Source organism: Tepiditoga spiralis, from assembly GCF_014701195.1.
Taxonomy (GTDB): domain Bacteria; phylum Thermotogota; class Thermotogae; order Petrotogales; family Petrotogaceae; genus Tepiditoga; species Tepiditoga spiralis.
In genome coordinates this window covers 1,202,228-1,259,898 of sequence record NZ_AP018712.1, presented here as the reverse complement: position 1 = coordinate 1,259,898, position 57,671 = coordinate 1,202,228, and the positions used below count along the sequence as shown (strand labels likewise).

The 57,671-nt window shown below is 26.1% G+C and carries 58 protein-coding genes and 3 tRNA genes (2 of these 61 running past the window's edge); 19 read left to right on the top strand and 42 right to left on the bottom strand.

Going from position 1 to position 57,671, the window contains the following annotated elements; all coding sequences use genetic code 11:
• From trpB to udk, 20 genes are all read right to left on the bottom strand, one after another.
• Window positions 1-277, bottom strand: partial view of a tryptophan synthase subunit beta gene (gene trpB / locus IGS63_RS05920; RefSeq protein ID WP_190613316.1) — the 5' end (the start) only. It extends 947 nt beyond the left edge of the window; 277 of the gene's 1,224 nt are visible here — the first part of the coding sequence; it begins with the start codon at window positions 275-277; its stop codon lies beyond the left edge, outside the window.
• Entirely contained in the window at window positions 265-1,656 is a 1,392-nt protein-coding gene (gene trpF, locus IGS63_RS05915) for a bifunctional indole-3-glycerol phosphate synthase/phosphoribosylanthranilate isomerase (protein ID WP_190613314.1), read from the bottom strand. The genes trpB and trpF overlap by 13 nt, the downstream gene beginning before the upstream one ends.
• Window positions 1,649-3,226 (bottom strand): anthranilate phosphoribosyltransferase, encoded by a 1,578-nt coding sequence (trpD, locus tag IGS63_RS05910; RefSeq protein ID WP_190613313.1) that lies wholly within the window; start codon window positions 3,224-3,226, stop codon window positions 1,649-1,651. Before trpD ends, trpF begins: the two co-directional genes overlap by 8 nt.
• Window positions 3,207-4,613 (bottom strand): anthranilate synthase component I family protein, encoded by a 1,407-nt coding sequence (locus IGS63_RS05905; RefSeq protein WP_190613311.1) that lies wholly within the window; start codon window positions 4,611-4,613, stop codon window positions 3,207-3,209. The genes trpD and IGS63_RS05905 overlap by 20 nt, the downstream gene beginning before the upstream one ends.
• A 146-nt stretch (window positions 4,614-4,759) precedes the next feature.
• On the bottom strand, window positions 4,760-5,740 hold the full coding sequence (locus tag IGS63_RS05900; protein WP_190613309.1) for a chorismate synthase: 981 nt from the start codon (window positions 5,738-5,740) through the stop codon (window positions 4,760-4,762).
• Window positions 5,733-6,977 (bottom strand): 3-phosphoshikimate 1-carboxyvinyltransferase, encoded by a 1,245-nt coding sequence (aroA, locus tag IGS63_RS05895; RefSeq protein WP_190613307.1) that lies wholly within the window; start codon window positions 6,975-6,977, stop codon window positions 5,733-5,735. The genes IGS63_RS05900 and aroA overlap by 8 nt, the downstream gene beginning before the upstream one ends.
• Window positions 6,974-7,972 carry a 3-dehydroquinate synthase gene (aroB, locus tag IGS63_RS05890; RefSeq protein ID WP_190613305.1) on the bottom strand — a complete coding sequence of 333 codons (999 nt, stop codon included), beginning with the start codon at window positions 7,970-7,972 and terminating at the stop codon, window positions 6,974-6,976. The genes aroA and aroB overlap by 4 nt, the downstream gene beginning before the upstream one ends.
• Before the next feature lie 11 nt (window positions 7,973-7,983).
• Window positions 7,984-8,793 (bottom strand): 3-deoxy-7-phosphoheptulonate synthase, encoded by an 810-nt coding sequence (gene aroF, locus IGS63_RS05885; protein WP_190616061.1) that lies wholly within the window; start codon window positions 8,791-8,793, stop codon window positions 7,984-7,986.
• Between the two features lie 247 nt (window positions 8,794-9,040).
• Entirely contained in the window at window positions 9,041-9,832 is a 792-nt protein-coding gene (locus IGS63_RS05880) for a HemK/PrmC family methyltransferase (RefSeq protein ID WP_190616060.1), read from the bottom strand.
• On the bottom strand, window positions 9,829-10,131 hold the full coding sequence (locus IGS63_RS05875) for a metal-sulfur cluster assembly factor (protein ID WP_190616059.1): 303 nt from the start codon (window positions 10,129-10,131) through the stop codon (window positions 9,829-9,831). The genes IGS63_RS05880 and IGS63_RS05875 overlap by 4 nt, the downstream gene beginning before the upstream one ends.
• An 11-nt stretch (window positions 10,132-10,142) precedes the next feature.
• Window positions 10,143-11,138 (bottom strand): peptidyl-prolyl cis-trans isomerase, encoded by a 996-nt coding sequence (locus tag IGS63_RS05870; RefSeq protein WP_190616058.1) that lies wholly within the window; start codon window positions 11,136-11,138, stop codon window positions 10,143-10,145.
• Window positions 11,138-11,866: a MazG family protein gene (locus IGS63_RS05865; RefSeq protein ID WP_190616057.1), complete on the bottom strand. Its 729-nt coding sequence runs from the start codon at window positions 11,864-11,866 to the stop codon at window positions 11,138-11,140. The genes IGS63_RS05870 and IGS63_RS05865 overlap by 1 nt, the downstream gene beginning before the upstream one ends.
• Window positions 11,867-11,875: 9 nt before the next feature.
• Window positions 11,876-12,562: a ribonuclease HII gene (locus IGS63_RS05860; RefSeq protein ID WP_190616056.1), complete on the bottom strand. Its 687-nt coding sequence runs from the start codon at window positions 12,560-12,562 to the stop codon at window positions 11,876-11,878.
• A gap of 84 nt (window positions 12,563-12,646) precedes the next feature.
• Window positions 12,647-13,603, bottom strand: a complete 957-nt coding sequence (locus IGS63_RS05855) for a potassium channel beta subunit family protein (RefSeq protein ID WP_190616055.1) — start codon at window positions 13,601-13,603, stop codon at window positions 12,647-12,649.
• Window positions 13,604-13,699: 96 nt separating this feature from the next.
• On the bottom strand, window positions 13,700-14,653 hold the full coding sequence (locus IGS63_RS05850) for an ABC transporter permease (protein ID WP_190616054.1): 954 nt from the start codon (window positions 14,651-14,653) through the stop codon (window positions 13,700-13,702).
• Window positions 14,650-15,720: an ABC transporter permease gene (locus IGS63_RS05845; protein WP_190616053.1), complete on the bottom strand. Its 1,071-nt coding sequence runs from the start codon at window positions 15,718-15,720 to the stop codon at window positions 14,650-14,652. Before IGS63_RS05845 ends, IGS63_RS05850 begins: the two co-directional genes overlap by 4 nt.
• Entirely contained in the window at window positions 15,720-17,288 is a 1,569-nt protein-coding gene (locus IGS63_RS05840) for an ABC transporter ATP-binding protein (protein WP_190616115.1), read from the bottom strand. Before IGS63_RS05840 ends, IGS63_RS05845 begins: the two co-directional genes overlap by 1 nt.
• 133 nt (window positions 17,289-17,421) lie before the next feature.
• Entirely contained in the window at window positions 17,422-18,519 is a 1,098-nt protein-coding gene (locus tag IGS63_RS05835; protein ID WP_190616052.1) for a BMP family lipoprotein, read from the bottom strand.
• Window positions 18,516-20,441, bottom strand: a complete 1,926-nt coding sequence (locus tag IGS63_RS05830) for a hypothetical protein (RefSeq protein WP_190616051.1) — start codon at window positions 20,439-20,441, stop codon at window positions 18,516-18,518. Before IGS63_RS05830 ends, IGS63_RS05835 begins: the two co-directional genes overlap by 4 nt.
• Complete coding sequence (gene udk / locus IGS63_RS05825; RefSeq protein ID WP_190616050.1) at window positions 20,441-21,064, bottom strand: uridine kinase; 624 nt, start codon at window positions 21,062-21,064, stop codon at window positions 20,441-20,443. Before udk ends, IGS63_RS05830 begins: the two co-directional genes overlap by 1 nt.
• Window positions 21,065-21,260: 196 nt before the next feature.
• Between udk and IGS63_RS05820 the strand changes: the two genes are divergently transcribed.
• Entirely contained in the window at window positions 21,261-22,256 is a 996-nt protein-coding gene (locus IGS63_RS05820; RefSeq protein WP_190616049.1) for a YncE family protein, read from the top strand.
• On the opposite strand, the gene IGS63_RS05815 is transcribed toward IGS63_RS05820, so the two are convergent.
• Window positions 22,237-23,268 carry a polysaccharide pyruvyl transferase family protein gene (locus IGS63_RS05815; protein WP_190616048.1) on the bottom strand — a complete coding sequence of 344 codons (1,032 nt, stop codon included), beginning with the start codon at window positions 23,266-23,268 and terminating at the stop codon, window positions 22,237-22,239. The genes IGS63_RS05820 and IGS63_RS05815 overlap by 20 nt on opposite strands.
• Window positions 23,269-23,337: 69 nt before the next feature.
• On the opposite strand from IGS63_RS05815, the gene flgB reads away from it, so the two are divergent.
• From flgB to IGS63_RS05790, 5 genes are all read left to right on the top strand, one after another.
• Window positions 23,338-23,730, top strand: a complete 393-nt coding sequence (flgB, locus tag IGS63_RS05810) for a flagellar basal body rod protein FlgB (protein ID WP_190616047.1) — start codon at window positions 23,338-23,340, stop codon at window positions 23,728-23,730.
• A 25-nt stretch (window positions 23,731-23,755) separates the two neighbouring features.
• Window positions 23,756-24,163 (top strand): flagellar basal body rod protein FlgC, encoded by a 408-nt coding sequence (flgC, locus tag IGS63_RS05805; protein ID WP_190616046.1) that lies wholly within the window; start codon window positions 23,756-23,758, stop codon window positions 24,161-24,163.
• Between the two features lie 16 nt (window positions 24,164-24,179).
• Window positions 24,180-24,476, top strand: coding sequence for a flagellar hook-basal body complex protein FliE (gene fliE / locus IGS63_RS05800; protein WP_190616045.1), 297 nt, complete (start codon window positions 24,180-24,182; stop codon window positions 24,474-24,476).
• Between the two features lie 83 nt (window positions 24,477-24,559).
• Window positions 24,560-25,057, top strand: a complete 498-nt coding sequence (locus IGS63_RS05795) for a cupin domain-containing protein (RefSeq protein WP_198423090.1) — start codon at window positions 24,560-24,562, stop codon at window positions 25,055-25,057.
• A 24-nt stretch (window positions 25,058-25,081) separates the two neighbouring features.
• On the top strand, window positions 25,082-26,320 hold the full coding sequence (locus IGS63_RS05790; protein WP_190616044.1) for an MFS transporter: 1,239 nt from the start codon (window positions 25,082-25,084) through the stop codon (window positions 26,318-26,320).
• 46 nt (window positions 26,321-26,366) lie between these two features.
• Here IGS63_RS05790 and mgtE read toward each other — a convergent pair whose 3' ends face one another.
• Window positions 26,367-27,716 carry a magnesium transporter gene (mgtE, locus tag IGS63_RS05785; protein ID WP_190616043.1) on the bottom strand — a complete coding sequence of 450 codons (1,350 nt, stop codon included), beginning with the start codon at window positions 27,714-27,716 and terminating at the stop codon, window positions 26,367-26,369.
• A 192-nt stretch (window positions 27,717-27,908) separates the two neighbouring features.
• On the opposite strand from mgtE, the gene IGS63_RS05780 reads away from it, so the two are divergent.
• The 9 genes from IGS63_RS05780 (at window position 27,909) to IGS63_RS05740 (ending at window position 33,281) form a co-directional block, all read left to right on the top strand.
• Window positions 27,909-28,340 carry a DUF427 domain-containing protein gene (locus IGS63_RS05780; RefSeq protein WP_190616042.1) on the top strand — a complete coding sequence of 144 codons (432 nt, stop codon included), beginning with the start codon at window positions 27,909-27,911 and terminating at the stop codon, window positions 28,338-28,340.
• Window positions 28,341-28,440: 100 nt separating this feature from the next.
• Complete coding sequence (locus tag IGS63_RS05775) at window positions 28,441-29,910, top strand: sensor histidine kinase (protein WP_190616041.1); 1,470 nt, start codon at window positions 28,441-28,443, stop codon at window positions 29,908-29,910.
• A gap of 1 nt (window position 29,911) precedes the next feature.
• A complete protein-coding gene (locus IGS63_RS05770) occupies window positions 29,912-30,793 on the top strand; it encodes an HDOD domain-containing protein (RefSeq protein WP_190616040.1) in 882 nt (293 codons plus the stop codon).
• On the top strand, window positions 30,793-31,149 hold the full coding sequence (rbfA, locus tag IGS63_RS05765; protein WP_190616039.1) for a 30S ribosome-binding factor RbfA: 357 nt from the start codon (window positions 30,793-30,795) through the stop codon (window positions 31,147-31,149). The genes IGS63_RS05770 and rbfA overlap by 1 nt, the downstream gene beginning before the upstream one ends.
• Window positions 31,146-32,057, top strand: a complete 912-nt coding sequence (gene truB / locus IGS63_RS05760; RefSeq protein WP_190616038.1) for a tRNA pseudouridine(55) synthase TruB — start codon at window positions 31,146-31,148, stop codon at window positions 32,055-32,057. Before rbfA ends, truB begins: the two co-directional genes overlap by 4 nt.
• Before the next feature lie 25 nt (window positions 32,058-32,082).
• A complete protein-coding gene (gene ribF, locus IGS63_RS05755) occupies window positions 32,083-32,976 on the top strand; it encodes a riboflavin biosynthesis protein RibF (RefSeq protein ID WP_190616037.1) in 894 nt (297 codons plus the stop codon).
• 68 nt (window positions 32,977-33,044) lie between these two features.
• A tRNA-Glu gene (locus IGS63_RS05750) sits at window positions 33,045-33,120 on the top strand.
• A 4-nt stretch (window positions 33,121-33,124) separates the two neighbouring features.
• Window positions 33,125-33,199: transfer RNA gene (locus IGS63_RS05745), tRNA-Val, on the top strand.
• 6 nt (window positions 33,200-33,205) lie between these two features.
• Window positions 33,206-33,281 (top strand) — tRNA-Phe (locus IGS63_RS05740).
• Window positions 33,282-33,320: 39 nt separating this feature from the next.
• On the opposite strand, the gene gpmA is transcribed toward IGS63_RS05740, so the two are convergent.
• Window positions 33,321-34,067 (bottom strand): 2,3-diphosphoglycerate-dependent phosphoglycerate mutase, encoded by a 747-nt coding sequence (gene gpmA / locus IGS63_RS05735; protein WP_190616036.1) that lies wholly within the window; start codon window positions 34,065-34,067, stop codon window positions 33,321-33,323.
• 116 nt (window positions 34,068-34,183) lie between these two features.
• Between gpmA and IGS63_RS05730 the strand changes: the two genes are divergently transcribed.
• A complete protein-coding gene (locus IGS63_RS05730; RefSeq protein WP_232521330.1) occupies window positions 34,184-34,777 on the top strand; it encodes an isochorismatase family protein in 594 nt (197 codons plus the stop codon).
• 23 nt (window positions 34,778-34,800) lie between these two features.
• Here the strand turns inward: IGS63_RS05730 and IGS63_RS05725 are convergent, their stop codons facing one another.
• Both IGS63_RS05725 and IGS63_RS05720 read right to left on the bottom strand, forming a co-directional pair.
• Window positions 34,801-35,259: an early set domain-containing protein gene (locus tag IGS63_RS05725; protein WP_190616035.1), complete on the bottom strand. Its 459-nt coding sequence runs from the start codon at window positions 35,257-35,259 to the stop codon at window positions 34,801-34,803.
• A gap of 15 nt (window positions 35,260-35,274) precedes the next feature.
• A complete protein-coding gene (locus tag IGS63_RS05720; protein WP_190616034.1) occupies window positions 35,275-35,748 on the bottom strand; it encodes a hypothetical protein in 474 nt (157 codons plus the stop codon).
• A 126-nt stretch (window positions 35,749-35,874) separates the two neighbouring features.
• Between IGS63_RS05720 and IGS63_RS05715 the strand changes: the two genes are divergently transcribed.
• The 3 genes from IGS63_RS05715 to IGS63_RS05705 are packed head-to-tail and all read left to right on the top strand — an operon-like array spanning window position 35,875 to window position 38,902.
• A complete protein-coding gene (locus tag IGS63_RS05715) occupies window positions 35,875-36,264 on the top strand; it encodes an ASCH domain-containing protein (protein WP_190616033.1) in 390 nt (129 codons plus the stop codon).
• 14 nt (window positions 36,265-36,278) lie between these two features.
• Window positions 36,279-37,559, top strand: coding sequence for a GTPase HflX (gene hflX, locus IGS63_RS05710; protein WP_190616032.1), 1,281 nt, complete (start codon window positions 36,279-36,281; stop codon window positions 37,557-37,559).
• The gene (locus IGS63_RS05705) at window positions 37,544-38,902 is read left to right on the top strand and encodes an MATE family efflux transporter (RefSeq protein ID WP_198423089.1); all 1,359 of its coding nucleotides are present in this window, start codon (window positions 37,544-37,546) and stop codon (window positions 38,900-38,902) included. Before hflX ends, IGS63_RS05705 begins: the two co-directional genes overlap by 16 nt.
• Before the next feature lie 216 nt (window positions 38,903-39,118).
• On the opposite strand, the gene IGS63_RS05700 is transcribed toward IGS63_RS05705, so the two are convergent.
• The 17 genes from IGS63_RS05700 to IGS63_RS05620 form a co-directional block, all read right to left on the bottom strand.
• On the bottom strand, window positions 39,119-40,321 hold the full coding sequence (locus IGS63_RS05700; RefSeq protein ID WP_190615042.1) for a hypothetical protein: 1,203 nt from the start codon (window positions 40,319-40,321) through the stop codon (window positions 39,119-39,121).
• 23 nt (window positions 40,322-40,344) lie between these two features.
• Entirely contained in the window at window positions 40,345-41,382 is a 1,038-nt protein-coding gene (locus tag IGS63_RS05695) for a hypothetical protein (RefSeq protein WP_190615043.1), read from the bottom strand.
• A gap of 276 nt (window positions 41,383-41,658) precedes the next feature.
• Window positions 41,659-42,801 carry a hypothetical protein gene (locus IGS63_RS05690; protein WP_190615044.1) on the bottom strand — a complete coding sequence of 381 codons (1,143 nt, stop codon included), beginning with the start codon at window positions 42,799-42,801 and terminating at the stop codon, window positions 41,659-41,661.
• A 68-nt stretch (window positions 42,802-42,869) separates the two neighbouring features.
• On the bottom strand, window positions 42,870-43,853 hold the full coding sequence (locus tag IGS63_RS05685) for a hypothetical protein (RefSeq protein WP_190616031.1): 984 nt from the start codon (window positions 43,851-43,853) through the stop codon (window positions 42,870-42,872).
• 10 nt (window positions 43,854-43,863) lie between these two features.
• Window positions 43,864-44,478, bottom strand: coding sequence for a hypothetical protein (locus IGS63_RS05680; protein WP_190616030.1), 615 nt, complete (start codon window positions 44,476-44,478; stop codon window positions 43,864-43,866).
• On the bottom strand, window positions 44,475-45,944 hold the full coding sequence (locus tag IGS63_RS05675; protein WP_190616029.1) for an apolipoprotein N-acyltransferase: 1,470 nt from the start codon (window positions 45,942-45,944) through the stop codon (window positions 44,475-44,477). The genes IGS63_RS05680 and IGS63_RS05675 overlap by 4 nt, the downstream gene beginning before the upstream one ends.
• Window positions 45,941-46,525: a cysteine peptidase family C39 domain-containing protein gene (locus IGS63_RS05670; protein ID WP_190616028.1), complete on the bottom strand. Its 585-nt coding sequence runs from the start codon at window positions 46,523-46,525 to the stop codon at window positions 45,941-45,943. Before IGS63_RS05670 ends, IGS63_RS05675 begins: the two co-directional genes overlap by 4 nt.
• Window positions 46,526-47,015: 490 nt before the next feature.
• Window positions 47,016-48,545, bottom strand: coding sequence for an ATP-binding protein (locus tag IGS63_RS05665; protein ID WP_190616027.1), 1,530 nt, complete (start codon window positions 48,543-48,545; stop codon window positions 47,016-47,018).
• 136 nt (window positions 48,546-48,681) lie between these two features.
• The gene (locus tag IGS63_RS05660) at window positions 48,682-50,508 is read right to left on the bottom strand and encodes an FAD-dependent oxidoreductase (protein WP_190616026.1); all 1,827 of its coding nucleotides are present in this window, start codon (window positions 50,506-50,508) and stop codon (window positions 48,682-48,684) included.
• A gap of 12 nt (window positions 50,509-50,520) precedes the next feature.
• On the bottom strand, window positions 50,521-51,630 hold the full coding sequence (locus tag IGS63_RS05655; RefSeq protein WP_190616025.1) for an NADH-quinone oxidoreductase subunit D: 1,110 nt from the start codon (window positions 51,628-51,630) through the stop codon (window positions 50,521-50,523).
• On the bottom strand, window positions 51,627-52,139 hold the full coding sequence (locus IGS63_RS05650; protein ID WP_190616024.1) for an NADH-quinone oxidoreductase subunit C: 513 nt from the start codon (window positions 52,137-52,139) through the stop codon (window positions 51,627-51,629). Before IGS63_RS05650 ends, IGS63_RS05655 begins: the two co-directional genes overlap by 4 nt.
• Complete coding sequence (locus tag IGS63_RS05645) at window positions 52,123-52,701, bottom strand: NuoB/complex I 20 kDa subunit family protein (protein WP_190616023.1); 579 nt, start codon at window positions 52,699-52,701, stop codon at window positions 52,123-52,125. The genes IGS63_RS05650 and IGS63_RS05645 overlap by 17 nt, the downstream gene beginning before the upstream one ends.
• Entirely contained in the window at window positions 52,689-53,600 is a 912-nt protein-coding gene (locus tag IGS63_RS05640) for a respiratory chain complex I subunit 1 family protein (protein WP_190616022.1), read from the bottom strand. The genes IGS63_RS05645 and IGS63_RS05640 overlap by 13 nt, the downstream gene beginning before the upstream one ends.
• The gene (locus IGS63_RS05635; RefSeq protein ID WP_232521326.1) at window positions 53,597-55,435 is read right to left on the bottom strand and encodes a proton-conducting transporter transmembrane domain-containing protein; all 1,839 of its coding nucleotides are present in this window, start codon (window positions 55,433-55,435) and stop codon (window positions 53,597-53,599) included. Before IGS63_RS05635 ends, IGS63_RS05640 begins: the two co-directional genes overlap by 4 nt.
• 1 nt (window position 55,436) lies before the next feature.
• Window positions 55,437-56,855, bottom strand: coding sequence for a complex I subunit 5 family protein (locus IGS63_RS05630; protein WP_190616021.1), 1,419 nt, complete (start codon window positions 56,853-56,855; stop codon window positions 55,437-55,439).
• Window positions 56,848-57,183 (bottom strand): sodium:proton antiporter, encoded by a 336-nt coding sequence (locus IGS63_RS05625; protein ID WP_190616020.1) that lies wholly within the window; start codon window positions 57,181-57,183, stop codon window positions 56,848-56,850. Before IGS63_RS05625 ends, IGS63_RS05630 begins: the two co-directional genes overlap by 8 nt.
• Window positions 57,180-57,671, bottom strand: the 3' portion of a protein-coding gene (locus tag IGS63_RS05620; protein WP_190616019.1) for a Na(+)/H(+) antiporter subunit B. 261 nt of this gene lie beyond the right edge of the window; 492 of the gene's 753 nt are visible here — the last part of the coding sequence; its start codon lies off the right edge, out of view; it ends in the stop codon at window positions 57,180-57,182. The genes IGS63_RS05625 and IGS63_RS05620 overlap by 4 nt, the downstream gene beginning before the upstream one ends.

Here is a 57,671-nt window from a genome sequence, read left to right as displayed (position 1 = left end):
GGCCTAATGAATTATTAATCTTATGTGCCCCAGTATTTGCCAATCCTTCTAATTTAAAAAATATTTTTGCTCCACCTATTTTTTTTGTTAAATTTTCTGCATAATACAACGGTGTTGGCCTTCCTACAAAAGTTTTTAATAAATTTTTGTACTCTTCATTGAATTTTTTGTCTTCTGCATATCTATAAAAATTTTCTTTTAATTCATCTATTGATGACTTTAATACTTCTGGTATATAAGTTCCACCATAAACTCCATAATATTCTATTTTTTCCATTTTTTCACCTCATAAAAAAATTTTTCTACTTTTTCTTTATCTTTTTTTCCTGGAACTTTTTCTAAACCTGAAGATAAATCTATCATATTAGGGGTATATTTTAAAATTTTTTGTATATTTTTTTCATTGATTCCACCAGCAATAGCCAAAAAGCTTTCTTTTTCTTTTATTGCTTTTATTAATTCGTTTGATAATGTTTTTCCTGTACCTCCATAAGTGTTTTCAGAAAATGCATCGTATAAAGTAAATATGCTTTTTTTTATTTGTAATTTATCTTTTAAATTAACTGCTTTATAGTAAGGTATTTTTATTTTTTTTAATTTATTTTCATTGAATTCTCCATGAACTTGCACAACATCTATCAAATTTTCATTGTATGCTTTTATTGCTTGATCCAAATATTCTTTTGTAATCACTAAAGCTCTCATATTATTTTTTATTTTTAATGCAGTATTTTTTAAAAATTCATAATTGACTTGTCTTAAACTTTTAGCCATAATAAATCCAACGATATTTGCACCTTTTTTTATAACAAATTCAGTATCTTTTAAATTAGTTAATCCACATACTTTAACCACTAGCTCTTTCTTTAAATAAATTTTATTAAACATATATTTATAAAATTTATTTTGATTGTTTTTCCCATCATTAAATCCTTTTATTATTTCTGGTATTCTTTTCTTGTTTTCTATAACTGATGTTCCACAAAGTATACCATTAAATCCAAATACACCTATTGAAAACGAATCTAAATAATTATTAATACCAGATTCATATATTACTTTTATTTTTTTTATATATTTTTTTAATTCAAATGGCAATTCTTTTTTTATTTTAAAAGTATTTAAATCTCTTGAATTAATTCCAAGTAATTTTGGTTCGAGTTTTAAAGCAAAGTTTAATTCTTTTTTAGAATGAATTTCAATTAAACATGTCATACCCAATTTTTCAGCATAATCTTTTAATTCTTTCATTTTTTTTAATCCATTTTTTTCTTTAATAAATAATGAAGTTATTAATAAAATGATGTCTGCTCCAACATTATATGAAATTTCTATATCTTTTTTTGAAGTTAAAAAATCTTTCCTTAAAACTAAAATATTTGGATATTTATTTTTTATTTTTATTAAATCATTTAAAGAACCTCCAAAAAAATTTTTTTCGGTTAATACTGATATACAATTGACTCCATTTTCTATATATAGATTTGTTTGTTCTAAAATATTAAAGTTTTTTATTTTTCCTTTTGATGGAGAACTTTTTTTTATTTCCATTATTACTAAGTTATTTTTTGGCTTTAATACTGGTACAGTTCTTTTTTGTGGATATACATTTTCTATTTGTCTTTTATCTATAATTTCTTTTAAAATATCATACATTTATATCACTTACTTTTACTAATTTTTCAAGTTTTTTTAATGCCTTTTTATTTTTTATAGATTCAAGGGCCATATAATATCCTTCTTTTATACTATTTGCCTTTCCATATAAATACAGTGCTGCACCAGCATTTATACAAACAATTTTTGCTCTTTTTATATCATTTCCATTCAATATTTCCAAAGCTATCTTTTCATTATTCTGATTATCTTCATACTTTATATCTTCGTACTTTACATAATTGTCTATATTTGAAAAATCAAAAATATATTCATAAAATTTTCCATCTTTTAATTCACAAATATAGGTTGGTTCAAATATTGAAATTTCATCTAATCCATTTTTTGAAGATACTACCATTGCTCTTTTTATGCCCAAATATTTTAAAGCTTTACACATTTGTTTTAAATATTTTTTATCATAAACTCCTATCAATTGATATGTTGCATGTGCTGGATTTGAAAGAGGTCCTATTAAATTAAAAATAGTTTTAAATTTTAAAGATTTTCTTGTTTCACTAACATATTTCATTATTTTATGATACTTTGGAGCATATAAATATGTAAAGTTATTTTTTTTATAAAAATCATAAGCTTCTTCATTATCAATATCTAAATTAAATCCTAACTTTTCAAGTAAGTCCATACTTCCAGATTGAGAAGTAACTGCTCTATTCCCATGTTTTACTATATTGACGCCTAAAGCTGAAAGTACTATAGAAGAAATTGTCGATACATTAAAAGTTTTCATTTTTGATCCACCAGTACCACAAACATCTAATCTTTTTTCATTTAAATTTGGTTTTGGAAAATATTCTGCATTATCTTTTAAAACTTTTGCAAACCCCGCTAGTTCTTTATAAGAAACTTTACGCATATTAAATATAGTTAAAATGGATGCAATTTGTGCTGTATTAAAAATCGAAATATTTTTCATTAATTTATAACTTTCTTGAAATGAAAGAACTTTTTTCATTGCTTTTTCTATTAAAGCATTTGTATTTATATCTTCTTCAAAAAAATTTTTTAACATATTTATTCCCCCTTCTGTTCCTACTGATTCTGGATGAAATTGAACTCCAACACATTTATACTTTTTATGTTTTATAGCCATAACTTCTCCATCTCTGCTTTTTGCTAAAACTTCAAATTCATTTGGTATATCACTTTCTTTTGCAACTAATGAATGATATCTTGTTACTTTTATATTATTTTTAATTCCATTAAATACGCTTTTTCCATTATGCCTTATTGTATCTATTTTTCCATGAAAAATATTTTTTGCCTTAACTATTGGAACATTAAAAGCTGATAATATAGCTTGATGACCTAAACATACACCAAGTATAGGAGTATTTTTTATAAATGTTTTTACTGTATCTATAAAAATTCCTGCATCTTTAGGAATACCTGGTCCAGGAGATAATACAATATAATCTGGATTAAGCTTTTTTATTTCTTTAATTGAAATTTTATCTGATCTAAATGTTCTTACATCATTATCAAAATTAATTAAGAGTTGATACAAATTATACGTAAAAGAATCATAATTATCCAATAAAAGTATCATCTTGTTTTTTCACCTCTTCTTTTATAACCTTTAATAACGATTTAATTTTATTTTCTGTTTCTAAATATTCTTTTTCTGGTATTGAATCATAAACAATTCCTGCTCCAGCTTGAAGTCTTATTGTATCTTCTTTACATACAGCACTTCTAATTGTTATACAACTATCAAAATTACCATAAAAATCAAAAAAACCTATTAAACCTGCATAAGGTCCTCGTCTATCTTTTTCTAATAATTCTATTGTTTTAATTGATTGTAATTTAGGTGCACCAGTAACTGTTCCCGCTGGGAAAGTAGCTTTTATTACATCATAAGAAGTCTTATTTTTTTCTAATAATCCATTTACTTTACTCACAATATGTATAACACTTTCAAATTTTTCTATATTCATATACTCTTTAACATTAACTGTATTTTTTTGAGAAACCTTTCCTAAATCATTTCTTGCTAAGTCAACTAACATAAGGTGTTCTGCTTGTTCTTTTTTATCATTCAACAAATCTTCAATTAATAAGTTATCTTCAAATTTTGTACAACCTCTTTTTCTAGTTCCTGCAATTGGATTAACTAATATAATTTCATCTTTTACACTTACCATTGATTCTGGAGAAGTACCAAATAAAGTAATATCATCAAAATTAAAATAAAACATATATGGAGAAGGATTATTTTTTCTTAATCTTTTATATAAATTTAAAAATGGAATATTTGTTTTTATTTTTATATTTCTTGATAAAACACATTGTATTAAATTTCCATTTTCTATTTCCTTTTTTATATAATTAATCTTTGATAAAAATTCATTTTTAGATTCATTTTGAATTATTTTATAAAAATAAGGAGTTAAATTTCCTTTTTTGCTATAATTTTTTTTATTTAAAATATTTTCTACCTCTTTTTTTACTTTTTTCACATTGCTTTTTGTATCTATACTTTTAGTTTCGTTCAAATATTTCATTGAAAGTATTAATATTTCTTTTTTTAAATAATCCAAGATTAAAAATGTTCTTCCAAATATAAAATTACAATCATATAAATTATCATGATATTTTTTATTAAACTTTATATCTTCTACTTCATTAAAGTATTCATAACCAAGATATCCAATTCCACCAAATGGAATATTTTTATAGTTCTTAAATTCATTTTCAGGAATAAATTTTCTAAATTCATTCAAGACTTCTAAATAATTTTTGTTAGTTTTTATAAATTTTCTCTTACCTTCTTTTTTTAAAAAATATTTTTCTTTCTTTTTTATTAATTCAAAAGCTTTTTCTAATACAAATATTGAATAATTATCCTTTTCAAAAACTCCTATAAATTTTAAATTTTGCAAAATAAGATCTGTGTTTATAGTTTCAAAATTTATTTTTTCTATACTAACCATTTTTTCACCTCCATTTTTATAAAAAAAGACCATCTTAATATAAAAATTAAGACGGTCTTATATAAAACCGCCGACGGGTAACGTCGGCATTTTATTACCTCCGTACCCGTATCTTCCACCACCAATTATTTTTTAAAGTTTTCATGTTATTCTTCCCCCTTTTTTATTAAAACAAAATCTGTTATTGCTATTGCCGTTACAGCTTCAAGTACCACTGGAACTCTTAATGCAAAACATGTATCGTGTCTTCCTTTTATTTGTAAATTATCCATTTGTTTTGTTTTTAAATTAAATGTTTCTTGTATCTTTGATATACTTGATGTTGGTTTAACTGCAACTCTAAAAATTAAATCATTACCATTAGTTATTCCACCATTTATTCCACCAGAATTATTTGTTTTTGTTTTACCATTTTCATTTAAAATAGCATCATTAACTTGACTTCCATACATCTTTGTACAATTAAAACCACATCCAAATTCAATTCCTTTTATTCCTGGAATTGAAAAAATAATAGAACTAATTTTAGATTCTACAGATTCAAAAAAAGGTTCTCCAAGTCCATTCATCATATTTTTTCCTATTACTTCTACTATTCCACCTACTGAATCATTTAATTTAATAGCTCTTCGTATTTCTTCATCTATATTTTTATTACCATTCACTTCTATTAAAATAGCATTTATACATATTGGTTTTATAATTTTTTTTGCAATTACTCCTGCAGCAACTAACCCCAATGTTAATCTACCTGAAAAATGTCCACTTCCTCTATAATCATTAAAGTTATTATACTTTTTCATTGCTACAAAATCTGCATGTCCTGGTCTTGGTATATTCTTAAATTCATCATAATCTTTTGATTTTATATTTTTGTTTTTAAAAAATATAGTTATTGGAGCTCCTGTTGTTTTTCCTTTAAAAATACCACTTAAAAACTCTGGTTCATCATCTTCAATTCTTTTTGTAGTTCCCAAAGTACCACTTTTTCGTTTACGCAAATCCTCTATAAAATCTTCTTTTGATAAACTTATTCCTGGTGGACATCCATCAATAATTACTCCAACTCCTACACCATGAGACTCTCCAAAAATTGATACTTTAAAAATTGTACCAAAACTATTCAATTTTTCCACCAACCTTTTTATAATCATCCCAAAACATTTTATATGATTTATTAACACATTCTTTATTGTCTAAAATAATATTAGTATTTGAATTTATACCAGCAATAGCTGCAGCCATTGCTATTCTATGATCATTATGAGTGTTAATAAATCCATTTTTTATTTCACTTTTAAAAACTTCCATTTTATTTCCATCTATATTTATCTTTATACCTATTTTTGAAAATTCTTCAAAAATAACCTTTGCTCTGTTACTTTCTTTATATAAAAGTCTATTAACTCCATATATTATAGATTTCCCTTCACAAAAAGCTGCCAAAACAACGAGTACAGGAAATAAATCTGGAGAATCACTTGAATCATAAGTAAATGCTCTTAGCTCATTCTTTTTTACCTTTACAACTTCATTTCCCACTTCAACATTTGCTCCAACTTCTTTTAAAATATTTATTATATTTTTATCTGGTTGTTTCGAATTTATATTTAAACCATGAACTTCTATACTTTCAGAAATAGCTCCTGCCACTAAAAAATATGCCGCAGAACTCCAATCTCCTTCTATAGTATAAAAATCTCTTTTATACTTTTGATTTCCATTTATAAAAAATTTTTTATAGTTTTCATTTAATATATTTACACCAAAATCTTTCATTATTTTTAAAGTCATATCTATATAACCTTTACTCTTTAAGTTTTTTACCTCAACAATAGTATCATTTTTTTTATTTGGAAGTGCTATTAATAAACCAGTTAAAAATTGTGAGCTTATGCTTCCATCGACTAAACATTTATTAAATTTTATAGGTCCTTTAACTTCTAAGGGTAAAAAATTATTGTTGCATTTAAAACCAACACCAAGTTCTTTTAAAGTTGACTCAAAAAATCCAACAGGTCTTTTTAAAATACTCCCTTTTCCATTAACTTTTATCTTTTTTGAAAATAGCGAAATAATTGGAGTAAACATTCTAACACATAATCCAGATTCTCCACAATTTATTTCATTTGGAATACCTTCTATTTTTCCATCAATTACTATATTATTTTCATCAATAATTATTTTCTTTCCAAACTTTTTAATTACATTAATAGAATTATTTGAATCTTCACAAAAAGAAATATTTTTTAATATTATTTTTCTATTTGATAATAAAGAAATAGCTATAGCCCTTTGCATTATACTTTTAGATGATGGAACTGTTATACTTCCATTAATTTTTGATCTTAAAATTTTTATCATAACTCCTCCAATTCTTTAAACTTTAGTTTTTGTATTTTATATTCACCAATTTTTTTTAATAAAATAAAATCAATATAATCATTACTTCTTTTTTTATCTTTTTTTATTAAAATCATTAACTCTTTTGTTGAAATATTAATTTCTGTTGGTAATTTAAATATTTTTAAGAGCTTTTCAATTCTTTTAATATCATTATCTGAAATAAAATTTAATTTTTTTGATAACTGTAAAGCTCTCATCATTCCTACACTAATGGCTTCTCCATGCTTAATATTTTTTATTCTTTCAATTGCATGCCCAAAAGTATGACCAAAATTCAAAATTTTTCTAATTCCATTTTCTTTTTCATCTTCATTCACTATCTTACTTTTTAAAAAACTACAAGTATGAACTATATATTCTAGTGTTTTTTCGTCTCTCATTAAAAGTTTTTCTATATTTTTTTCTATAAAATTTAATAATTCTTTGTCTAAAATTAATCCATACTTTATTACTTCTGAAAGACCATTTCTATACTCTTTATCACTCAAAGTTTTTAACATTTTTAAATCAGAAAGTACAAATTCAGGTTGATTTATAGTTCCTAAAATATTCTTATATTTATAAAAGTTAACTCCATTTTTTCCACCTATTGAAGCATCAACTTGAGAGAGTAATGTTGTTGATACAAAACCATATTTTAATCCTCTCATATAAATACTTCCAACAAAACCTGTAATATCAGAAACAACTCCACCACCAATACCCAAAAGAAAACTACTTCTGTCCACTTCATACTCTATTAATTTTTTTGCTATTTCTTCAATAGTTTTTAATTTTTTAGTTTTTTCTCCTGGTTTTAAAGTTATAATTTTTTCAAAAGGTAATTCATAATATTTTTTTATATTTTCATCTGTAATAACTACAATATTTTTATTTTTTATATAATTATGAACGTTTTCTAAACTTTCTCCTACATAAATCTTAGAATTTTTAATAATATTTATTGTTTTCATATTTTCTCCTTTTATTTTTTATTTAAAGTTAAATACAATCTTTTTATCTTATCAACTAAAGTTTTAAACTCATTAGCTGGATAAGCTTGGAATCCGTCTGATAATGCTTTCTCTGGATTAATATGAACTTCTATCATCAATCCATCTGCACCAGCTGCAATAGCAGCTAAACTCATTGGTTCAATATGTGATAATAATCCTGTTCCATGAGATGGATCAACAAAAATTGGTAAATTAGATTCTTTTTTTATAGATGGTATTATACTTAAATCAAGGGTATTTCTTGTATAAGTTTCAAAAGTTCTAATACCTCGTTCACAAAGAAAAACCTTATTATTTCCTTCTTTCATTATATACTCTGCTGCACATAAAAATTCTTCTAAAGTTGAGTTCATTCCTCTTTTTAACATTATTGGTTTATTTGTTTTCCCAACTTCCTTTAAAAGAGGAAAGTTTTGCATATTTCTTGCTCCTATTTGAATTATATCAGAATATTCTCCAATTAAATTAATATCCCTTATATCTATTAATTCAGTAATAATAGGCATATCAAACATTTTACCAGCTTTTTTTAATAATTTTAAACCTTTTATTCCAAGTCCTTGAAATGAATATGGTGAAGTTCGTGGCTTAAATGCACCGCCTCTCAATATATTTGCTCCAGCTTTTTTTACTTCTAATGCTGTTTGTAAAATTTGTTTTTCACTTTCCACACTACAAGGACCAGCTATAATAATTAAATCTTTTCCTATTTTTAGATTTTTCAAATTAATAATATTTTTTTCTTTAAATTTTTTTGAAACTAACTTTAAATTAAACATTTTTATTCCCCCAAAAAAAATGGTGTCTGCATAAGCAGACACCTGATTTTGTTTTAAAAGTTTTTCTTTAAAAATATATAGAAAAACTCAAAGCCACCGATCAGATGTCTTTGAGTTCCACCATGAAATAACATTATTTAATTTTTTATTTATATTATACTTCATCACAACCACTCCAATATTATTTTTTTGATTATAACATTAAACTTCTCAATATAAAAAGTTAAAAAAACTCTATTAAAACGAATTAAATAAAATTATTATTATTTATTTCAATAAATCTTTTTTTATCAAATGAATCTTTTAAAATTTTTGTATTTCCAAAAAATTTTAAAATTTCTTCCGTTTTTTTATAATTAAATTCAGTTGTTTCAAATAACATAATTTTCCCTTTTAACTGCTCATATTTTAATAAATTTTTAAAAAAATTTTGTCCATCAATACCAGCATATAATGCAATAGACGGTTCATACTTCAATCTATTATTTTTAAAAGACTCTTCTACATAAGGTGGATTTGACACTATCATTTCAATTTCACTTATTTTATCTTTTATTGGTTCTATATACTCTCCGCAATAAAAATTTATATCAACATTTAACTTTTTAGCATTTAATTTTGCAACATCTAATGCCTTTTCAGAAATATCTATTGCATAAACATTCATATTTGGAAAATATTTTTTTAATGAAATTGCTATAACTCCTGAACCAGTACCTATATCTACTATACTTTTTATATTTTCTTCTTCTATTGTTTTTTTTGCATAAAGAACTAAATCTTCTGTTTCAATTCTTGGAATTAGAACTCTTTCATCTACGTAAAACTTATTATTTAAGAATTTTACTTCATTTATTAAATACTCAAGCGGATATCCATTTAAAACTCTAAGAAGTTTTTTTATTGTTCCTTCTTTAATATCATCATTCAACAAATAATAACTCATATCTTTATTTTCTATTTTAGAAATTATTTTTAATAATTGAAAACGGGAAACATCATAGTCTCCCGTTTTATTAATTAAATCTTTTAGCTTCATATTCCAAGTACTTGCCTTACTTCATCTTTTGCCATATCTGGACTCCATGGTGGATCAAATGTCAATTCAACAAATACATTATTTGCCTCTTTTATTTCCTCTTTTAGTTTATCTTTTGCTTCTTGAACCATAAACCCAGCCATAGGACACATTGGTGTTGTTAGAGTCATTTCAACGTAAATATCATTATTTTCTGCAATATTCACTTTATAAATTAACCCGAGTGACACAACATCATATCCTATTTCAATGTCATAAACATGTTCCAATGCTGACATAACTTGTTCTTTTGTTATCATAAAATTACCTCCTAAAACATTTTCTCGTTAAAGATTATTTCTGAATTTTTTTTAAACTTATCAAACTCTTTTTGCAACTCTTCACTAAAATATTTTTTTACAATTGGATCTTTTAAATCTCTTTCAACATAATTCTTTGCTTCTTCATATGATAAATTCTTAGATGGGTATTTTTTTTCTATTTTTATAATTTCATAATGATCACCATATTTCATTGGTTCAAAAATATATCCAGATGCATTTTTAATTACTTGAGCTAAAACTTTATCATTGTCATTTAGATTAACTGTTATTTTTTCAGCTTCATTTTTATCTTTAAACATATTATACACTTCATCAAATGTATAATATCCATCTATAATTTTTTTATAAGTTAATGATGCTTCATCAGTATTATTTATTTTTATCACTTTTAAATCTGCTTTTGGCTTTGAAACATATGCTTTTGAATTTTTATTATAATAACTCTTAATTTCATCTTCTTTCAAGGGTATTTCATCATATTTTTTTAAATAAAGTTCATTAATTGCCTTTTTGTACAAAGCTTTTAAATAATTATCTTCAACATAAACTTCTTTTGATGAATATCCTTTACTCAAAAGGTATAAATTTATGTCTTTTGGTGATATGTTTGATTTTGAAAATATATCATTTACTTTTTGAACATATATTTTTTTTAAGTCATCTCTATTTAAGTTTATTCCCTTACTTTCAACAAATTGTATAAACAAGTACTGATTTACAAGTTTCATTGCTTGTTCTTTATTGTAAGTATTTAAAAATTTTATACCAGTTGCTGTTCCAGTTAAAGTATTATAAAATTCACCATACTTACTTTTTAAATCCTGTAAGATTAAAATAGACTTTGATGTTGCATTTAAAAGTTCTGAATTTACTTTATCATTGTTTACTTTTACAACCGTATTATCTTTGAAATCCATGTATTTTACAGTAGAAAACGATACAATTGTAATAATAACCATTAAGCTTAAAAATACTTTTTTCATTAAACTTCCCCCTCTTTTAAATTATCCCATATTTTCTTTTTCTCTTTCTTATCAATATCGTTAAATTTATTTCCAAGAATATTTTCAAAAATTTGAAATTTATTATAATATTTTTTTGATATATTGCTTAAAATAGAATCTATATCTTCATTATTTTTTACTGATAAATAAACTATTTTTTCAAAAACACCTTTTATATTATCTCTTTCAGCATCTTCAATTATTTTTTCAAAAATATCTTCTTCAAAGAAAGGATCAAATCCAACAGCTAAAGAATTTTCAAATAATCTTCTGAGTTGTAAAAGTGGTGGTATTCCTTTTTTATAGTTTCCTATTTTTGAAAATTTTTCCTTATTTTTTTCTTTTGATTTCAAATTTTCCCATTGTTCATACGAATATTCTTTTGCATCTCCAAATACATGAGGATGTCTTCTTATCATCTTGTCGTTAATTGCATCTAAAATATCGGTTATTTCAAAATTATTATTTTCTGAAGCTACTTGAGCATGAAATACTATTTGTAGCAAAACATCACCTAATTCTTCTGCAAGTTCTTTATAATCTTTTGAGTTAACACTTTCTACGACTTCGTAAGCTTCTTCAATTATATACGGCTTTAAAGTATCATGTGTTTGCTTTCTATCCCAAGGACATCCTTCTTCGCTCCTCAATATTTCCATTATTTCAAGTAACTCTACAAACTTTTTAGCAGCTTTTTCTTTGTTCATTCAATCACCTCATAGAACACCCAGTTTCATTAATGTATTTTTTGAAAAATCATTTTTATTATATTGTATTTCATTATTAATTATCATACTTTTTACAGGATTAAAGGTTAATCTATATTCATTAAAAATACCATACTTTTTTATTTTTTCCACATGTTCTTTTGTAGGATATCCTTTATGTTTATAAAATAAATATTCTGGATACTTTTCTGAAAGCTTTATCATATACTTATCTCTCAAAACTTTTGCAATTATTGAAGCAGCCCCTATAAGACTCAACTTTGAGTCACCTTTCACTATACATTCAAATGGAAACGAAAAGTGAAAATTTTTTCCATCTATTAAACAATAACCAGAGTTAAGTTGTTCAACACATTTTTTCATTGCATACTGTGTTGCTTTAAAGATATTCATTTCATCAATTAATTCTGAAGATGCTGCATAGTATGAATATTTAAAATTTTTAATTATTTCATTATATCTTTTTTCTCTTTCTTTTTCACTCAAAGTTTTTGAATCAGCGCCAATTCTTTTTAAAGCTTTTAATTCATTTTCATTTTCTACATAAACTGCTGCTGCAAAAACAGGACCAGCCAAAGGACCTCTTCCTGCTTCATCTAATCCAATTATTGAACCATATTTTTTAAAGTATTTAAGGTCAAATATTGTTTCATCTTTTACTGAAGAATTTTTCATTAAAAACCTCCCAATTTTACTCCAAATAGATTTTAACATATTTTTCTTAAAAAACCAATAAAAAAACTCTCAAAAGAGAGTTTTTTAATAAATAATTGCATTTATTTCTTCCATTATAGAATCATTCAATTTATTTTTTAATTCAGATGCTTTTAGATTTTCTCTTACTTGTTCAACTCTACTTGCTCCAGTTATAACTGTGCTAACATTTTTATTTTTTAATAACCAAGCAAGGGATAATTGTGATACTTTCATATCCAAATCTTTTGCAATTTTAGTTAACTTTTTTACTTTTTCTATATTTTTTTCTGAAAGTAATCCATTATTTTTTAAATTATTCTTCAAACCCGAAAATTTATGTAATCTACTATCTTCTGGAATTGATTCATTGTATTTACCAGTAAGTATTCCACTTGCAAGTGGACTCCAAGTAGTAAGTCCCAATCCATATTTTTCATATAATAAATTAAATTCATGCTCTACTTTTTCTCTAACAAACATATTGTATTGAGGTTGTTCCATTGTTGGTGGAATACAATTTAATTCCTTTGCTACTTTAAAAGCTTTATCTAATTCTTCATAACTCCATTCTGAAGTTCCCCAGTACATAGCAAGACCATTTCTAACAATATAATCCATTGCCAATACCGTTTCTTCTATTGGTGTATCTGGGTCAGGTCTATGACAAAAAATTAAATCAACATAATCAAGTTGCAACCTTTTTAAAGAGTTCCAAGTTCCTTCAAGTAAATGTTTTCTTGAAAGTCCTCTATCATTTGGTCCATTCCCACCCCAAAATATTTTTGTTGACACTATTAAATCTGTTCTTCTATATTCTTTTAGTGCTATCCCCATTAACGATTCAGATAATCCATTTGCATAGGCCTCTGCATTATCAAAAAAATTAACTCCACTATTAAAGGCTTCTTTCATACATTTCTTTACATTTTCTGTGTCTAATTGATTTCCAAAAGTAATCCAAGAACCTAAAGAAAGTTCACTAATTTTTAATCCAGATTTCCCTAATTTTCTATATTCCATAAACAAGCCCCTTTTTTAATTAGCTTACCTAATTAAATTATATCATAAAAAAAGAATATAAGGCAATGCCTTATATTCTTTAATATTAATTTTTTATTATTCTTTTTCGTATGGTTGACCATCTGCTGCTGGAGCTCTTGTTTTACCAACAAATCCACCAACTATTATTATAGTTATTACAAATGGCAATAAATTCAATAATGCTTTCATTTCTGAAGGTAATGTTAGCATTGATTGAAGTTGTATATTCATAGCTTCTGCAGCTCCAAATAAAAGTGAAGCCCACATTGCACCAATTGGATTCCAGTTACCTAAAATCATAGCAGCAAGAGCTATAAAACCTTTTCCTGAAGGCATATCTTCTATAAATTGACCTATATCTCCAAGAGCTATATAAACTCCTCCAAGACCTGCTAAAAGCCCACTCATTAAAACACCAAAGTATCTTATTTTTTTAACGTTTACTCCTAATGTATCTGCTGCCTTTGGATTTTCTCCAACAGCTCTCATTCTCAATCCTAATGGTGTTTTATAAATTAAATACCATGAAGCAAATATTATTATAATCGCAAAATAAAAGAATATAGATAGATCATTAAATATAGCTCCAATAAATGGTATATCTTTTATAATAGGTAATTCTACAGTTGGAAGTTTATGAGCAACTAAATTTGTTTGACCTTTATGTCCAAATATAGGAATCATTAAAAATCCAACAAGACCTTGTGCAATTAAAATTAAAGCCGTTGCTGAAACAATTTGATCTGCTGACCATTCAATTGAAACATAAGCATGTAAAGCCGCAAGAATTACACCAGCAAGCATCCCCATAATTAATCCTAACCATGGATTATCAAATTTTATAGCAAATACTATTGAAGTAAATGCTCCAATTTTCATTATACCTTCAAGTGCTATATTAGTTACACCTGTTTTTTCACTAAAAACACCACCAATTGCAGCAAAAACAAGTGGAAGTGCTGATAATATTGTCAATCTATAAAACAAAGGTGATGCTAACGTAGCAAAAATGGCTTCTATCCAACTCATTTAGCTTCACCTTCCTTTGCTAATTTAGTTGATGCTTTTGTTATCCAAGTTTTTACTATTCTATCAGCTGCAACAAAGAATATAATTACACCTTGTATTATTACAACTATATCATCTGGAATACCAGCAAGTTGCATAGAATTTGATCCAGATCTCAATGAAGAAATTAAGAATGATGAAAAAATAATACCAATTGGATTATTTTGTCCTATTAAAGCAATTGTAATTCCATCAAAACCTCTTCCACTTGTAAATGCACCAAAAATTCTATGATGAACCCCCATAACTTCTATTGCACCAGCAAGTCCAGCAAGTGCACCAGATATTGCCATAGTTAAAACTATATTTTTACTTATAGATATTCCACCATATTCTGCTGAATATGCATTGTATCCAACTGCTTTTATTTCATAACCTGTAGTTGTTTTTTCAAGAATTATATACATAACTATTGCTGCAACAACGGCTATTAAAATTCCAGATGGAACATTACTTGCTTGTATTGTCATTAATGGAGGTAATTGAGCACTTTTAGCTATTTCAGGTGATTTTGGAACACCTTGTCCAACAGCAAGAGGTCCAGAAACTAAGTAATTTCCAATATGATAAGCTATCCAGTTAAGCATTATAGTTGTTATAACTTCATGAGCTCCTGTTTTTGCTTTTAAATATCCTGCAATTGATGCCCAAAAAGCACCACCTAACATACCTGCAAAAATAGTTATAGGTATAGCAAAAACTGGAGAAACATTACCCATATTTATACCAACCATAACAGCCATCATTCCACCAACAGCCATTTGACCTTCAGCACCAATATTAAAAACTCCAGCTCTAAATCCAAATCCAACTGCAAGACCAGTTAAAAGTAAACTTGTCATTTTTGTAATATTATCTGCCCAAGCAGCTCTTCCAACAAATGCACCTTCAAAAAGTTTTAAATATGCAAGTAATGGATTTTTTCCTATAATTAATATTATTACAGATGCAATTAATAATGCAACAAGTACCGATACTATTGGTACCAATATAGGCATCCATTTACTTTCTTTTATTTTTTGAGCCATTATTTATCCCCTCCATGATGAGGTGCATGTGCCTCTGTTTCTGCGATTGTTCTTAATTCACTTAATTTTTTACCTGCCATCAAAAGTCCAACTTCTTCAATGGTTAATTCTCCTGGTTTAAATTCTCCAGTAACTCCACCTTCATACATAACCAAAACTCTATCAGACAATGATAAAACTTCTTCAAGTTCCATAGAAATTAAAAGTACAGCAACATTTTTTCTTCTTAATTCCAATATTTCTTTATGAACGTATTCAATTGCACCTACATCTAATCCTCTTGTAGGTTGAGCGATTACTATAAAATCAGGATTTGCACTAACTTCTCTTGCAATAACGACCTTTTGTTGATTCCCTCCTGACAAGTTACCTGTTTTTATTGAAGCATCTGCAGGTCTAACATCAAATTTTTTAATTAAATCTTGTGAATATTCCTGTATAATATCATTATTTAAAAATCCTCTTCTTGCAAACGGCATCTTATAGTGACGTCCAAGAATCATATTATAGTAGTTTGGATATTCTTTTACCATTGCATATTTAAATCTATCTTCTGGAATATGAGTTATATTACTTTCTCTTAATTCCTTAACTGTATAGTGAGAAATATCTTTTCCTTTGTATAAATATTCACCACTTTCTTTTTTTCTTAATCCTGTGAGGGCTTCAACAAGTTCTGTTTGTCCATTACCAGCAACACCTGCAATACCAAGAACTTCACCTTTCCTTATTTCAAAGTTCATTCCTCTTACTGCATCAAGTTGTCTATTATCTTTTACCCATAAATTTTTAATTTCAACAACTTTTTCACCTGGTACTTTTTCTTCCTTGTCAACTCTCAAAATAACTTCTCTACCAACCATCATATTTGCCAATTCTTTTTCATTTGTTTCTGAAACTTTTACATGACCTGTAACCTTACCTAATCTCATAACAGTAATATTATCACAAATTGTCATAACTTCGTGTAATTTGTGACTTATAAAAATAATAGTTTTTCCATCATCTCTTAACTTTCTCATGATTTCAAATAATTCTTCAATTTCTTGAGGAGTTAGAACTGCAGTTGGTTCATCAAGAATCAAAATTTCTGCACCTCTATATATAGTTTTAATTATCTCAACTCTTTGTTGAGTACCTACAGGTAAATCCTCAATTAAAGCATCCACATCAACTTTCAATCCATATCTTTTAGAAAGTTCTTGTACTTCTCGTCTTGCTTTTTTCAAATCAAATGAAATACCTTTTTTAGGTTCTGAACCGAGAACAACATTTTCTGCAACTGTCAAATTGTCTACAAGCATAAAATGCTGATGAACCATACCTATACCAGCATTTATGGCATCTTTCGGACCATTAAAAACCTTTTTCTCTCCGTTTATAAAAATATCTCCAGAAGTTGGTGTGTAAAGGCCATAAAGTTGATTCATGAGTGTTGATTTTCCTGCACCATTTTCACCAATAAGTGCATGAATTTCCCCTTTTTTAATTTCTAAATTTACATGATCGTTAGCAAGTACCTTTGGAAATCGTTTAACAATTTCTTTCATGTAAACTGCATAGTTCATTAAATCTGTCCCCTTGGACATCGAAACACCTCCTAAAGCTATCCAAAAGTTGCTAATTGATAGATGTTTTTCATCTATTAATTAACAACTTTAAAAAAAGGATGGGATTCCCCATCCCTTTTTTATTTTTTAATTAAAATGGAAATTTTACAGAAGTTACATCAAATGAAGCTAATCCATCTTCTGAATCAGGAACATTTACTTGACCTTGTTTTATTAAAGAAGAAAGATATGCTAATTCTGCAAAAGTTGAATTTGAAACCATACCTTTTGTATATTTCATTGGTGAAATGTCAACACCATTTTCTTTTAAACCAAGAGTATGTACTCCACTTTTAAAAGATCTTGCAGATCTTGAACTTTTAATACCTAAAAATGCTGCTGTATCTACTCTTTTCATAGCGCTTGCAAGTCCAAATCCTGGTGCAAGATAATCTTGATCAGAGTCAACACCTACTGCAAAATAACCTCTACCTTTTTCATAATATTTGTCTATAATATCTTTAAGAGTTGCATTTGCATCTAATCCATAGAAAGAAAGTCCTTTTTCTTTTGCTGCATCAAAAGCACCATTTCCAGTTGCTCCAGCTGCATGGAATATTATATCTGCGCCTTGTGCAAATTGAGCCATTGCCATTTGTTTTCCTTTTGCAACGTCACCAAATCCACCAGCGTAACCTAATATAGCTTCAACATTTTTATTATGGATTTCATTGTAAGCTTTTATACCTGCTCTGTATCCAAATTCAAATCTTTTAACTGGTGGAATTTCAATTCCTCCAATAAATCCAAGCTTACCTGTTTTAGTCATACTTGCTGAAAGATATCCAACTAAAAATGCTGATTCTTGTTCTTTAAACAAATAAAGTGCTACATTTGAAGGAATAGTTGTTCCTTGAGAAGGTGCAATATCTATTCCAATAAACTTTGTTCTTGGGAATTGTGGTGCAACATCAAATAAAGCTGATGTCATCATAAAACCAACAGCTATAACTACATCTGATTCTTTTGCAGCATTTGATAAATTAGTTACATAATCTGTTTGTTCCTTTGAAATAAGTACCTTTACATTTGCCTTTAATTCGTCTTTTGCTCTTAAAACTCCAGCCCATGTACCATCATTAAATGATTTGTCTCCTAATCCCCCTGTATCGGAAACCATAGTAACTGTAAGTGCAAATGAACTTACAACAAAAGCCAAAACTAACATCATAGATAAAACTTTTTTCATGATTCACTACCTCCCTTTTTGATAGTTAATAGTATTGTTATTAATACCATTATGATTCCATAAAGTATGTTCACACTAAACTCAGAACTTTTTAATACTGGATACTTTATTTGAGATAAAACTTCTATAGTTCCTGGCTTTATAAACATCAAAACAGAAGATATAATCATTGCACCAAAAGAACTCCATTTTATAAGTTTCCCTTCAAATACTATCCAAAAAACAATTCCAAGGAAAAATATCATAAGCATTTTAGTTCCATAATCTGTATTGTATGCTTTTATGTTCAATTTATCTTTTGCATTGAAGTTTGTATAAGATTCATCTATATCTTTCTTAACTGGTACAAGTAATTTGTTTTTCATAAAATAACTATCTAAATTATTTTTAAATAACTTTAAAAACTGTTCATCAGAATAATCTTCAATTCTTTCTATGTTTAATTTCATTGTTTTTATCTCATTATTTATATTTTTCATTCTTAATTCTGATGCTTTTACAAACTTATCTATTGCTTCCGCATAATCCTTAGATACTTTTGTATAATTTTTTTCTTTGTTTAATAATAATCCATTTATATTATTTTTTATATTAACTCCATAATCATTACTTATGCTTTCAATTATATTGTTTTCAATTGAATCATTTATATACTTCTTTAAAAGATTTGAATATATATTTTTCGCCTCAGAGTTTTCAGTTGTAATTGAATTTGTTAATTCAGTTAAATTCTTATGAATTACTGAATGATTGTATAACAACACATCCTTTAAAAGTTGGTTTTCAAAAGAAGAATTATGAAAACTCTTTGTATTCTTCATAGTCAAATCTTTTGAATAATAAGTTGGAATAAACAATAACAACGCAAGTAAAATAAATAATGAAACATTTATAAGCCTTTTTACGAATTTAACATCTCTACCAAATGCCGAAAAGAACTTAACAAAAAACATTATTGCAACAGCTACTACTATAAAACTACCGTAAAAGAATGATGTAATTATATCTTTAGAAAAATTATACATAAATATTAAGTAAAAAACTTCATAACCAAAAACACCTAAAATAATATAATTTAAGTATTTTTTAAAAAATTTAACTCCAACCAAAATTACAGCCAAATATATAATAAATCTTAAATAAGAAAGATTAATTCCTTTTTTAGCTTCTTTTATAAACATAGCAACAGAAGAATTCAAATCTTCATCATTTTTTTTAGTTATATCTTCTAATAATTCAGAAGAAAGATTATCGATTTCATACTCCAAATCTTCTCCTGTTATTCCAGAATTTGCCAATTTTTCAATTTCTGTATTTAGTTTTACACTATTCTTCTTAATTATACCATCATAAAGTTCATTTTTTTCTCCACTGTATGTATATAAATCTAAATTTTCTAATTTAGAATTTGTTTTATGTTTTTCAATATTTGTATATGGACTTGTTTCTACTAATCCCATAGAATATGCTATAACATTTCCTATGTACAAAAGTGCTTCATTTTGCATATTTTGGTAAATATCTTGAACAGTAACAAAATATGCAGGCATACTTTTTATAACTTCATTGCTCAACTCTCCACCAGCAAGATCTGTTTGTACATAACATAAAAAACCAGCAAAAGCTAATTTTTCTTCATCAGAATTAAATGTCATAGATTTATGAATCATAGATAAATATGTCTGAATATCTGTTGGTCTATCAACAAATTCTGCACTTCCAACCATATTATTTCTATAATATCTATATAAACCTAAATTTTTCATTTCATCTTTAAATTTATTTATAAGATGATTTTCTTTAGTATCTGAGTTGTAGGCTTTTATAAACCCAACATACTTTTCTTGCACAATTTTAGTGTTAATGGAGTATCCAATAATCACTAAAAGTACTGAAAAAACAAGTAACATATATTTCTTCATTAAAATCCCTCCTGTTTATTTCTTTCTAACATCCTCTCAACTGCATCTATGATTATACCCATCCCCGTTTTATTGCTAACTCCATCTGGTAAAACAATATCGCACTTATATTTTTGTGGTTCTATAAAAGCTTTGAAAGAAGGTGCTACAAATCTTCTATATTGAGTTAATATACTTTCTATTGTTCTACCTCTTTCAACTGTATCTCTTTCTATTCTTCTTATAAGTCTTTCATCTGAAGGAGCATCTATATACACTGAAAAATCAAATAAATTTTTTAATTCTTTATCATGGAGAACCAGTATTCCTTCAACTATAACTAAATCAGTCACTAAAAATTTTTTTGTAATAGACTGTTCTCTTCTACAAGTTACCATATTATAAACAGGCAACTCTATAGATTTTTCTTTTTTTAATAATTTTAAATGTTTCTTAAAAAGATCGAAATCAAATGCTTTAGGATCATCGAAATTAAATTCTCTTGGATCAACACCAGGAGGTAAATCTTTGTAATAATCATCCATACTCAACAAAGAAGCGCGAGAATTAAAGTGTTTCACAATACTTTTGGAAACACTAGTTTTCCCGGCTCCACTTCCACCAATTATGGCAACAAGAACCAATTTTTTCCACCTCTTCATAGATAATTATTGATATTATACTATAATTATTTAATATAATCAAATTCTATTAAATATAAATAAATATTATTATTTGCATTTTAATAACTTTGTGATAGAATAATTATGAAAAATTTAAAAGGGGTGAGAAACAATTAAACAATTTAATAAACTTTTATTTACATTTTTATTCGTTACATTGGCTTTTAACCTGTCTTTTTCCAATGATTATTTTGCTGAAATCAATACATTCCCAACTGGGAATAGAAGCTTTTTAATAAAATCAGAAAAAAATCTTGCTTTAGTATGTGATTATGATGGGAAAGTAACTTATGTAGATATATACAATTCAGAATTTGGATATTTTAAGTATGGACTTTCAAGACCAACATCTGCTTTTTTTGATGGAGAATATATTTATATTGTTGATTCTATGAAAAAAGAAGTACAAAAAATATCAAACATAACAAAAAAAATTATTAAAAAAATAAAATTAGATAAATCTCCTTGGAATATAAAAGTTATAAATAATAAATTGTATATTACTGCAGAAGAAAGCTTATATATCTTAGATAAAAATCTAAATATTAAATCAAGTTATAAATTATCAGTAAACAGTCCTTATATAATAACACAAAATAAAGAAGTTTTTATTCCAATGTATGATAATTATATAAATAATACTTTTAAAACAAAACTTTTATTTTTTATTCCAAATTCCAATCAATACATACCGAATCAAGTTAATATTAAAAATCCAGTAGATATTATAAAGGTTAATAATATTTTTTATGTCGTTTCAAAATTTGAAGGAAAGCTTTACAAAATAACAAAATATTCACAAAAAGAAGTTGCTGATTTTAATGGAGTCACTAGAAATATTGAATTATTCAATGATTATATAATAGGTCATTCTATGAAAGGTGGAATTTATTATTATAATTTAAAAACTGGAAAAACTACAAAAATTTTAGAAGATATTCCCATAATAGATATAACTGTGTCTCCAGACAAAAATTATATATATGCAATATCTCATATAAATAATAAGCTTTACATTATAAAAAATATGAAAGTTTATCAAGAGCTAAATGTATCTTCATATCCTATTGATGTAATCTCACCTGATAACAATATAATTTTAGTATTAACCACTGATAATGGACAATTACATCTTATAAGACGTTTTGAATAATTTGTTTAGAAAGATTTATCGTATCATTTAATCTTATTTTATAAGTTTCAGAAGTTTCTAAAAAATTATATTTTAATAATCTAAAATAACTTTCTGGTATATCTAATAAACGATTATAAAAAAAATTATATTTATTATCTATACTTTTTAAAACACGTCTGTTTTTTTTAGTGAGTTTAGTTAAAACAGGTGTTTCATAAAAAATAGAAGCAAGTGAACTATGTAATCTATCTGATATTACAAGTGAAGAAGTTGCTATTTCTTCTTGAATTTTATTAAAGTCCTTGTATGGAAATAAAACTTCATTCATTGTATCTTTTCTAATACTTTCAACAAGAGCATAGTTTGTTATTGAATCTTGATTTGAATTAATTATCAAAGGTGTAATAGTATAATCACTAAATATATTCAAAAAATCAATTAAATATTTTAAATTACTATATGAATTTTTTAAACACAAAGAAATTTTTCTTTCTTTTTTATTTTTATAAGCATTCAATGAATATGGTCCTATATCCATACCAAAGTATGAATTTTTATTATACTTTTTGGAATAATTATATGAAACTTTATCTCTATAAATACCAAATAAGTTTTCATATTTCATAATTTTTTTTAATTTTTTGTTTGCCGTTTTATGTTTTAAAGGTCCAAAACCTTGAGATAAAAATAAAATTTTTTTATTATACTTTATTGCCACTTTACATATCTCATAATAATAATAATAACTCTTTAAAGATGTTTCGCTTTGTAATAAATTACCTCCACCATAAATAATTAAATCAGAGTCTTTGATATTCTTTTTCATAGAAAAAATATCATATTTATTTATAATTTCAACATTAAATTTTAATATATTTCTCATCTTTTTAGATAAAAAATCTATTTCACTTGGAATAATTAGAGTGTCATTAAACCCTATCTCATTTAGTATCTTAAATGTACTTTTTAAAAGTAAATCATCACCAAAATTATTATAACCATAATAACCAACTAAAAATATTTTTTTCATATAGTGCCTCCAAAATTATTTTAGGAATATTATATAAAACTAAAGAATTATTACACAGGAGGGATAAAAGTGTTCGATAATAATTTTAAAATTTTACCAAAAGCATTAGATGCTTATACTCAAAGACAAAAAGCTATAGCTCAAAATATAGCTAATTTTGATACCCCAAACTACAAAAGAAAATATGTTTCTTTTGAAAACGAGCTTCAAAAAGCTCTGAGCGATACAGATAATTTAAAATTAAAAACAACAGATTCTAGACATATAAATAATACCCCATCTTTAGAAAAAGTTCAAGCACAAACTTTAATAGATAAAAACAAAAGTAATAGAAATGATGGAAATAACGTTGATATAGACATTGAAACAACTGAAATGGTACAAAACAATTTAAGATATACAACTGTATCTAGGCTTATGACTTATGTTATAAATAGATACAACACAGCCATTAAAAGATAATTAAAGAAAATATGGAGGGATTTTAATGGAAGGTTTATTTAAAATAATGAATATTGCTGCAAGTGGTATGACTGCAGAAAGATTTAGAACTGATATAATTTCTCAAAATCTTGCAAATGCCGAAACAACAAGAACAGAAAATGGAGGTCCTTATCAAAGAAAAATTGTTTCTTTTAAAGAAATTCTGGATAATGAAACAAATTATGGAGGAGTCAAAGTTTCTAAACTTTCAAAAGATACTTCACCATTTAAAATTGTATATGATCCTAATCATCCAGATGCCGATAAAAACGGATATGTAAAGTATCCTAATGTTAATGTTTTAAGAGAAATAGTCGATATGATGAATGCTCAAAGAGCTTACGAATTAAATGCTTCAGTTGTTAACACTTCTAAATCAATGTACAATGCAGCACTAAATATAGGAAGATAATGAGGGGAGTGATTTTATGATAGAAAAAATAAACCCTATAAGTTTACAACATCCAAGTTTAATAAATAAAAATCCTGTTCAAAGCTCTAATAACAATGATTTTTCTAAAATGCTAAAAGACGCCATAGATGAAGTTAATTCACTGCAAAAAAATGCTGATACAAAGGCAGCAGATTATGCATCTGGTAAAATAACCGATGTTCATCAAGTTATAATAGCAGCTGAAAAAGCTTCTTTATCTTTAAAATTAACTTCTGAAGTTACAAATAAAATAGTTGAAGCTTATAAGGAAATAACAAGAATGCAATTGTAAAAAAGACGCTAAGCGTCTTTTTTTTTATAAATATGATTATCTATGATATAATTGTTTTAGAACAATTATTAGGAGGGATTAATATGGAAAATGTATTAAAAAAAGTCGAAGAATATATGAATAAATACCCCGATTCAGATTTTGATGATCTAGAAAAATTTTTAAATGAAAATTTTTCTAAAGAAGAAGTTTCAAAATATTTTGAAATGATGGGAGACGTTCTTGGTGGATTTAACAAAGTTGCAGAAAATCCAGTAGATGCTTTATTAGATGGTCCAAAAGAAATATTTTTAAATTATGATAAAGCTTTTGTAATTGAATTTCCAAAAGAAGATAGACTTCGTGACTTAAAAGTAAAAGAATGGGCTGTTTGGGAAAAAGATGTTTCAGAATTTGAATGGAAGTATGATGAAGATGAAACCTGTTTTATAATTGAAGGAGAAGCAGAAGTAAGGTTTGATGATAAAATAGTTAAATTTGAATCTGGAGATCTTGTTAAATTCAAAAAAGGTTTATCATGTACATGGAAAATAAATAAAAAAATTAAAAAATACTATAAATTTGGTAATGTAGAGATATAAATTATTCTTTTGGGGGGAGAAGGAATGACAAAAACTGAAAAAAGTTGGATATTATACGATTGGGCAAATTCAGCTTATGCTGTTGCTATTATGACAGCAATTTTACCGATATTCTTTAAAGATGTTGCAGCAAAAGGAGTAGAAAGCAGTTTAGCTACAGCTTATTGGGGTTATACGAATACAATTTCAACATTAATAATAGCTGTTCTTGCACCAATACTTGGAACTATTGCTGATTATAAAAACTATAAAAAACGTTTCTTTGTGTTCTTCCTTTTACTTGGAGTTTTATCTACCATGCTACTTTCAACAGTTTCAAGCGGAAATTGGCTACAATGTATCCTAATTTATATTTTTTCAATAATTGGTTTTTCTGGAGCAAATATTTTTTATGATTCATTTTTGACTGATGTAACAACAAAAGAAAAGATGGATTGGGTTTCATCGAATGGATTTGCTTGGGGATACATAGGAAGTACTATACCTTTTATACTTGGAATTATTATAATTCAAAAACCAACAATAATTGGCTTGTCTTCTGCAACAGTGGCAACAAGAGTTTCATTTTTAATAACAGCAGTATGGTGGTTAGTATTTTCTATTCCAATGTTAAAAAACGTAAAACAAGTAAATTATATTGAACCATCAAAAACACCTATTTATGATTCATTTAAAAGATTATATAACACATTTAAAAATATAAAACAAAATAAAAATATTTTTTTATTTTTAATCGCTTATTTCTTCTATATAGATGGAGTTGGAACTATAATCAAAATGTCTTCAATTTATGGAAGAGATGTTGGAATAAAGTCAGTTGATTTATTAGTAATACTATTAGTAACACAATTTGTTGCCTTTCCATTTGCTTTGTTATATGGAAAATTAGCTAAAAATTTTTCACCAAAAATTATGCTTCTTTTAGGAATTACAATATATACTGGTTTAACTATTTTTGCTTTTTTCTTACACAACAAAACACAATTTTGGATACTTGCAATGTTAGTTGCTTCTTCACAAGGTGGAATACAAGCATTGAGTAGATCTTTTTATGGAAAATTAATACCAAAAGAAAAATCAACAGAATTTTTTGGCTTTTATAATATATTTGGAAAGTTTGCAGCAATATTAGGTCCTTTATTAGTTGGAATATTTTCTCAAATAACAGGAAGTTCAAGATTTGGAGTTGTAAGTATAGCTATTTTATTTTTAATAGGCGGACTTTTACTCTTAAAAACAAAATCATATGAAGATTTAGCTTAATTTATAATAAAAAACGAATACTTACGTATTCGTTTTTTATTATATTCTATAAATAATTTTTTAACAGTATTGTTGATACAGAAAAATAAACACTCATACTTATTAAATCCATCAATGTTGATATTAAAGGACCAGAAATTACTGCTGGATCAATTTTTATCTTCTTTGCAAAAAATGGTAAAAATGCACCTAAAAGATTTGAAGTTAGTATAACAATAAGTAAAGAAGCTGATAAACTTAAAATAATCATAATATTTTGTGTACTAACAAAGGCTCTTAAAGCCATTATTACAGTTAAAATACTTCCTAAAATAATACCTATTATCATTTCTTTGTAAAATATTTTTTTCATATCAGACGATTCCACATCACCTATTGCCATTGAACGTATCATTATAGCTGAAATTTGTCCTCCGGTATTTCCACCCATTGCATTTATTGTTGGTATAAATGCAGCTAATATAGTTATTTTTTGAAGAACTTCAGAATATCCATCTATAATAAATCCAACAGCACTTTCAAGAACCAATAATGTTATTAACCAAAAAACTCTACTTTTTACTAATTTCCATATTGAAGTATGTAAATAAGATGACTCAGTAACACCAACTGCTGCCATTTTTTGAATATCTTCTGTAGCTTCATCTTCAATTACATCGACAATATCATCTATTGTTACTATACCAACCAATCTCTTTTCACTATCCGTTACAGGTAAAGCTAATAAATCATAATCTCTCATTATTTGATAAACTTCTTCTCTATCTTGAAAAACCGTTACATATATAGGATCTTCATTCATTAATTCTTTTATTAAAGTATTAGAATCAGAAAAAATAAGATCCTTTAATTCTAAAACTCCAGAAAGTTTTCTATCTTCATCTATTGCAAATAATGTATAAATAGTTTCTTTTGTATTTCCAACTTTTTTAATATGTTCAAGTGCTCTTTCAACAGTCATATTAGCCTTAACATCAAGATAATAAGGCGTCATTATTCTACCAGCCGAATCTTCTGGAAAATTTAATAAAGTTAATGTTTGCTTTCGCTCTTCAGGAGAGAGATAGTCCAAAAGTTTTTTTACAACATTGGCAGGCATCTCATCAAAAAGTTCAACTCTATCATCTGGATCCATGTTTTCAATTATTTCTTTTGCTTTCTCTTCCTTGAACAGTGAAAGTAATTTTAATTGTTCATCTGTTTCTAATTCAGTAAATACAATTGCTGCAGTATCTTTTGGTAACAGTCTAAATACAATTAAAATTTCTTCTGAGGGTAATTCTTTTATCATTTCTAAAACTGTTGCTGGTTCTTGTTCAACTAAGAGTTCTTTTAAAAATTTAAGTTGACCATATTCTATTAATTTTTTTACATCAACTGCCATTGCAAATTTCATGTTATCCCTCCTCATGGTGGTTTTTGTTTACTACTGTCACAGTTATCCATAATTCACCTCCTTGTAGAATATATTTTTATTTTAACACAAAAAAATATCATTTCAAAGAACTTAATTAAAAGATTAATTGGTAAATTTTTTGTTTAAATTGTGTTATAATAATATTGAAATATAAAAAAGGAGGAGATTTTTATGAGTGAAAATATTAAAGACTATCCTGATATTCCTATTGTAAAAAAAACAAACAAAACTATTAAAGTTATTTTTAATAAAAAAGTAATAGCTGAAACATCCGATCCATTAAAAGTAATGCAAAAAAATTTATTCCCTGTTTATTATATTCCAAAAAAAGACTTTAAATTAGAATACTTAAAAAAAATTGAAAAAACAACACTTTGTATATATAAAGGAACAGCTGAATATTATAATTTAATTGTAGATGATAAAGAAGCAAAAGCGTGTGTTTACGAATACAGTAAAACTAAACCAGGTTATGAAATTTTATCAAACTATTTATCTTTATATCCAGCCAAAGTAGATGAAATATTTATAGATTCTGAAAAAGTTCAAAAAAACATTGGTGCCTTTACTGGCGGTTGGGTTACTTCTGAAATTGAATATTGAGAGTGCAAACGCACTCTCAATTATTTTAATATATTAAAATAATTTTAATCATATTGATGTATAATATAATAAAAGATTTATAAAAACTTGAGGTGGTAAAATGATTCCAGATTCAAATTCTTCTATATTTTCAAATATTTCAAATATAATCATGCAATTAAGTAAAGCTAAAGACATTGAATCTTCTTATGAAACGCTTTCAAAGCTTACAAAAACTATGATTGATTTTGAAGATGAATACTTTTTCAATATACAAAATGAAAAAATTTTTGAAGTTTATAAAAAGGATGTATCAGAAGATTTAAAAGATATTGCAAAATGGGCTTTTAAAAAAAGAGATGTTTCAATTTTTCCTGAAGAAGAAGGATCATATGTAATAATTCCAATTGGGCACAATAACAATGTTGATTTTGTATATATTATTTTTACAAAAGAAGAAGAATTTTCAAACCAATTTATGGTTTTTTTAAGAATAATTTCATTCTTAATGGGAAACTTATTTCAAAACTTAAAGTTATATCAAGAAATACTAAATAAAAACAAAACTATTGAAAAAAATAAAAACTTTTTAAATACAATTTTAAACTCTTCATCCGATTCTATTGTAGTTTATGATTCTAATTTTTCAATTCAATTTAAAAATGAAAACTTTAATAAAGCTATTGAAAGTACAGAATTAAAAGAAAAAATTTTAGAACTATCTAACTTAACTTTTTCAAGTCTTTCAAAACAACTAATTGAATTAGAAGTAGATCAAAAAACTTATTCTATTGAAACCTTATTATTTGGGTTCGACAATGATAAATTTGTAATTGCTGTAATAAGAGATATATCTGGAACAAAAGAATTAGAAAAATTAAAAAAATTAGATAAAATGAAAATGGAATTTTTATCAATGATATCTCATGAATTAAGAACACCTTTATCAGCTATAAAAGCTTATTCTGAAACATTAATTGACAGTATAGAAATGATGGATACAGAAACTTTAAAAGAATTTATGAATACAATATACAAAGAATCATTACACTTAGAAGCTTTATTAAATGATCTTTTAGACTTTTCAAAACTAGAACTAAAATCTTTAAAGTTACAAAAAGAAAAAATTGATATAAATGAATTGTTGAAAGAAATTATAAAAAGTACAGAAGAATCTGCAAAAAGCAATAATATAAAAGTAATTTTTGAAGATAATACTAAGCCTATAATGGGATTTATAGATAAAACAAGAATTAGACAAGTTTTTTTAAACTTAATTCAAAATGCTATAAAATACTTTGACTCTAAAAAAGAAAAACCTGAAGTAAATATAAAAACAACTGAAGATGAAAAAAATATTTATGTTTCAATAAAAGATAATGGAATTGGAATTGACAGTAAACATCACCAAAAAATATTTGAAAAATTTTATAGAGTTGATACTTCATTAACCTACAAAGTTCAAGGAACTGGTATAGGTTTATCTATTGTTAAAGATTTAATTGAAATGCACGGCGGTTCAATAACAATAGAGAGTTCAGAAGGAATTGGTACTGAATTTAAAATTACTATTCCTAAAGGTGTTGATTAATTTGGCTATTTCAATTAGAGAATTGTCAAAAAAGATTGAAGAATTACCTACACCAGATTTTGTTGTTCAAAGAATAATTTCAATTGCATCTAATCCAGAATCTGGTACAAAAGAATTAAACGTTGCTGTTTTAGAATCCCCTACCTTAAGTGCCAAAATTTTAAAAATGTCTAATTCAGCCTATTATGCAATACCACGAAAAATAACAAAATTAACTCAAGCAATAAATATTCTTGGATTTAAAACCGTTAGAAACCTTGCAATGAGCATCTTTACAGTAAATTCTTATTTCAAAAAAGAATATGATTATTTTAATACCGAAAAATTTTGGAAACATTTAATGGGAACTGGAATAGCAGCTGAATTATTATCAAATTATGTGAATTATCCAGAAAAAGAAGAGGCATTTTTAAGTGGTATGCTTCACGATTTAGGAAAAATTGCTATGGCTTTTGTAATGCCAGATATATTTGAAATGGTTGTAAAATTATCCAAACACAAAAAAATATCTTTTTCTCAAGCAGAAGAAATGCTACAATCTTTTTCACATCAACAAATAGGGAAAATTTTATTTGAAAATTGGAATATGTCTGATATAATTATAGACACAGCAACCTTTCATGACAATCCAAATGAAAATAGACACGAAAACACAAAAACTATAGTAAATATAGTTCATATAGCAAATATAAGTGTTAAAACTTTATTTTACGGACATTCTGGATCATTTGAAATTCCTATTCCAAATGAAGTAGCCTGGAATGAACTTAGTTTAACTCCACAAAAATATAAAAAATATCTAGATAACTTAAAAGAAAAAATTTCAGAATCTCAAGATTTTATGAACTTAAATAATATAATAGACGTCGAGGAGGAAAAGTAATGTCTCAATTTAGGAGAAACATGTTAGAATCACAAATTTTAAAATTATTCACACAAACTTTATCAAAAATAAGAAATAATGAAATACAAGGAAAGTTAATTAGTTTTACTTCTGTAAAATTATCAAGAGATAAATCTTTTGTTGATATTTCTGTATCAGCATTAAATGAAGATGTAGATGAAATAGTAAAAGTTTTAAATAAATTAAAAGGATTATTTAGAAAAGATATGTCTCAAAAAATAAAAATGTATAAAGTTCCAGAAGTAAGATTTTTTAAGGATAAAGGATTAGAAGACAGTATTAAAATTCAAAAATTATTGAATGAAATAAAAGTTGAAGGCGATACAGAAGAATGAAAAATGGATTTCTTGTAATAGATAAACCAAAAAATGTTACATCACATGACATAGTAAAAGAAGCAAGAATTTTATACAACACAAAAAAAGTAGGTCATTGTGGAACTTTAGATCCCTTTGCAACTGGTGTATTAGTTTTAGCTATAAACAAAGCAACAAAGTTTTTACAATTTTTAATTTCAGATAATAAAACATATAGAGTAAAAGCACGTTTAGGAATTATTACAGACTCTTATGATATCACTGGAAATATAATTGAAAAAAACGAAGTACCAGATTTATCAAAAGAATTTATTATAAAAACTTTAAAAAGTTTTGAAGGAAAATCAAAACAAATTCCACCAATATATTGTGCAAAAAAAATAAATGGAAAAAGATTATTCAAATATGCAAGAGCTGGTAAAACAGTAGATATTCCACCAATTGATATAAATATATCTAATATAAAAGATATAATTGTTTATGAAAATAATGAAGAAATAGAATTTACAGTTACAGTTTCTTCAGGAACGTATATAAGAACTTTAATAAATGATATTGGAAAGAAAATTGGTTGTGGTGCAACAGCAATAGAATTAAGACGTTTAAAAAGTGGTATTTTTTCATTAGAACAATCAGTAAAAAAAATGGAGAAAGATTCAAACTTTGTTCCAATTAGTAAAGCTTTAAATATTCCATTTATAAAAGTAAACAATAAAGATAAAGTTTTAAATGGAATACAAATTTATAAAGAAAATATACTACAATTTTCTAAATTTGAAAAAAATCAATATGTAAAAATTTTAGATGATGAAAAAAACTTTATTGGAGTAGGAAAAGCTGAAAGATCTTCAAAATTTCTAAAAACACTTTTAAGAACCCCTGAAAGAAATGATAGAATAATAAAACTATATAAAATATTAAAATGATTTATCTATTAGGACGGTGACATAGTTGTATGCATTAACAATAGGTACTTTTGATGGAATTCATAGAGGTCACAAATATATATTAAAAAAAACACTTCAAATAGCTAAAGAAAACAATTTAAAACCACTTGCAATAATGTTAAAATATCCAATTGGCAAGTATTTAAATGGATTTGATGGTTTAATTTTACCAAGCTGGGAAAGAAAAAGATTAATTGAAGAAATGGGATTCGAAGTAAAAATTATTGAAATGAAAGATGTTTGGCATATAAACCACGAAGATTATTTAAATCATTTAATAGATATTGGAACTAAATACATTGTGTGTGGTGAAGATTTTAAATTTGGAAAAGGCGCCATGGGAGATGTTTCTTATCTTTTAACCAGTGGTGTAAAAAAAGGACTTATCGTTGAAGTATTACACGATTTAAAAGAAATGGGAAATAGAGTTAGCTCAACATTAATTAGAAAAAACTTAAAAAAAGGAAACATAAAAGAATCTAATAAACTTTTAGAAAAAAATTGGACCGTTGAAGGTACAGTTTATGAAGATAGACATGTTGGATTTTCATTAGGTTTTCCAACGGCAAATATAAATATAAGAGAAAAAGAAGATATAATCTTTCCAAAGTATGGAGTATATCTTACAAAAGGATACATTGATGGATATTCAAGAATTTTATGGGGATTAACAAGTGTTGGAATAAGACCAACATACTTTGAAGAAATTAAAATACCAAAAACAGAAACCTATTTTTTAGACTTTTTTGGCGATCTATATGGAAAACATATAAAACTTGAATTCATCGATTTTTTAAGAACAGAAGAGAAATTCAATGATCAAATAGAGTTAATTCGAAAAATATCAAAAGACGAAGACAATGCAAGAGCTTTAATAGAGTCATTAACCAAAAATTAACTTTTTGTTTAATGTTAGTTTATTGATAACAATCATTAAGTGTGATAGAATAATTGCGTTGGTGTTTTGCCCCCATCGTCTAGCGGCCTAGGACATTGGCCTTTCACGCCAAAGACACGAGTTCAAATCTCGTTGGGGGCGCCATAATGGGCCCTTAGCTCAGCGGGAGAGCATCTGCCTTACAAGCAGAGGGTCGTAGGTTCAATCCCTACAGGGCCCACCATTCTATGGACCGGTAGCTCAGTCGGTAGAGCAACGGACTGAAAATCCGTGTGTCGACAGTTCAAGTCTGTCCCGGTCCACCAAAAAACGGAAGCTATTAGCTTCCGTTTTTTATATTTTATTTACTTTGCTTTTCCTTGATTTGCTACTGATTCCATAGCCTTCTTTATTTTTTCTTGATCACCTAAATAATATTTTTTTATAGGATTCAAGTTTTCATCTAATTCATAAACAAGAGGTGTTCCTGTAGGAATATTTAAACTAATTATTTCTTCATCAGACATATTATCAAGATACTTTACTAAAGCTCTTAAAGAATTTCCGTGTGCAGCAATTATTACCTTTTTTCCTTCTTTTATACTTGGAGCTATTGTATCATTCCAAAATGGTAAAAACCTTTCAACTGTATCCTTTAAACATTCTGCACCTGGAAGCATTTTTGTGTCCAAGGCTGAATACTTTGGATCTAATGCTGGATGTCTTTCATCATTTAATTCTAAAACAGGAGGTCTTATATCATAACTTCTTCTCCAAATTTTAACTTGTTCTTCTCCATGCTTTTTAGCCGTTTCTGCTTTATTTAAACCTTGAAGAGCACCATAATGTCTTTCATTTAATCTCCATGATTTATATACAGGAATCCACAATAAATCCATTTCTTCAAGAACATTATTTAATGTTTTTATAGCTCTTTTCAATACAGAAGTATAAGCAATATCAAATTTAAAACCTTCTTCTTTTAATACTTTTCCACCTTCTTTTGCTTCTTCTACACCCTTTTCTGAAAGATCAACATCTGTCCACCCGGTAAATTTATTTTCTTTGTTCCACTGACTTTCTCCGTGTCTTATTAAAACTAATTTATACACTTAAAATCACTCCCTTTTGCAAATATAGTCATCCAATACAATTATAATCAATTTATTTTACAAAATCAATTTATTTTTCTTAAATGTGTTAAAATTATCATAAGGAGGTATCTTATATGAATATGAAAACTTTAATCGAAAAAATAAAAATTTTAAATTTATTCCCCATTAACACAGCTATACTCTGTGTTGACTGTCAAAATAGTTTTACATTAAGATGCTCAAATGAACTACCAGTTGAAGAAACTGATGAAGTTTGGATAAAATCAATTAATAATTTTTTAAAGCTTGCAAAAAAAGAAAAGTATAAAATTTTCGCAAGTAAAGATGATCATCCTAAAGATCATATTTCATTTAAAGAATGGCCCATGCATTGTGTAAAAAATACATACGGAAATAAATTATTTATAAACTATGTTGATTATATAGTAAAAAAAGGAAGTTTAAAAGAAACAGATAGTTATTCTGCTTTTTATGAAAACTTTGAAGATACTCCAAATGAGTTAGATTTATTATTAAAAAATAATAAAATAAAAAATTTAATTATTTTTGGATTAGCTGGAGATATATGTGTATTAGAAACTATAAAATCTAGCATAAAAAAAGGATACAACACCTTTGTTATAAAAGACTTTATAAAATCAGTGAATAAAAAAGATATTGATTCCATTTTAAAAGAAAATAAAATAAAAACATGTAAAAGCATATAACTTTTACATGTTTTTATTAATTATTAAAATCCTAGATCTTTCCAACCTTCTATTGAAATATAAACTTCATCTCCATCAGTTGAAAACTTGTATTCACGTTCTGATATTTCATCTCCAAAACTGTCTGATTCTACAGAATCATCTGTTCCTCTTGTAATTTTAAAATTTATTTTAGTTCCAGATTTCATACTAACCTTTAATATATATTCACCTTCTTCATTTTTTTCAAATCTATAAAAGACATCTGACGGATTCCATCCATTAAAATCTCCCATCATGTATATATTACTATTTTCAGGAGTATTTGAGGGATAACTTTCAATAATGAAAGTAACTGTATTTATTATTGAGTCATCAACTTTTGAATTATCAACCTTTGATGAACTGTTTTCCAAATTATTTTCTTTATTAATATTTGCACTACAAGAAATTAGTAAAAATGTAAAAACCAAAAATAAAACAACATAAAAGCTCTTTTTCATAGTTCACCTCCAATTTTATTTATACATTCTTTTTTTTAAAACATCAAAAATAATAATAGCCTTTTTATAAAAAAAGTACGTTGCAATATAAAAAAATATACCTAAAAAATACCAAATATTACCAAGAAAATTATCTATTGGAGATCCTTTAACGGAAAATACTTTAAACATAAAGTAAGCACCAGCTTCTACTGGTATCAACATTAAAAATTTTAAATAACCTTCATATATAACTCCAACTGAAACAGGTATTAACATAAAAATATATAAAATCCATCCAAAAGGATCATTTAACATTACTATTAAAGTACTGGTAGTTATTAACGACATCAAATAATATCTTGTTTCTGTATTTCTTTTTATTTCAATTAATAAAATTACAGATAAATACGAAAAAATCATTCCTATTGGTGGAATTACCATTTGAAACGAAAATAAAACAACTACTAAAACAGAAAGCATAGCCGTAATAGTTATATTTTTACTCACTTTATTCCTCCTCTCCTAAAAATAATTATACCATTAAAAGTATTAAATACTTTCATAATTAATACTTTTGTAACTAAAAAAAAGGTATAATTTAAGTGTATATCACTTATTTAGGAGGTGTTTTTTATGAAAAAAACTACTGTTTGGGGAAAAGATGAAAATGATAATAGCGTTATAGATCAAATAATCAACAAAGGGAAAACAGTAATATGTACTCCAAAATATTGGTATGATAAAGAACCTGAAATAAGTAAAACAAAAGTAGGAGATTTAGTTGCTATTTATACAAAAAAAGGTGAACATGCCTGTAATATTGAAATAACTGAAAAATATGAAATTCCATTTGGACAAGTAACAGAAAGAATTGCAAAAGGAGAATTATTTAATAGTATAGAAGAATTTAAAGAATTTCATAAAAAAATTTGGTCTGAAGAACTAAATAAAGACTGGTTGGCAATAAATGATGACACAATAATTGTAGTAGAACATTTTAAGTTGCACTCAATAGAAAATTAGGAGGAATCTTTTATATGGAAAAAACTAAAGAAGTTTTTGATGGAATACTCGTTGCAGTCAATAAAAGAGAAAAAGATTTTGAAAAGCAAATTGAAGAATTAAAATTATTATGTTCAAATATTGACATAAATATCTTAACTGAAGTAATACAAAAAAAAGAAGCACCAGATAAAAAAACATATCTTGGAAAAGGAAAAATTGAAGAATTAAAAGATGCATTAATGGCTTTTAAATGCAATATTGCCATATTTAATGATAGTTTAAGTAGTTTACAAAGGAAGCTACTAGAAAAAGAATTAAAAGACATAAAAATTTTAGATAGAAATGAAATAATTTTAGAAATTTTTAGTAGAAATGCTAAAACAACAGAAAGTAAACTTCAAGTTGAATTAGCAAGTTTAACATATGAACTCCCAAAATTAGTTGGTCAAGGAATTTCTTTATCAAGAACAGGGGGTGGAATTGGAACAAGAGGACCTGGTGAAACTCAATTAGAGTACAATAGAAGAACTATAAAAGAAAAAATAAACACACTTAAAAATAAATTAGAAAGCATAAAACATACTAGGACTATGAAATCAAAAAAAAGAAATGCCTCTTCAACAATTAAAGTTTCAATAACAGGCTATACAAGTGCTGGAAAATCAACCTTATTAAAAGCACTTTCAGATGATGAAAATATACTTGTTTCACAAAAGTTATTTTCAACATTGGCAACAATTTCAAGAAAGACAAAGTTCAACGATGGTTTACAAGTAATATTTTCTGATACAGTCGGTTTTATAAGAAAGTTACCAATATCTTTAATAGAATCTTTTAAAACGACTCTTGAAGAAATCAATTATTCAGATGTAATAATCGAAGTAATTGACCTTAGTGAAGAAGATTATGAAGATAAAAAAAGTGTGGTAAATAAAACTTTAAACGAGGTTATAATAGAACCTATACCACGCATTGTAGTTTTTAATAAAATAGATCTTTTAACAAAAGAAAAACTCGATCATTTGAAAATACTACATCCAGAAGCCTTATTTGTTTCTGCAAAATCAAAAAAAACTGTACAAGAATTTTTAAATGATTTAGAAAAAAAATTAATTAATTTAGAAGTGTTGGTTTCAAAAAAATTATACTTAAAGTTTGAACATAGCTGGAAAATAGATAAAATACGAGATCAAATAGGAATAAAAGAAAAAAAACAAATCGATGATGGCTTTGAATATGAATTAATAACTAAAAAAGAATACTTAGAAAAAATAAAATCTATGATTGGATTTGAATTATGGCAAGAGATTTAACCAAAGGCAGTATAATAAAAGAACTATTATTAATGTCTATTCCAACTATGATAGGCTTTAGTGCACAAATGATTTACGACCTTGTTGATATGTTTTGGATAGGACATATTTCAACAGCAGCACAAGCAAGTGTTGGAATATTTGCAACAATTTTTTGGGTTGTAGAAGCTTTAAATGAAATTATCGGTACAAGTTCAATTTCATTAATTTCTCAAAGTTATGGAAAAAAAGATTATGAAAAAACAAACTTAGCAATAGAACAAACAATAACTTTTAAGTTTGTAGTTGCAATAATAGGTGCAATTTCAATAGCTTTATTTTTAAAACCTTTAATGGGATCCTTTGCAAAAAAAGAAGTTGTAGATCTTGGAATAAAATATGGTTATATAAGATTATTTTTTCTTCCAATAATGTTTTCTTCTTTTTCAGTAAACACTGCTTTAAGATGTATTGGAGACTCAAAAACTCCAATGTATATTATGATATTTTCAAGTATTTTAAATATAATTTTAGATCCATTTTTAATGTTCAAAACAATTCCAGGAACTTCAATACAAGGATTAAATATGGGGATTTCTGGAGCAGCTGTTTCAACTATAATTTCTCAAAGTATAGCTTTCATAATTGGATTTTACCTATTATTTAGTGGGAAAAGAGGTATAAAACCTTCTATTTTTAAACTTTTAAAATTAAATTTTAAAATGGATAAAAAATTAATAACAATAGGTTTACCAAATGGATTAGAAGTTTTTGCAAGAAATCTTTCAATGTTAGTAATATTAAAATTTGTATCATTATTTGGAACTACAGTTGTTGCTGCTTATGCTGTTGGAGGAAGGATATTTGGATTTGTCTTTATGCCATTAATGGGTTTATCTATGGGAGCATCTTCCATAATAGGACAATCACTTGGTGCAAACTTAACAACAAGAGCTGCAAAAACAGCTAAATTAACTGCAAGTTTAGCCTCATTAATAACCTTTACTTTTATGTTATTGGTATTTTTTAAGGGAGAAGTTTTAATTTCTTTCCTGAATAGTGATGCACAAGTAATCTTATATGGAAAAGAATTCATGATTTTTAGTTCCATAGGGCTTATTTTTGTTGCATATTCATTTGGACTATCGAGTGTTTTTTCAGCATCAGGTTATAATTTACCTTTCTTATTCATGAGTGCTGGTTCAAGATGGTTAATTCAAATACCATTATTATTTATTTTCATAAAAATATTAAACCTACCTTTAATATGGGTTTGGTTATCATTTGCTTTTGGAGATTTTTTTGAATTTTTAATATCAATTTACTTTTATACAAAAGGAAAATGGAAAAAAATTAGAACTTAACAAAAGTATTAATTTTTTATAACATAAAAAAATTCCTACTCTCTAAAAACCTATTCTTGGAATAACTTAATAAATATTTTTACTAATTAGAATAATTTTAATTTATATTCTTTATTATAAAAAAATATCCCAGCAATGCTGGGATTATATTTTTTGAATACATATTTCGTTTGTCTATATTCACACACTAACATTACTATCTTTTTTATTATTTCATCACTTTTTTTCATAGTAAGTATCTATCAGTGTTTTTACCAATAAATTATATTTAACAACATTTAAAATATAATTCAATTTTGTACTTTCTATATTTCTTTCATTCAAAATTTTTTCTAAATCTGTCTTTTTTTCTTTATTTTTTTCATATTCTAATTCAGATATTTTTATGTCTAAATTTATTATGTATAAATTATTTTCTGTTGCTTCTATTTGGTTGAGAAGTTTATTGTAATCATCTCGTACTTTAGCTAAAATTTCACCTAAAGTTTTTTCATTTTCTTCTTTTTTTTGTTCTTTTATAACTGGATTTATTGTACTGGAAATGTTATAATGTCCATTTGAATAATTACCATTTCCTGAAAAGTTTATAAAAGGTACATCATAATTATAATCCATCATAAATGATAGAGAATAATTATTTGTTTTAAAATCATAATTTGCTCCTAAGTTAAAGTTTATTTCATTGTTATTTGTTAATATTTTACTATATTTATTTTGTTCTTTTTCTTTCTTTGCTATTAAGTACTCATAGTTCTCTTTAAAGTCTTTTAATTTGTAACTATTCAATAATTCATTTAATTTTTTCATTTCATAATATTCTTTTGGATATGTAAAAGTAACATCCTGCATCTTATTTAAAATTAAAAATATGAAACCATTCAAATTTTGATTATCAAAAGATTCTTTTAAATCATTTTTTTGAATTTGTGTACTTATTTTTTCTCTTTCTAATTTTAGTTTTTCTATTTCATTTTGTGGTAGTGTTATCTTTAATAATTCATCATAATACTTATTTAATAACTTTAAGTTTTCTTGCATCTGATACCTATTAAAAAACTCATATCTCAAGGATATGTATTTATTAAAATACTTATTTTCATCTAATAATTCTTCTATTCTATTAACAACTTCATTTATCTTCATTTCTGCTATATTCTTACCACTTGAAAAAATATTCCAATTCAAATTGATTTGTGATGTAGTAAAATCAAGTTTACTAAAATCTCCATCTATTCCAAAATTATACGAAACATTTTGAAAAAACATTTTATACTTGTTCAATATGTCTTCAGTCTTTTTAACTTCTTTTAGATACATAGACTTAATTGCTTTGTCAAATTTTTCATAATTTAAATTTTCTCCAAATATAATACTATTCAAAAAAATAAACAAGACTATTATTATTCGTATTTTACTCATTAAAGTTCTCCCTTTTTAAATTTCTAATTTTCATAAAGAATTTTTATGCTTTCTTTAGTTTTTATGTATATAAATATTTTTCCATTAATCTTTTTTACTTTAAGCTCAGGAATATAAAAATATTTTTGTTTCATTACACTAAAATCATAAATTATGTTAAAATTCTTATCCATTTTTAATATTTTCAAATCCTTACGATTTGAATCCTCACTATCATAATTTTCATATAATATATAAAAATTATCATCTATCATATCAATATCATATGTAGCTGTATACTTATAATTATCCAATATTTTAATAGTTCCTTTCTCTACATCTAATATTTTCAAAAGTCTTTCTTTGTTGTCCCAAATAACTTTATATAATTTATTTGAATTACTTTTTAAAATTATATCCGATGAATATTTACATTTTTCTTTTTTTTCATAAATAGTTTTATAATCTCCATAAAAATTATTTCCAATTATTTTATAATAATAAACCGTCTTTTGATTAAATTCTATCAATCCATCTTTTGTTTTTTCAATATACACAACATCTGTATGAAGATCATTTGTTATAGGTGGATTAAAATAAATTTCAGACCTTTTTTTCTTTTTGACAATATCATATGCCCAATCATCTACTGAGGTTCCAGGAAATTCATAAAACTTTTCTAACTTATCATTATTTAATATTGCTATACCATCTAAAGATTTAACTATAACCTTATCATTTGGTAGAACCCTTAAATATACAACAGTAACACCACCACTATAATAATCAGGTATTATTTCATTTTCTATCTTTATATACTCTTTTTTTTCAGGTAAGAACTTTAAAATACTTGGTTCACTATACAGCCCTAAATAAATTTCACCTTTGCTATTTACATCAAATTTACATGAAATAAAATCTACATCTTTTCTTTTAATAACCTTTTTTTTATTTATTCTTAAATTAAATTTGTATTCTTTATCTATTTTATTATTAAGAGATATGGATTCATATTTAACAAATTCTCCTTGTGTAATTATAGTAATTATTGAAATAATAAAAAATACTAAAATTTTTTTCATCTAATTTCTCACCTCTTTTTTTATATTAATATGATTCAACATAAAGGCGCTTTATTATAAAGCACCTTCATTATTTACCATCCTTTCTTATAATAAATTTTAACATATTTATTTGTTCTCGTTGGTTTCTCAACAGAAATACTATAACTCTTTTCGTGGTAAGGACCTTTTAAAAAGTATTTTGCTCTATACACACTTTCTAACATACAATCAAGTCCACCATATCCAAAATCCATATAAGTGAATGATTTACCAGTATCTATTATTTTCTTTTATTTATTTTAAATTATCTAAAATAAAATCTGAATTTCCAAGCATTAAAATTCCTAAATATATCCTATAAATTTCAGAATATGTACTATAATATTCATTAATTAATTTTATATATTCAGAAAAATTTTTAATAGTATTTAATTCTTGGATATTAATTACTTCATTATAATTTTTTAATTTTGTGAGTAAAATATTTAGTCTTTGAAAATATGAATAATAATCTTTTATTTTTTCATTTAAAACATTATTCAACTTATTTGAGTTTAATAAAAATTTATTTGCATAATCTATAAAAAAAATATTTGCTGAGATTTTATTTGGATAAATAGAAATATGATTTTTTAAGGATATTCCAAATATTTCAAAAGATTTTTCAAAATTCAAAGAGCATGAAAAATTTTTATTAAATGTGTTCTCAGAATCCCAGGAATTATTATAATTATAATTCAAATCAAAATATACAGAAAAATCTTCTTTATTATTTTTAAGTTTAATTATTTCTTCATTATTTTTATTATAAGAATAATCTGGATTATTAATGATATTTTTTTTTATGTAATTAAGATTTGAACTATTTTTTATAAAACTATCTTTTAAAATATGATAACCAAATAAATTCTTAATATTGTTATATTTTTCTCTTTTTATTTTTTTGCAATAATATTCATTTTCAAGTATTTCGTTTTTTAATCTAACATAAAATATTTTATTCTTGTTTAAGAGATTATTCTTATTTATAAAGTTTAATACTCTTTTTAATTCTTCGTTTATATTTTTTGTTTTTAAATATTCAAGATAATCTAAAAAATAATTAAAAATATAATTCATTTTTCTTGCTTCAATATTAGCTAAAGATATATTTTTTTCGTAATTAAAAATTTCTTTTTTTAAATACTGTTGATAATCGAAAAGATTAATTTTTATACCAGAATTTAAATTTATTGAATATGTGCCATCATATGGATAATCAAAATATGTAGAAAAATTTAAATTTTCATAATTTTTTGTCTTTTTTTTTGCAAAAGTTGTTGAAAATTTATCATTACTTTGAAAATAATTCAGAAAATATTCTTTAAAAAAAGAAACTGTATTAGAAAACATACTAATAGACAAAAGGACTAAAAAAATAATAATTGATTTTTTCATAAAACCCTCCAATAATTCTGTATTTATATTTTGTTTTTCAAACTACAAAATAGGGATAACTCCCTATTTTATAGTTTTAATTTAATTGTATAAAGAATATAACTTTCTTTGTTAAATAAATATATATATTCATTATCAGAACTTAATATTAAATTGTTTAAATCACTTAATTTTTTATCAATAATTTTTTTTATCGGAATTATCTTTAATACTTTTGAAAAACCATTCTCATCTACTTTTGTACTTATAATATAGAAATTTTCTTCATTCATAACTACTATATATTCTTTTGATTTTATAACTTTTACTTCATCATCAATATAATTGCTATATAATTTTTTTTGTTTAATTTTTATAGGTAATTCAAAACAATTTCCAGTATCATATTTCTTATTGATGAAAGTTCTTTTATTTAAATCCATATCAAATTTTGATATACTTAGGCGTTTCAAAAACTCATCATAATTTATTACAAATACATTATTTTTTATAACTAAAATTTTTTTTACACCAAAACCAGTTGAAATATTTTTTATAAAACCTGAATTAGTATTATAATGTGATAGGATCATATCTAAATTTTTATTAGGACTAATAAAAAATATATCTTTTTTATCTTTAGTTGTATCTAAAGATACGTAATAATCAAGAATTTGCTCTTTATTTTCTAATTCAAACTCTTTTATTTCATGTGTTTTTGTGTCTAAACTATATAATTTTTCACCAATACTTATTATATAAATTTTATCATCAATTATTTTAAAAATTTCTGTATAGTAAGGTTTTTTTAAGTAGTCATATTTTATTATTGAAATATCTACTTTTTTAGAATATTTTAAAAATTCTTTTGTAAGTCCATTATAAATATTATAAGATTTTATTATCAATGGATTAATTTTTTCTATTGAATAAATATTTCCATCAATAACTCCTGCATATTTATTCAAATCAACTTTTGATGAATCTATATAAAATTTATTTACTAAAACCAAATTCTGTGAAAAAATGACAATGTTATAAAATATTATTAATCCAAATAAAAGTTTTTTCATTTTATCTCCTCTAATAACTAATCTTTATATATTTAGCTCTATATACATCTAAAATATTTATTTTAGTTCCCTTTCGATTATCTTCACTATCAGGCACTCCATCTTTGTAAATTATCTTTTTAGAATAGGCGCTCCATTCAATTTTTTCTTTATATTTAACAATAAATCCTTGATGACGTGGTGGGATTTTTGCTACAAAACTTCCAATATAACTTTTAGTTTTATGGTGAGTATATCCTCCACTGGCCTTCCAAAAATCAAGGAACTCAGCTTCTCCTGAAACTGTAAATTCATTGGTAGTAGATTCATTGACTTCAAATGAATAATCCAAAAAATTTTTATAATCCATATTATCTACTGCTGCAGAAACAATTTTTTCTGGTCCTTTATAAATTATTTTTGCACTTCCAGCAGTAACTCCATGAAAATACCTTGTTTCTATTTTTGGTTTTGGTTTAGAAGGTTTTTTTGGACTCACCCCCCCAACAACGGCAGACATTTGTGAATCTGACATACTTTTTACTGATACATCTTTTTTAGTTGTTGCAAAGGCGTTCATTGGCATCATGGTCAATATAAAGGTGAATAATATTAACCATGATATTCCTCTTTTTGTTTTTTTCACTTTTTTCTCCTCCTAATTTGTATTTTTAATAGCATAGCTATTATAATCACTAAAAATAATACAGTTATAATATAATAGGTTGTTTCTCCATACTTAGAATAAATTGTTTGTTTGTGTATTACTGGTATTTCATAATTAATTATTTTTGTTTCAAATAGTTTTGTCTTTTTTAAAACTTTTCCATTGTTGTTTATTATTTGGGTTATTCCAGTATTCATTAATTGTGCTACATATACGTTATTTTCTACTGCTCTAAACTGCATGAAGGCTGATGTTATGTATGGTATATTTGAATATCCAAAAAGTCCATTGTTTGATAATAAAAATATTATTCCTGCACCTTTTTGTTTTAATTCAATTGAAACATTTTGAAAAAATGCTTCAAAACATATTTCTACTCCTATTTTTATATTGTTTATTTCAAATGGTTTTATTTCCTTTCCTTTTTTAAAATAGTTTTCATAAAATGGTACTGTATAGTTTTTATTGTACTTTCCTAATATTTTTCCTGTTTTTGAAATTAAAAATGCACTGTTGTATTCTTCATCGTTTGGTTCAAGGTCTGGTGTTCCAAATAATATATTAATTTTATTTGTTTTTGCTATGTTTATTATTTTATTTTTGTATTCTGGTATTCTCATTATCCATCTATGCACTGCTGTTTCTGGCCATACTATTAATTCTGATGAATTGTTTTTTATACTTAGATTCATATATTTTTCAAAAATGTTTTTCATTTTATTTTTTTCTTCTGCTTTTTTGTATTCTTTTGCTGTAATGTTTCCTTGTATTAGTCTTACTTTTAATGTTTCTTTCTTTTTTATATTTATTCCATTTATATTTTTTATATCATTCAAACTATTAAATACAAAATATGCAAGAAAAAATCCCAATATAAAGATTATGTATTTAATATCATTTTTTTTGAGTTTTTTATTTTCCTTTAATTTCAAAATACTTTCTAATATTATTACATTTATTAAAACAACAACAAAAGATATTCCATACAATCCTATATATTTAGATAAATACAACATTAAGTCATTGTTGTGTTGAGTTATTCCTGCATAAAATGTAAATCCTACTAACATTTTATTGGTAATAAATTCTATGACCATCCATCCTAAAGAAATCATACATATTTTTTGTATTTTTACTTTTAAACTATTATAAATCATCTTTACAATAATTGTATAAATCATAAAAGTAATTCCCATTATATTAACTAATAAAAGAAAGATTAAAATATTAATTAAAATACTTTCACTTTGAATATGTAATATTGATAAAAAAATAATTGTTCCAATTAATGTTCCTTCAAAAAATCCATACCTTAAACTTTTTTCATTTTTCTTCACTACATAAAAATATGGAATTAACGCAAAGTATCCTAAAAATCCAAAATCAAATGGTGGGTAACTTAAGAATACTAATAATCCGCTTAATGCTAATAATATTATATTCATCTCATCACCAAAGGTTTTGTGTTTATTTTTAACACTATATTGTTCCAAGCTTCTTTAAAGATTTTTATTGGAATTCGTATTTCACCATACTCTGGGTCTGGATCAAATAAACTAACATATTTATTTGTTATGTCTTCAACTACAACGTAGTGGTTTCCTTTTACATATGTAATAACTGGTTTTCTTATTTCTTTTAAGTATTCAAAGTTAGCTTTGAGCCCTCTTGCTTTAAAACCACATCTTTCAGCTGCATACTTTAAATTAAGTAGTGTAGTTCCTTTTTCATTTGTTTTAGATAATGTAGCTAATTTTTCTTCTGTAGTATTCACTCCATATAAGTACAATAAATAGTTCAATGCAGCTGGTCCACAGGTATAATATGTTTTTTGTAAATATTCACTTGTATCATCATAACTAACATTTTTTTCTATATAATAATTAAGAACTTCTGATTTTAAATTTTTATTATTTATTTTAGATACATACAACACAGTCATTATATTTGCAAACACAACAAAAGCAAACAATAAAGTTAAACTCAAAAAAAATTTTTTAATCTTATAATATAATTTATTCTTCATAACTCTCTCCTCATATGTTTTATATTTATAAAAAAATATTAAATAATAATTAAATGATAGTTCATTAAATAAATTAAAACAAATTATTTTTTTATTTATGTCATAAACATTATATCAAAAAAAAAAAAAAAAAATCAACTATTTTTACTAAACAAATAAACATTTTTACCTAAATATAATGCTTTTTTGATTAATTTATATCATTTATTTTATTTTTTTATTTTATTAATTTTATATTAAATATTAATATTTGTGAATTTAAATTTTATATTTTTTATAATGTTATTATTAATCATTTTTATTATAAAAGTTTGTGAAACTTTATTAAATATTTATTTTTTATAAATATTTTAATTTAACATTTCATTATTAACACAATATCAACTTCAAAAATTTGAATGGCGAATGTTTTATTTTTTCACTATTTTCCATCGTTACTTTCACGCTTTTTATGAGTTTTTATAAAAAAATATCCCAGCACCCGCTGGGATTATATCTTTTCTATTTTGTATTCGTCTATGTTTCTCTTTTCTGAGTTTATGTTTATTCCTACTATATAAATTTCTTTCCCTTTGTATTTTTCATAGTACTTCATTTCTTTTATTTGGGTTAAGGCTTTTTCTGCACTTTTATCTATCTTTATTTCCATTATGTATATGATGTCTTCCTCTATTACTATATCGCTTCTTCCTAAGTTCGTTAATTCTTCTGCTGTTACGTTCAGTCCTGCTGATGCTAGTATTGTGTATATCAATGAATGATAGTAACTTTCTTCTTTTTTGTGCAAGTTGTATGGTATTGCACTTATTATTCTTTTTATTTCTTTTATTATTCCTTCTATGTCTTTTTCATATATTCTTTCATATATTGTGGTTTCTATTTGTTCTGTTTCTCTTATTCCATAGTTTGCTTCTAATATTATCTTTGAAAAGCTGTTCTTTACTTCTATATTTGGATAGTCTAATATGTACTTTTCCCTCAATCCTAATCTTTTTATTCCTTTAAAGGTCAAGTATCCTGCTTGTGTAAAGAATATACTTGCATTTGCTTCTTCTATTTCTCGTGTTGAAAAATCAAGTTCGCTTACCGGATACTTCACTAAGTCTTCATATCTTATCTTCTTTCCTTTTATGTATTCATACAAGAATGATGGTGATCCACTTTCAAACCAATAGTTTTGAAACTTTCTTTCATTAAAAAATCTTAATATTGAAAATGGATTGTATACACTATCTTCTCCATCAAATGAAAATCCATTGTAGTACATCTTTAAGTTTTTTAATAACTCTTTTTCTTCCATCTTCATCTCAACCGCTGTTTCTTTTATATGCTCTTTAAAGTTACTTTCTAACTCTTCTTGTGTGTATCCCAACATCTGTGCATATTTTTTATTCAACGATATATCATTTAAGTTGTTCAATGCAGAAAATACTCCTGTTTTTGTGAACTTTGTTATTCCTGTCATGAATACAAACTTTATATATTCATCATTTGATTTTATACTAACATAAAAATTCCTCAATATTTCTCTATATCTTTCTGCTTTTTCTTTGTTGTTTATATTGTCTAATATTGGTTTTTCATATTCGTCTACTAATATTACTACTCTTTCTTTTCTTGATAGTTCAAATATTAATTCATCAAAAGCATATTTATAATGGTCGCTCTCTATATTTATTCCATATTTTTTTGCTTCTCTTTTTATTATTCTTAATAATCCATCTTTTAATTCTTCTTCTGTATCATTTGTTGTATCCAATAAACTTATCCTTATTACTGGATACTCTTTAAACTCCCATTTATCATATATGTATGTTCCTTTAAATAAATCTTTCTTTCCTTTAAATAGATAGTACAGTGTTGATACTGTTAAACTCTTACCAAATCTTCTTGGGCGTGATAAAAAGATTGGTGCTTCTGAACTTATTAAATCTAATATATACTTTGTTTTATCTATATATGTATAATTTCCTTCTTTTATTTTTTTATAGTCTTGTACTCCTATTGGTAGCTTTTTCATATTATCACCTCCATTTTTTCTTTTCATCTTCATTATATCATAAATAAAAATACTAAATATTTTTTTAGTTTGTTTCTATAAATCAAAATAATTACTAAAAAAGGTGATTTGCTAAGCAAATCACCTTTTTTAGTAATTATTTTTTACTTCTTAAATATTCATCTATACTTCTTGCAGCATTGTGTCCATCTGCTATACCGTGAATTATATCAGGACCATGAACAATATCTCCACCTGCATACAACCAAGGTAAATTTACAACTCTTCCATTTTCATCTGTTTTTATTCTTCCTCTTACCATTTCAACCTTTTCTTTTAAACTTTCTGGTAAGTATGTATAATCTGGTACTTGACCTACAGATTCAACAACCATGTCTGCTTCTATTTCCATAGTTTGAGAATCATCATATGTTGGGTTAAATCTTCCAGTGTCATCAAAAACCGAGAGCACTTTTCTAAATTTAACTTTCTCTATTTTTCCATTTTTTCTTATAATCTCAACTGGTCCCCAGCCTGGGTGTATATGTAATCCTTCTTCTGTACCTTCATTTTTTTCATCCCAATCTGATGGCATTTGTTCAAGAGTTGTTTCAAGAGCACATACATGAACCTCTGAATTTCCTCTTTCAATATTTTGAAGTCTCAACATAGTTCTTGCAACATCAAATGCAACGTTTCCTCCACCTATTACAACCATTTTGTTTGGAATATATGGTTTTTCACCAATTCCTCTTGAATAATCTTTCATTATTTCAAGAATTTCCATAGCTGTCATAAAGTGTTCGCCATCTTCTCCAGGAAGGTTTATTTTTCTACCATCTGTAAATCCAGTAGATACAAATACAACGTCAAAATTATTTTGTAATTCTTCAAACTTTATGTCTTTTCCAACTCTTGTATTTGTAAGTATTTTAACTCCTATTTCTTTTATATAATTTACATCTTGTTCTACTGCTTCATCAGGCATTCTATAAAGTGGTCCACCATAATTTAAAACCCCACCGACTCTTGATTTAGCTTCATATACTGTTACTTCATAGCCAAGACCTCTTAAATAATAAGCTGCAGATAAACCTGCTGGTCCTGCTCCAACTATTGCTATTTTTCCATCTATTTTCTTTATTGTTTCTTGATTTAATATTTTTATATATTCTTCTGGCGAAACACTATCAACTATATATCTCTTTAACCATCTTATTGATACAGGTTCACCTCTTGTTCCTACTGTACAAACAGTTTCACATTTGTGGGTACACATTCTTCCACATACAGCTGGTAATGGATTGGTTTTATATAAGTCAACAAGACCTGTTTCTAAGTCATCATTATAAACGTCTCTTATATAATCAGGTATATCCATGTGTGCTGGACAGGTTTTTGTACATATTCCACATTCAACACATCTTGCAGCTTCATCAATAGCTTGTTGTTTTGAAAAACCTTTTACTATTTCTAAGAATGATCCTTTCCTTTTTTCTGCTGGTAAATGTTCCATTTCAACTCTTTCTAAATCAAGAAGTTCAGATGTATCGTCTCTTGTGTACCCTTCTTTCATTTCCATTTTATGAATTCCATCTTTCTTAGGAACAAAAAAGAACTTTTCTGGATCAGGAGACATATGAACGTACTCTTTTGACATATTCAATGAATTAGTTGTACAAATATCAACACATAAACCACAGAAAGTACACCTTCCATAATCAAAAACTGGTCTTTCTGGTTTTGATCCTTCTTCATCTGGTAATTCTTTAAATTCTATCATATTTATAGCTTCAGCAGGACATATTCTTGAACATGTTCCACAACCAACACATTTATCCCAATCATTTGTATGAAAACCTCTATATCTATCTGATGCTTCTCTTGGTTTATCTAAAACATCTTTCATGGGAATAGTGACTGGTTTTTTTGTTAAAAATTTCCATGCTTTTGCAGGTGCAAAAAAGCTTTTTTTAACGTCCATTAATAATCACCTCTATCTGTCTATTTCAGGAGCACATACTCCCATAGTATCGAGCCATATTGCAGCATCATCGAGTCTTGTTCCAGGTAAATATTTTTCTATACCAAGCATACCTTGTGGATAAGAAGCACCTCTAACAGCAACTCTATAAGGCATTTCTTTCCCATTTGAAACCATATAATAACCATATTCTCCTCTTGCACATTCAATATGAGAGAATACTTGACCAGCGGGAACTCTCCATCTAAGTGCATTTCCAGAAGAAATTTTTGCTCTTACACTTCCTGTTTTTGGCATTTTATCTAAAACTTGTCTCAATATTCTTATACTTTGAAATATTTCTTGATACTTAATACCAAGTCTTGTATAAGCATCAGAGTATGTTGCAGTTGGAACATCAAATTCTACTTGATCATATCTTGCATATGGATCAACTTTTCTTATATCATAAGCCTTCCCACTTGCAGATCTTAATCCTATTCCAGTTACTCCAAGTTCTTTTGCAACTTCAAGTGGAAGTACTATTTCATCTTTTGTTCTTTTTATTATCATTTTATTTTCTAATACTAATGATTTATAATCTTCCATTCTCTTTTCAAGATAATCCAAGAAAGAACTTATTTTTTCTTCTATTCCTTCTGGTAAGTCTTTTCTAACTCCACCAGGAACAATATACATATGATAAACTCTTGCACCTGTTATTTCTTCAAAGATATCAAGAATTAAATCTCTGTCTGCTATAGCCCAGTTTGGTCCTGTATATAAACCAGTTGGCCCACCTATTCCACCAAAAGCCATTAAATGATTAGCTACTCTTGCAAGTTCAAGAATAATCATTCTTATCCAATGTGCTTTTTCTGGAACTTCAACTCTTGCCAACTTTTCAATTGACATTGCATAAACCATTTCATTTATATCAGGTTCAACAACACAAATTCTTGGTATTAAAGCAAGATTGTTCATCCACAATCTTCTTTCCATAAGTTTTTCAAATCCTCTATGGAGCATTCCAGGCATAGGTCTTGCTTTTACTATAATATCTCCTTCAACATACATGTGAACACTAAAGTTACCATGCATTCCAGGATGATTAGGTCCTAAATATAATTTTAATTCTTTCATAGTTCATCACCTTCTGGTATGAATTCTGCTTTATATTCTCTATCTGGGAACTTTCTCTTAGAGTATGCAAGTGGATCAAAATCTTTTCTCATTGGTGGCATATCATCCCAAATTTCAAGAAATAAATCTTTTTCATAATTTGGATTTCCAGGAAAGTTAACTCCAAAAAATTCATGAACATCTCTTTCATAGTATTCTGCTCCTGGGAAAATTGATATTATAGAGTCCATAATTGGATTATCTCTATCTATTTCTGTTCTTAAATTTATTGTAATACCTTCATCCCAGTTCATCAAAACATATACAAGTTGAAATTTTTTTATTTCTATCCAATCAACACAAGTTAAAAATGTTAATTGATCCCATCCACTGCTCTTCAAATAAGCTAGTGCTGAATGAATATTATCTTTTTTCATATCAACAGAAAGTTGTTGTTTTGAAACTTCTTCAAATATAACATTTTCAAATCTTTTTGATATATCTTCCTTTATATTATTCATGGAATTCATCTTTTACATACACCTCCCCAAGAGAGTGGATTTGATTTCTATGATACCAATCATAATTTTCTTGATAGTGTTTCCATCCTCTTGCTTCGCCTTTATTAATCATATTCATTAATTTTTTAAATCCACTCATTACTGCTTCTGGTCTTGGCATACATCCTGCAATGTATAAATCAACTGGTAAATAATGATCAAGTTTCTTTATAGTTGCATAAGAATCATAATACACGCCACCATTTAAGGTACAAGAACCAAAACCAACAACATACTTTGGATCCATCATTTGTTCATATGTATATAAAAGTCTTCTTAATGTTTTTACACTTAAGTATCCCGTAACGAGTAAAACATCTGCTTGTCTTGGAGTTGCCATAGGAGCCATTCCAATTCTTTCCATATCAAATCTTGAAGTCATAGTTGGAGGTAATTCAATTGCTCCACAACCTGTACAATAATGAAGCATCCATACAGATTTACTTCTAAAAATATTTTGAATTTTTTCAAAAAAAGTTAAAGAATCATTTAAGTCATCACTATAAATATTTGTTTCATTTATGCTATCCATACTTTCACTCCCAATCCGGTGAATATTATAACCGCAGTTTGAATCAAGGCTAAAATAAGTGGATATTTATAATAAAATACTACTAATTGATCTATTTTAAACCTTCCAACAACAGATGAAATCATGTTTGCAAGAGTATAAACAATAAAATATTTTATTAGGAATGAAACTATATTTCCTCCACCTAAAAATAGATTAACAAACATACTAACTTCTATAAAGGTTGCAAAATCATGTTGAAGTATCAACATACCTAATTGTTTTCCACCATATTCAACTAATGGTCCTGATGCAATTTCAGCTGGAGCAATTGGTGTATCAAATGGTTTTTTACCTAACATTCCCATTAAAGATATAAAAGCTACAATTACACCAAGAGGCATTCTAACTGCATTCCAATATAAAAATCCACCAGCTTGCATTTGCACTATATGAGAAATTGATGCTGTTTTGTATCCAAAAATCATTCCAAATATTACCATTATAAATGGTAATTCATAACCAACCATTTGAGTTAAAGCTCTCATAACCCCTATACTTGCCCAAGGGTTTCCAGAACCAACTGCACTCATTGCCATACCTAGTGAACCAATTGCAAGTAAATAAACTATAACAAAAAAGTTATCTAATCTATCAAAAGCAACTATTCCAGCAAAAGGCATAAAAACTAATGTTGCCATTGTTCCACCCAATGCCATCATTACACCAAAATCATAAATTATTCCATGAGATATTGAACTTTTTGAAAAAGCTTTAAAAATATCCATAAAGTTCTGATACCATGGAGGTCCAACTCTTCTTTGAATCTTTGCTGTAACCTTTCTTTGAAGACCATCAACAGTCACTTGCCAAAAAAAGGCAATTAATAACAATAAAATTCCTATTAAGTAACCTGTCATAAAATACCACCCCAAATCGTGATAACAGTTATAAATACTATTACCCAAAATACGGTAAATACAGGATTATCATTAAAGAACCATGTTCTTAAAAGACCACCGAATTCTGATAATTTTTGTACACATGAATTAAAGAATTTTTCAACTGAAAGAGTTGTGTTGTACAATCTTTCAAATGGAGCATAATAATCTTTTGCATAATGATATCTTTCTGGATCATAAATAAATTCAGCTGATGTATAAGTATCCATGAGTCCAACTTTTTTTGATTTTTTGTGCATAAAATAAATAATTGCTGCAATTATAAAACCAAAAGTAAATACCCAGAATATAACTGCTGAATCCCACATTCCAGTTCTTGTAAATATCTTTGTACCTTCTAAATGAATTTTTTGTATTCCAACTTTTTCTTCTATTATTCCAATGTATTCAAGAACTTTTCCTGGGAAAATACCATAAAAAATAGTTAAACCAGAAAAAATCCACATAGGTATTTGCATTAAAAATGGTACTTCTTTTAATTCATTGTGTTTTGGAGATAATTGACCTAAAAATACTGTAGATAATGGTCTAAAAACATACAAGAATGAACCAACACTTCCAAAAAATGCAGCTATTGCAGTAAACATCATACCTTTACTAACAAGTGCTTGGAAGATCAACCATTTAGAAGCAAATCCACTCATTGGTGGTATACCTGCAAGTGAAATAATTGCAATTAAATAAGCTGTAAAGGTTATTGGCATTCTTTTTATTAAACCACCAAGTTCAGACATTTTTGTTGTTCCGGTTCTATAATAAACAGCTCCTATTGTTGCAAACATTGCAGCTGAAGCAAGAGCATGATTTAAAACGTGCATCATACCTCCAGCAAATCCTGTTGTACTTGCAATAGAAATACCCAAAAGAATATATCCACTATTACTTACAGTAGAATAAGCTATGAGTTTTTTTGCATCATCTTGTTTTATTGCCATTAAAGTACCAACAACAATACTTATAGAAGCTAAAATCATAATTATATATGTTTCAAATGGATATCCCATTATTTTTACATGATTTTCAAACATCTTTGAAAATGGTAAAACAGCAACTGTAATCATTGAAATAAAACCACCAATTTTTACAAGAGCACCTGAAAGTATAGGAGAAAATGTATTTGGTGCACTTCCGTGAGCTGCTGGTAGCCATGTATAAAATGGGAAAATTCCTAATTTCGTAATTCCAGATAATATTATTAAGAAGAATAATAATACTCCATATTGAGGAATATTAACGAGTTGTGCTCCAACTTCTTGTATATCAAATGTACCTAACTTTGTATACATCAAGAAAATAGAGTAAAGCAATGATAATGAACCAATTGAACTCATTGTATAGTATATTACTGATGCTTTTCTTGATTTACCCATAGGTATTATGAATAAAGAAGTCCAAACTGCAACTTCATAAAATGCAAAAAGAGTTAAAAAATCTTTTGAATAAAACATTCCAACACTTGCAGCCATTGAAACTAAATAAAATGCATTGTAAGCTGATGGGTTTGAATATTTTTCAATAAAAAATGGATTCATAAATGAAATCATTGAATATATTAAAACCATTATCATACTAAAGTACCATGCATAACTACTTGTTACAAAAGATATATCAAAGTTTCCAAATGAAAATAAATTATATACTTCACCAGCATTATCTTTAAAGCCATACAAGTAAATTAAAAACGCAACACTTCCAATTATAGTTAAATAAGATCCTGCTTTTTTATTTATTTTGCTAACAAAAAATGTACCAACAGCAAAAAGCATAAAATAGATCATTAATTGTGCAAACACATCACATCCCTCCAGTCGTAAGAATACCGGAATAATTTTTTAAAGACTCTACTGTTCCATTTAAAAAGTTAGCTAAAACATCTGGATATAATCCAAGGAAAACAATAATAGCAGCTACAATTACAGCTATAAAAGCATAATTAAATGTATCTGTTAATTTTAATTTTGCAAGTGAAGGTTTTGAAACTTCTCCTTCTTTTCCTGGATTCCAAAGTTTAACAAGAGCTCTTATATAATAAATTCCTTCTATTAATGTAGCAAATAAAATCAATGCAGGTAACCAAACATTTTTACTGAAAACTTCTATTAAAATATTTAACTTTACATAAAAACCATAAAATAATGGTAAACCTACAATAGAAAGAGCTGCAGCACTAAAACCAAATCCCAATATTTTATTGTTTAAAAATACACCTTGTAAATCTTCTATCTTATCTTTTCCATATTTAATTGCAATATAACCAGCAATTGAAAACATAACCATTTTAGACATTGCATTATTGTATATTTGCATTACAGCTGGATATTGAGCACCAACTAAAAATAAAGTTGAAATTAAACCAGCTTGTCCAACACTTGAAAAAGTTAACATTCTTCTTAATTTCTTTTCTGAGAAAGCTATAATTTCTCCAAATAAGAATGTAGAAATTGTTATAAATAATAGTAAATTATGTATGAATCCAGTAGTTACAAATACTGATGTAAATAGTCTACCAAAAACAAACATCATTGCACTTGCATAGACTGCTGCAAATATTGGAGCGGTTAAAGAATCAGTATTTGAATAAACTTCCTTTGCCCAAGAGTTAAAAGGCATAAATTTAGATTCAACAGAAATCCCTACAAAAATCATAGTTATAGCTAATAAGTATAATTTATTATCCATCATTGAAACTTTAGAAGCTATATCTATAAAGTTTAAACTTCCTGTTGAAGAATAAAACAAGATAATCCCAAATAAAAACAAGTTTATTCCAAAGGTACCAAGCATTAAATACTTAAAACTTGCAATATGTTTTCCTGTTGAAGAAGAAAGAATATAAGCACCTATTCCTGCAATTTCAAGGAAAACAAATAAATTAAACAAATCGCCTGTAAGTACAACACCATTCAATCCTGCAAGAGATACTAAAAGTACAGTTTCCATATTTTTTATACTCTTATAAGACATTAAAACAGAAATTGTAAAAATAGTGTTTATTATTAAAACAGCTGCAAATGAATAATTATCCAACACAAGATTTATACCATAAGGAATCTTCCAACCGCCAATTAAATAACTACCTTTTTCTATAAAATTCAATAAAAGAATATTAATTAAAAGGCCAGAAAACATAAATACTTTTTTTGCACTTTTGAATATAACCGATAAAAATGCAAAGAGAAGTGGTAATGTTATAAGCAATACTGGATTATTCATTATCTTCACCACCAATTTCATCTAGCTCGAGTGTACCATGCTCTTCATAGATTTTTCTTGCAAAAGAAAGTCCCAATGCAGTAACACCAACACCTATAACGATTGAAGTTAAAACTAAAGCTTGAGGTAATGGATCAACAAATCCTTTATTAACTTCACTTGTTATTATAGGAGCTTTCCCTCCACTTATATAACCAGTCGATACTATAAATAAATTAATACCAACTTCTAAAACATTTAATGAAACTATTAATTTTATTATGTTTTTTTGTGTTAAAAGACCATAAATTCCTATTAAAATTAAAATTATAAATATGTATTGAATCATTTATTTTCCCCCTCTCTTGCAAAATGAGAGATAAGGTTTGAAAGTTCTGATCCTACTTTTAAACCTATTAAAACATAAACTACTGGGATTAATCCTGCACTAAATAAACTTCCAAGTTTTCCCATAGGCATATAATTGTATAAGAAGAATCCTCCCGCGCTCAAACCTATTAAACCAAGTATGATGAATAAACTTCCGGATAACCCTTCAAGTGCTGAAAAGCTTTTCACCTTAACTCTAAATTCATCATTAGAAATGAACATTAAAAGTACAGCTGATCCTATCATAGCTCCACCTGGGAATCCACCACCTGGGGTTAAATGTCCATGTATGAAAATATAAAAACCAGTAATTAAAATTATTGAAACTGCTACTTTACTTCCTATTTTTAAAATAAAATTAGGCTCTACTTTAAATTTTAAACGGTTTTTATATCCACCTAAAACAACAGAAACTCCTAATGCCGAAAGGAATAAAACAGTTACTTC

Coding starts and splice junctions, on each gene's coding strand:
- trpF (WP_190613314.1), bottom strand. CDS start 1,656: ATGTATGATATTTTAAAAGAAATTATAGATAAAAGACAAATAGAAAAT.
- trpD (WP_190613313.1), bottom strand. CDS start 3,226: ATGATACTTTTATTGGATAATTATGATTCTTTTACGTATAATTTGTAT.
- IGS63_RS05905 (WP_190613311.1), bottom strand. CDS start 4,613: ATGGTTAGTATAGAAAAAATAAATTTTGAAACTATAAACACAGATCTT.
- aroA (WP_190613307.1), bottom strand. CDS start 6,977: ATGATAAAAATTTTAAGATCAAAAATTAATGGAAGTATAACAGTTCCA.
- aroB (WP_190613305.1), bottom strand. CDS start 7,972: ATGAAAACAATAAATATTATTAAAAATTCTAAGATTTATGTAGGAGAA.
- aroF (WP_190616061.1), bottom strand. CDS start 8,793: ATGTTTAATTTAAAGTTAGTTTCAAAAAAATTTAAAGAAAAAAATATT.
- IGS63_RS05880 (WP_190616060.1), bottom strand. CDS start 9,832: ATGAAGCTAAAAGATTTAATTAATAAAACGGGAGACTATGATGTTTCC.
- IGS63_RS05875 (WP_190616059.1), bottom strand. CDS start 10,131: ATGATAACAAAAGAACAAGTTATGTCAGCATTGGAACATGTTTATGAC.
- IGS63_RS05870 (WP_190616058.1), bottom strand. CDS start 11,138: ATGAAAAAAGTATTTTTAAGCTTAATGGTTATTATTACAATTGTATCG.
- IGS63_RS05865 (WP_190616057.1), bottom strand. CDS start 11,866: ATGAACAAAGAAAAAGCTGCTAAAAAGTTTGTAGAGTTACTTGAAATA.
- IGS63_RS05860 (WP_190616056.1), bottom strand. CDS start 12,562: ATGAAAAATTCTTCAGTAAAAGATGAAACAATATTTGACCTTAAATAC.
- IGS63_RS05855 (WP_190616055.1), bottom strand. CDS start 13,603: ATGGAATATAGAAAATTAGGGAAATCTGGATTAAAAATTAGTGAACTT.
- IGS63_RS05850 (WP_190616054.1), bottom strand. CDS start 14,653: ATGAGTTGGATAGAAGCCATTTTTGCTACGTTAGCATCACCTTTGTTT.
- IGS63_RS05845 (WP_190616053.1), bottom strand. CDS start 15,720: ATGGCTCAAAAAATAAAAGAAAGTAAATGGATGCCTATATTGGTACCA.
- IGS63_RS05840 (WP_190616115.1), bottom strand. CDS start 17,288: ATGAACTATGCAGTTTACATGAAAGAAATTGTTAAACGATTTCCAAAG.
- IGS63_RS05835 (WP_190616052.1), bottom strand. CDS start 18,519: ATGAAAAAAGTTTTATCTATGATGTTAGTTTTGGCTTTTGTTGTAAGT.
- IGS63_RS05830 (WP_190616051.1), bottom strand. CDS start 20,441: ATGAAGAAATATATGTTACTTGTTTTTTCAGTACTTTTAGTGATTATT.
- IGS63_RS05815 (WP_190616048.1), bottom strand. CDS start 23,268: ATGAAAAAAATATTTTTAGTTGGTTATTATGGTTATAATAATTTTGGT.
- flgC (WP_190616046.1), top strand. CDS start 23,756: ATGGAAGGTTTATTTAAAATAATGAATATTGCTGCAAGTGGTATGACT.
- fliE (WP_190616045.1), top strand. CDS start 24,180: ATGATAGAAAAAATAAACCCTATAAGTTTACAACATCCAAGTTTAATA.
- IGS63_RS05795 (WP_198423090.1), top strand. CDS start 24,560: ATGGAAAATGTATTAAAAAAAGTCGAAGAATATATGAATAAATACCCC.
- IGS63_RS05790 (WP_190616044.1), top strand. CDS start 25,082: ATGACAAAAACTGAAAAAAGTTGGATATTATACGATTGGGCAAATTCA.
- mgtE (WP_190616043.1), bottom strand. CDS start 27,716: ATGAAATTTGCAATGGCAGTTGATGTAAAAAAATTAATAGAATATGGT.
- IGS63_RS05780 (WP_190616042.1), top strand. CDS start 27,909: ATGAGTGAAAATATTAAAGACTATCCTGATATTCCTATTGTAAAAAAA.
- IGS63_RS05775 (WP_190616041.1), top strand. CDS start 28,441: ATGATTCCAGATTCAAATTCTTCTATATTTTCAAATATTTCAAATATA.
- rbfA (WP_190616039.1), top strand. CDS start 30,793: ATGTCTCAATTTAGGAGAAACATGTTAGAATCACAAATTTTAAAATTA.
- truB (WP_190616038.1), top strand. CDS start 31,146: ATGAAAAATGGATTTCTTGTAATAGATAAACCAAAAAATGTTACATCA.
- IGS63_RS05730 (WP_232521330.1), top strand. CDS start 34,184: ATGAATATGAAAACTTTAATCGAAAAAATAAAAATTTTAAATTTATTC.
- IGS63_RS05725 (WP_190616035.1), bottom strand. CDS start 35,259: ATGAAAAAGAGCTTTTATGTTGTTTTATTTTTGGTTTTTACATTTTTA.
- IGS63_RS05715 (WP_190616033.1), top strand. CDS start 35,875: ATGAAAAAAACTACTGTTTGGGGAAAAGATGAAAATGATAATAGCGTT.
- hflX (WP_190616032.1), top strand. CDS start 36,279: ATGGAAAAAACTAAAGAAGTTTTTGATGGAATACTCGTTGCAGTCAAT.
- IGS63_RS05705 (WP_198423089.1), top strand. CDS start 37,544: ATGGCAAGAGATTTAACCAAAGGCAGTATAATAAAAGAACTATTATTA.
- IGS63_RS05700 (WP_190615042.1), bottom strand. CDS start 40,321: ATGAGTAAAATACGAATAATAATAGTCTTGTTTATTTTTTTGAATAGT.
- IGS63_RS05695 (WP_190615043.1), bottom strand. CDS start 41,382: ATGAAAAAAATTTTAGTATTTTTTATTATTTCAATAATTACTATAATT.
- IGS63_RS05690 (WP_190615044.1), bottom strand. CDS start 42,801: ATGAAAAAATCAATTATTATTTTTTTAGTCCTTTTGTCTATTAGTATG.
- IGS63_RS05685 (WP_190616031.1), bottom strand. CDS start 43,853: ATGAAAAAACTTTTATTTGGATTAATAATATTTTATAACATTGTCATT.
- IGS63_RS05675 (WP_190616029.1), bottom strand. CDS start 45,944: ATGAATATAATATTATTAGCATTAAGCGGATTATTAGTATTCTTAAGT.
- IGS63_RS05670 (WP_190616028.1), bottom strand. CDS start 46,525: ATGAAGAATAAATTATATTATAAGATTAAAAAATTTTTTTTGAGTTTA.
- IGS63_RS05665 (WP_190616027.1), bottom strand. CDS start 48,545: ATGAAAAAGCTACCAATAGGAGTACAAGACTATAAAAAAATAAAAGAA.
- IGS63_RS05660 (WP_190616026.1), bottom strand. CDS start 50,508: ATGGACGTTAAAAAAAGCTTTTTTGCACCTGCAAAAGCATGGAAATTT.
- IGS63_RS05655 (WP_190616025.1), bottom strand. CDS start 51,630: ATGAAAGAATTAAAATTATATTTAGGACCTAATCATCCTGGAATGCAT.
- IGS63_RS05650 (WP_190616024.1), bottom strand. CDS start 52,139: ATGAATTCCATGAATAATATAAAGGAAGATATATCAAAAAGATTTGAA.
- IGS63_RS05645 (WP_190616023.1), bottom strand. CDS start 52,701: ATGGATAGCATAAATGAAACAAATATTTATAGTGATGACTTAAATGAT.
- IGS63_RS05640 (WP_190616022.1), bottom strand. CDS start 53,600: ATGACAGGTTACTTAATAGGAATTTTATTGTTATTAATTGCCTTTTTT.
- IGS63_RS05630 (WP_190616021.1), bottom strand. CDS start 56,855: ATGAATAATCCAGTATTGCTTATAACATTACCACTTCTCTTTGCATTT.
- IGS63_RS05625 (WP_190616020.1), bottom strand. CDS start 57,183: ATGATTCAATACATATTTATAATTTTAATTTTAATAGGAATTTATGGT.